The organism is Streptomyces sp. NPDC048479 (assembly GCF_040651435.1).
Classification (GTDB): domain Bacteria; phylum Actinomycetota; class Actinomycetes; order Streptomycetales; family Streptomycetaceae; genus Streptomyces.
On record NZ_JBEZKA010000022.1, the window covers coordinates 110296 to 161532 of the forward strand.

At 67.8% G+C, this 51237-nt stretch carries 50 protein-coding genes and 5 pseudogenes (1 of these 55 only partly in view); 8 read left to right on the top strand and 47 right to left on the bottom strand.

Going from position 1 to position 51237, the window contains the following annotated elements:
- The 32 genes from AB0D12_RS29705 to AB0D12_RS29860 all read right to left on the bottom strand — a co-directional run.
- On the bottom strand, positions 1–467 hold the 5' portion of the coding sequence (locus AB0D12_RS29705; RefSeq protein WP_362689328.1) for an SDR family oxidoreductase. The gene continues 241 nt to the left of window position 1, outside the view; the window shows 467 of its 708 coding nt (coding positions 1–467); the start codon lies at positions 465–467; its stop codon lies beyond the left edge, outside the window.
- A gap of 125 nt (positions 468–592) precedes the next feature.
- The gene (locus tag AB0D12_RS29710) at positions 593–1270 is read right to left on the bottom strand and encodes a 4'-phosphopantetheinyl transferase superfamily protein (protein ID WP_362689331.1); all 678 of its coding nucleotides are present in this window, start codon (positions 1268–1270) and stop codon (positions 593–595) included.
- Positions 1267–2118: a metallophosphoesterase gene (locus AB0D12_RS29715; protein ID WP_362689475.1), complete on the bottom strand. Its 852-nt coding sequence runs from the start codon at positions 2116–2118 to the stop codon at positions 1267–1269. The genes AB0D12_RS29710 and AB0D12_RS29715 overlap by 4 nt, the downstream gene beginning before the upstream one ends.
- 221 nt (positions 2119–2339) lie before the next feature.
- Positions 2340–3662, bottom strand: coding sequence for an aldehyde dehydrogenase family protein (locus AB0D12_RS29720; protein ID WP_362689334.1), 1323 nt, complete (start codon positions 3660–3662; stop codon positions 2340–2342).
- A gap of 16 nt (positions 3663–3678) precedes the next feature.
- The gene (locus tag AB0D12_RS29725; protein WP_362689337.1) at positions 3679–5049 is read right to left on the bottom strand and encodes a carotenoid oxygenase family protein; all 1371 of its coding nucleotides are present in this window, start codon (positions 5047–5049) and stop codon (positions 3679–3681) included.
- On the bottom strand, positions 5046–5819 hold the full coding sequence (locus AB0D12_RS29730; RefSeq protein WP_362689340.1) for an alpha/beta fold hydrolase: 774 nt from the start codon (positions 5817–5819) through the stop codon (positions 5046–5048). Before AB0D12_RS29730 ends, AB0D12_RS29725 begins: the two co-directional genes overlap by 4 nt.
- Positions 5820–5861: 42 nt before the next feature.
- Positions 5862–6077: an acyl-CoA carboxylase subunit epsilon gene (locus AB0D12_RS29735; protein WP_362689343.1), complete on the bottom strand. Its 216-nt coding sequence runs from the start codon at positions 6075–6077 to the stop codon at positions 5862–5864.
- Between the two features lie 11 nt (positions 6078–6088).
- Complete coding sequence (locus AB0D12_RS29740; RefSeq protein ID WP_362689346.1) at positions 6089–7678, bottom strand: acyl-CoA carboxylase subunit beta; 1590 nt, start codon at positions 7676–7678, stop codon at positions 6089–6091.
- Positions 7671–8330 (bottom strand): 4'-phosphopantetheinyl transferase superfamily protein, encoded by a 660-nt coding sequence (locus AB0D12_RS29745; RefSeq protein WP_362689349.1) that lies wholly within the window; start codon positions 8328–8330, stop codon positions 7671–7673. The genes AB0D12_RS29740 and AB0D12_RS29745 overlap by 8 nt, the downstream gene beginning before the upstream one ends.
- A 58-nt stretch (positions 8331–8388) precedes the next feature.
- The gene (locus tag AB0D12_RS29750) at positions 8389–8961 is read right to left on the bottom strand and encodes an NAD(P)H-dependent oxidoreductase (RefSeq protein WP_362689352.1); all 573 of its coding nucleotides are present in this window, start codon (positions 8959–8961) and stop codon (positions 8389–8391) included.
- 122 nt (positions 8962–9083) lie between these two features.
- Positions 9084–9848 carry an SDR family oxidoreductase gene (locus tag AB0D12_RS29755; protein WP_362689355.1) on the bottom strand — a complete coding sequence of 255 codons (765 nt, stop codon included), beginning with the start codon at positions 9846–9848 and terminating at the stop codon, positions 9084–9086.
- A gap of 73 nt (positions 9849–9921) precedes the next feature.
- Positions 9922–11412 (bottom strand): FAD-dependent monooxygenase, encoded by a 1491-nt coding sequence (locus tag AB0D12_RS29760; RefSeq protein WP_362689358.1) that lies wholly within the window; start codon positions 11410–11412, stop codon positions 9922–9924.
- Positions 11413–11417: 5 nt separating this feature from the next.
- Positions 11418–12365 (bottom strand): aromatase/cyclase, encoded by a 948-nt coding sequence (locus AB0D12_RS29765; protein ID WP_362689361.1) that lies wholly within the window; start codon positions 12363–12365, stop codon positions 11418–11420.
- A gap of 26 nt (positions 12366–12391) precedes the next feature.
- Positions 12392–13177: a 3-oxoacyl-ACP reductase FabG gene (fabG, locus tag AB0D12_RS29770; RefSeq protein ID WP_362689364.1), complete on the bottom strand. Its 786-nt coding sequence runs from the start codon at positions 13175–13177 to the stop codon at positions 12392–12394.
- A 17-nt stretch (positions 13178–13194) separates the two neighbouring features.
- Positions 13195–13464, bottom strand: coding sequence for an acyl carrier protein (locus tag AB0D12_RS29775; RefSeq protein ID WP_362689367.1), 270 nt, complete (start codon positions 13462–13464; stop codon positions 13195–13197).
- Between the two features lie 51 nt (positions 13465–13515).
- Entirely contained in the window at positions 13516–14730 is a 1215-nt protein-coding gene (locus AB0D12_RS29780; protein ID WP_362689370.1) for a ketosynthase chain-length factor, read from the bottom strand.
- Positions 14727–15995 carry a beta-ketoacyl-[acyl-carrier-protein] synthase family protein gene (locus AB0D12_RS29785; RefSeq protein WP_362689373.1) on the bottom strand — a complete coding sequence of 423 codons (1269 nt, stop codon included), beginning with the start codon at positions 15993–15995 and terminating at the stop codon, positions 14727–14729. Before AB0D12_RS29785 ends, AB0D12_RS29780 begins: the two co-directional genes overlap by 4 nt.
- Positions 15992–16318, bottom strand: coding sequence for a TcmI family type II polyketide cyclase (locus AB0D12_RS29790; protein WP_362689376.1), 327 nt, complete (start codon positions 16316–16318; stop codon positions 15992–15994). The genes AB0D12_RS29785 and AB0D12_RS29790 overlap by 4 nt, the downstream gene beginning before the upstream one ends.
- 50 nt (positions 16319–16368) lie before the next feature.
- A complete protein-coding gene (locus AB0D12_RS29795) occupies positions 16369–17844 on the bottom strand; it encodes an FAD-dependent monooxygenase (RefSeq protein WP_362689379.1) in 1476 nt (491 codons plus the stop codon).
- A 259-nt stretch (positions 17845–18103) separates the two neighbouring features.
- Entirely contained in the window at positions 18104–18940 is an 837-nt protein-coding gene (locus AB0D12_RS29800; protein ID WP_362689382.1) for an NAD(P)H-binding protein, read from the bottom strand.
- Between the two features lie 12 nt (positions 18941–18952).
- A complete protein-coding gene (locus AB0D12_RS29805; protein WP_362689385.1) occupies positions 18953–19417 on the bottom strand; it encodes a hypothetical protein in 465 nt (154 codons plus the stop codon).
- 13 nt (positions 19418–19430) lie between these two features.
- Positions 19431–20237 carry a hypothetical protein gene (locus tag AB0D12_RS29810; protein WP_362689388.1) on the bottom strand — a complete coding sequence of 269 codons (807 nt, stop codon included), beginning with the start codon at positions 20235–20237 and terminating at the stop codon, positions 19431–19433.
- Positions 20234–21187 carry a 3-oxoacyl-[acyl-carrier-protein] synthase III C-terminal domain-containing protein gene (locus AB0D12_RS29815; protein ID WP_362689391.1) on the bottom strand — a complete coding sequence of 318 codons (954 nt, stop codon included), beginning with the start codon at positions 21185–21187 and terminating at the stop codon, positions 20234–20236. The genes AB0D12_RS29810 and AB0D12_RS29815 overlap by 4 nt, the downstream gene beginning before the upstream one ends.
- Positions 21184–22158, bottom strand: coding sequence for a Gfo/Idh/MocA family oxidoreductase (locus AB0D12_RS29820; RefSeq protein ID WP_362689394.1), 975 nt, complete (start codon positions 22156–22158; stop codon positions 21184–21186). The genes AB0D12_RS29815 and AB0D12_RS29820 overlap by 4 nt, the downstream gene beginning before the upstream one ends.
- The gene (locus tag AB0D12_RS29825; RefSeq protein WP_362689397.1) at positions 22155–22913 is read right to left on the bottom strand and encodes an NAD-dependent epimerase/dehydratase family protein; all 759 of its coding nucleotides are present in this window, start codon (positions 22911–22913) and stop codon (positions 22155–22157) included. The genes AB0D12_RS29820 and AB0D12_RS29825 overlap by 4 nt, the downstream gene beginning before the upstream one ends.
- A 9-nt stretch (positions 22914–22922) precedes the next feature.
- Positions 22923–24083 carry a nucleotide disphospho-sugar-binding domain-containing protein gene (locus AB0D12_RS29830; RefSeq protein WP_362689400.1) on the bottom strand — a complete coding sequence of 387 codons (1161 nt, stop codon included), beginning with the start codon at positions 24081–24083 and terminating at the stop codon, positions 22923–22925.
- 57 nt (positions 24084–24140) lie between these two features.
- The gene (locus AB0D12_RS29835; RefSeq protein WP_362689403.1) at positions 24141–25184 is read right to left on the bottom strand and encodes an aldo/keto reductase; all 1044 of its coding nucleotides are present in this window, start codon (positions 25182–25184) and stop codon (positions 24141–24143) included.
- A 47-nt stretch (positions 25185–25231) separates the two neighbouring features.
- Positions 25232–26482 carry a beta-ketoacyl-[acyl-carrier-protein] synthase family protein gene (locus AB0D12_RS29840; RefSeq protein ID WP_362689478.1) on the bottom strand — a complete coding sequence of 417 codons (1251 nt, stop codon included), beginning with the start codon at positions 26480–26482 and terminating at the stop codon, positions 25232–25234.
- Positions 26483–26590: 108 nt separating this feature from the next.
- A complete protein-coding gene (locus AB0D12_RS29845; protein ID WP_362689406.1) occupies positions 26591–27670 on the bottom strand; it encodes a beta-ketoacyl synthase N-terminal-like domain-containing protein in 1080 nt (359 codons plus the stop codon).
- Entirely contained in the window at positions 27667–27915 is a 249-nt protein-coding gene (locus tag AB0D12_RS29850; protein WP_362689409.1) for an acyl carrier protein, read from the bottom strand. Before AB0D12_RS29850 ends, AB0D12_RS29845 begins: the two co-directional genes overlap by 4 nt.
- Positions 27916–28059: 144 nt before the next feature.
- Entirely contained in the window at positions 28060–29325 is a 1266-nt protein-coding gene (locus AB0D12_RS29855; RefSeq protein ID WP_362689412.1) for an acyltransferase, read from the bottom strand.
- A gap of 481 nt (positions 29326–29806) precedes the next feature.
- Positions 29807–31414: a DHA2 family efflux MFS transporter permease subunit gene (locus tag AB0D12_RS29860; RefSeq protein WP_362689415.1), complete on the bottom strand. Its 1608-nt coding sequence runs from the start codon at positions 31412–31414 to the stop codon at positions 29807–29809.
- A 98-nt stretch (positions 31415–31512) separates the two neighbouring features.
- On the opposite strand from AB0D12_RS29860, the gene AB0D12_RS29865 reads away from it, so the two are divergent.
- Positions 31513–32250, top strand: coding sequence for a TetR/AcrR family transcriptional regulator C-terminal domain-containing protein (locus tag AB0D12_RS29865; RefSeq protein ID WP_362689418.1), 738 nt, complete (start codon positions 31513–31515; stop codon positions 32248–32250).
- A gap of 279 nt (positions 32251–32529) precedes the next feature.
- Positions 32530–32898, top strand: a pseudogene (locus AB0D12_RS29870) (transposase); the annotation flags it as partial.
- Positions 32899–32926: 28 nt separating this feature from the next.
- Here the strand turns inward: AB0D12_RS29870 and AB0D12_RS29875 are convergent.
- The 7 genes and pseudogenes from AB0D12_RS29875 to fabG (AB0D12_RS29905) all read right to left on the bottom strand — a co-directional run bounded on the left by AB0D12_RS29875 (position 32927) and on the right by fabG (AB0D12_RS29905) (position 40007).
- Positions 32927–33754 carry a hypothetical protein gene (locus tag AB0D12_RS29875; protein ID WP_362689421.1) on the bottom strand — a complete coding sequence of 276 codons (828 nt, stop codon included), beginning with the start codon at positions 33752–33754 and terminating at the stop codon, positions 32927–32929.
- Positions 33755–33831: 77 nt separating this feature from the next.
- Entirely contained in the window at positions 33832–33954 is a 123-nt protein-coding gene (locus AB0D12_RS29880; RefSeq protein ID WP_362689424.1) for a hypothetical protein, read from the bottom strand.
- A gap of 970 nt (positions 33955–34924) precedes the next feature.
- Positions 34925–35035 (bottom strand): annotated as a pseudogene (locus AB0D12_RS29885) (DUF721 domain-containing protein); the annotation flags it as partial.
- A 154-nt stretch (positions 35036–35189) separates the two neighbouring features.
- A complete protein-coding gene (gene rfbA, locus AB0D12_RS29890; protein ID WP_362689426.1) occupies positions 35190–36065 on the bottom strand; it encodes a glucose-1-phosphate thymidylyltransferase RfbA in 876 nt (291 codons plus the stop codon).
- Between the two features lie 67 nt (positions 36066–36132).
- A complete protein-coding gene (gene rfbB, locus AB0D12_RS29895; protein WP_362689429.1) occupies positions 36133–37122 on the bottom strand; it encodes a dTDP-glucose 4,6-dehydratase in 990 nt (329 codons plus the stop codon).
- 670 nt (positions 37123–37792) lie between these two features.
- Complete coding sequence (locus tag AB0D12_RS29900) at positions 37793–39241, bottom strand: NDP-hexose 2,3-dehydratase family protein (RefSeq protein WP_362689432.1); 1449 nt, start codon at positions 39239–39241, stop codon at positions 37793–37795.
- 25 nt (positions 39242–39266) lie between these two features.
- Complete coding sequence (gene fabG / locus AB0D12_RS29905) at positions 39267–40007, bottom strand: 3-oxoacyl-ACP reductase FabG (protein WP_362689481.1); 741 nt, start codon at positions 40005–40007, stop codon at positions 39267–39269.
- Between the two features lie 593 nt (positions 40008–40600).
- Here fabG (AB0D12_RS29905) and AB0D12_RS29910 point away from each other — a divergent pair.
- Positions 40601–42094, top strand: coding sequence for an NAD(P)/FAD-dependent oxidoreductase (locus tag AB0D12_RS29910; RefSeq protein WP_362689435.1), 1494 nt, complete (start codon positions 40601–40603; stop codon positions 42092–42094).
- Here AB0D12_RS29910 and AB0D12_RS29915 read toward each other — a convergent pair.
- Positions 42067–42333 (bottom strand): hypothetical protein, encoded by a 267-nt coding sequence (locus tag AB0D12_RS29915; protein ID WP_362689438.1) that lies wholly within the window; start codon positions 42331–42333, stop codon positions 42067–42069. The genes AB0D12_RS29910 and AB0D12_RS29915 overlap by 28 nt on opposite strands.
- Before the next feature lie 335 nt (positions 42334–42668).
- On the opposite strand from AB0D12_RS29915, the gene AB0D12_RS29920 reads away from it, so the two are divergent.
- The 4 genes and pseudogenes from AB0D12_RS29920 (at position 42669) to AB0D12_RS29935 (ending at position 45759) form a co-directional block, all read left to right on the top strand.
- Positions 42669–43925, top strand: a complete 1257-nt coding sequence (locus AB0D12_RS29920) for a cation:proton antiporter (RefSeq protein WP_362689441.1) — start codon at positions 42669–42671, stop codon at positions 43923–43925.
- Positions 43926–44202: 277 nt separating this feature from the next.
- Positions 44203–44595, top strand: a complete 393-nt coding sequence (locus tag AB0D12_RS29925; RefSeq protein WP_362689444.1) for a transposase — start codon at positions 44203–44205, stop codon at positions 44593–44595.
- Between the two features lie 444 nt (positions 44596–45039).
- Positions 45040–45378, top strand: a pseudogene (locus tag AB0D12_RS29930) (Sua5/YciO/YrdC/YwlC family protein); the annotation flags it as partial.
- A gap of 21 nt (positions 45379–45399) precedes the next feature.
- A complete protein-coding gene (locus AB0D12_RS29935) occupies positions 45400–45759 on the top strand; it encodes a hypothetical protein (protein ID WP_362689447.1) in 360 nt (119 codons plus the stop codon).
- Positions 45760–45863: 104 nt separating this feature from the next.
- Here AB0D12_RS29935 and AB0D12_RS29940 read toward each other — a convergent pair whose 3' ends face one another.
- The 5 genes from AB0D12_RS29940 to AB0D12_RS29960 form a co-directional block, all read right to left on the bottom strand.
- Positions 45864–46175 (bottom strand): SCO5918 family protein, encoded by a 312-nt coding sequence (locus AB0D12_RS29940; protein WP_215097303.1) that lies wholly within the window; start codon positions 46173–46175, stop codon positions 45864–45866.
- Positions 46176–46231: 56 nt separating this feature from the next.
- Positions 46232–46636, bottom strand: coding sequence for a CBS domain-containing protein (locus tag AB0D12_RS29945; protein WP_362689451.1), 405 nt, complete (start codon positions 46634–46636; stop codon positions 46232–46234).
- Between the two features lie 46 nt (positions 46637–46682).
- Entirely contained in the window at positions 46683–48194 is a 1512-nt protein-coding gene (locus tag AB0D12_RS29950) for a DEAD/DEAH box helicase (protein ID WP_362689454.1), read from the bottom strand.
- 326 nt (positions 48195–48520) lie between these two features.
- Entirely contained in the window at positions 48521–48724 is a 204-nt protein-coding gene (locus tag AB0D12_RS29955; protein ID WP_103532579.1) for a cold-shock protein, read from the bottom strand.
- A gap of 423 nt (positions 48725–49147) precedes the next feature.
- Positions 49148–49933, bottom strand: a complete 786-nt coding sequence (locus AB0D12_RS29960) for a hemolysin III family protein (protein WP_362689484.1) — start codon at positions 49931–49933, stop codon at positions 49148–49150.
- A 261-nt stretch (positions 49934–50194) separates the two neighbouring features.
- Between AB0D12_RS29960 and AB0D12_RS29965 the strand changes: the two genes are divergently transcribed.
- Entirely contained in the window at positions 50195–50755 is a 561-nt protein-coding gene (locus AB0D12_RS29965) for a hypothetical protein (RefSeq protein WP_362689457.1), read from the top strand.
- Here the strand turns inward: AB0D12_RS29965 and AB0D12_RS29970 are convergent.
- Positions 50755–50831: pseudogene (locus AB0D12_RS29970) on the bottom strand (cold shock domain-containing protein); the annotation flags it as partial. The gene AB0D12_RS29965 and the pseudogene AB0D12_RS29970 overlap by 1 nt on opposite strands.
- A 244-nt stretch (positions 50832–51075) precedes the next feature.
- Positions 51076–51237: pseudogene (locus AB0D12_RS29975) on the bottom strand (MerR family transcriptional regulator); the annotation flags it as partial.

The window sequence follows — 51237 nt, forward strand, 5'->3', positions numbered from 1 at the left end:
CCGGCCCGCACGGTCGAGTGGTCGTGCGGCCCGCTCGCCACAGAAGCGGGCAAGTCCGCGATGTTGATGATGCGCCCCCAGCCCTGCCTGATCATCGGATCGATCACCGACCGGCTGGCGACGAAGAGTCCTCGAAGGGGGCGGCCGGCCACCGCGCGCCAGTCATCATCGGAAATCCGGCTCAGCGAATCGCGGACGGTGACGGCGACATTGTTCACCAGGACATTCGGATCACCCAGTTCGGCGCACACCCGGCCGAGGGCGGCATCGACCGAAAAGGAATCAGCGATATCAGTCTCGACGGCCAGCGCCTGTCGTCCGGTCTCACGTATTCGATTGACGGTCTCCGCACTGGCAGTGCTATCCCGACAGAATGTCGCAACGTCCCAGCCAAGCTCCGCCAATTGCATAGCGACGGCAGCACTCGAAACCCGGTTTCCGCCGGCAACAATCGCGACAGGAGCCATGTGCCGATCCTCCTTGAATTTACCGCCGTCTATTATGCGACGACTTTAAAAAAGGTTCGGCGCACCCTGCAAGAAGCCTCTTCGAATATCGAGGAAATCTCAAGCGCCCAGTGACTAAGCTTTCGCTAAATCTCTGCTGTGCTACCGGTGGCCACGGTGATCGCCGTGAGGACGAGCCCGTTCCGGACCAGCCAGCGCCCGTCGAACCCCGGCAGTCGAGCCCCGGCGATGACGGGGCCGGGGACCAGCAGCCGGGCCCGGAATGTTCCGGCATCCGGATCGATGGTGATCGAGGCTTCCTCGAAATCCAGCCACCGGTTGGTGAGCGGGAACCATGCCTTGTACACGCTCTCCTTGGCGCTGAACAGCAGCCGGTCCCAGCAGATCTCCGGCCTCCGGGCCGCAAGGTCGGACAGTCGGGTCCGCTCCTCGGGAAGCGCGATGACGTCCAGTTCCCCGCCGGGCAGCGGCTGGTGGGGCTCGGCGTCGAGGCCGATTGTCAGCAGGTCGGCGGCGCGCGCGACGGCGGCGGCCCGGTAGCCCGCGCAGTGGGTCATTGAGCCGACGACGCCGTCGGGCCAGGCCGGCGCGCCTTGTGGTCCGGGGAGGATCGGCACGGGAGCGATTTCGAGCCCGGAGAGAGCTGTGCGGGCACACGCCCGCACCGTGCCGAACTCCCTTCGCCGGCTGTCCACCGCCCGCGCGATCAGGGCCTGCTCCTCGGCGAAGAGCATGGGCGGATCTACCGGGTCGGTGAAGGCCTGGACAGCCACGACCGGCGGCGCCAGCAGCTGCTCGATCATCCGCCCCTCCGCACCGCCGCCGCCTCAGGAAGGATCCGGACCAGTCGGCCCGGCGCCGTGGAGCGGGGCTGCCACTCACGGGGGTACCCGAGTGAGACCTCGCGGTGCGGCACCCCGTCCTCATGGATGAGTGAAGGGATGTGCAAATGCCCGTAGACGACCGCCGCCGCACGGAATCTGCGGTGCCAGTCCGCGGTGGCCTCGGTGCCGCACCAGAGTGCGAACTCCGGATGGCGGAGCACCCTGGTGGGCCGACGCACCAGGGGGAAGTGGTTGACCAATACAGTCGGCAGTGCCTTGTCCACAGCGGCCAGCCGCGCCTCGGTGATCTCGACGCGCGCACGGCACCAGGCGGTCCGGCTCGGATACGGGTCGGGGTGCAGCATGAACTCGTCGGTGCAGATCACCCCGGCGTTCTCGGCGAGGGCGAGCGCCTCCTGCGCGTCGCGGGCGCCGACAGGCCAGAAGCTGTAGTCGTAGAGGACGAAGAGCGGTGCGATCACGGCTGAACCGCCCATGCCCTCCCAGAGCAGGTACGGATCCTCAGGAGTGACGACGCCGAGCCTTCGGCACAGCTCCACGAGGTAGCGGTAGCGGGCCTCACCGCGCAGCTGCACCGGGTCGTCGGGTGGGGTCCACAGCTCGTGGTTGCCCGGAACCCAGACCACCTTCTCGAAACGGTCGGCCAGCAGCGACAGCGCCCATTCGATATCCGCGACGGTGTCACCGACATCCCCGGCGACCAACAGCCAGTCGTGATCCGACTCGGGGCGCAGCGTCTCGACGACTCTCCTGTTGTCCTCGTAGCGGACATGCAGATCGCTGATCGCCACCAGGCTGCCCTGCATTCTCACCGGCCCTGCCCCCTTCGAACGCTTCGCCGGACATGCAATTCATCACGGGAGCAGCGAATATTGGCGGGCAGTACCGATTCCCGCAGGCGGACCAGCGAGGTCAGTTCACCGACGCAGTCCGCTTCGACGCACTCACCGATATTGCATGACTTCGATCGTATGGATCGGTAACGCGGCGAACAAGCAGCTCAGTTCTAGCAGCCCGCTAAGTCGACTTAGCGTTCCGGCACATCGAGCACGGTCTTGCGATGGCTGAAGGCGGCCAGGGAGTGCGCGCCCCGGTAGCTGCCCATCCCGCTCTGCCCCACCCCGCCGAACGGCAGTCCGGGGTCCAGGACCTGCGCCATCGGCAGGCCGAGCACGAGACTGCCCGAGGCCGTCTCCTCGGCCAGCCGGCGCCGGATCTCCGTAGACCCCGTAAAGCCGTACACCGCAAGCGGCTTGTCCCGCTCGTTGATGAAGGTGATCGCCTCGTCCACCCCGGACACCTCGACGATCGGCAGGACCGGACCGAAGATCTCCTCCTGCATCACCGGCGAATCGGCCGGCACCTCGGCCAGCACCGTCGGCGCGATGAACCGGCTCTCCCGGTCGTGGCCGCCACCGACGACGATCCGGCCGGAGTCGAGAAGACGGACGATGCGGTCGAAGTGCCGCAGATTGATGATCCGTCCGTACCCCCGCGAGGCTTCCGGCGCGGTTCCGAACAGCTTCTCGAGCGACCGAGCAAGCTCAACCTCCAGCGCCCGCGCCGTCTCAGGGTCGGTCAGCACATAGTCGGGAGCGACGCAGGTCTGGCCCGCGTTGGCGAACTTGGCCCGAGCCAACCGTGCCGCCGTGGCTGCGAGACTCGTCCCACGGTCGACGAACACCGGGGACTTGCCGCCCAGTTCCAGCGTGACCGGAGTCAGATGCTCGGCTGCGGCACGCATGACGATCCGTCCGACCACGCCGTTCCCGGTGTAGAAGACGTGGTCGAAGCGTTGGGCCAGCAGGGCAGTGGCCTCCGCGACTCCCCCCTCCACCACGGCGACCGCATCGGTGTCCAGGTACCGCGGAATCAACCGGGCCAGGAGCGCCGAGCAAGCGGGCGCCACCTCGCTGGGCTTGGCCACCACCGCGTTGCCGGCGGCCAGCGCCCCCGCGATCGGGACGAGCAGCAGCTGCACCGGATAGTTCCACGGTGCCATCACCAGCACCACTCCCAGCGGGTCGTACTGGAGGTGAGCCGTCGAGCCGGGAGGGCACCCGGTCACGGCCACCGGCACCGGCCGCAGCCACTCCGCCAGGTTCACCAGGATGTGGTCGATCTCGCGGATCGTGAACCCGATCTCAGCCGCGTACGCCTCGGTCCGGCTCTTGCGCAGGTCGGTGTGGAGGGCCGCGGCGAAATCCTCGACATGGTCGCGCAACAGGGAACGTAGCCGCGTGAGTTGCTCGGTCCGCCACTCCAGTGAACGGTAGCGGCCGGTGCGACAGGCGGCGCAGAGACGAGCGACGATTTCCTCGGACTGCTCCGGAGCAGATGTGGGTGGCAAGGGACCTTCCGTTCGGTCAGGCCGGGTCAGCGATCCAGCTCCCGTGGAATCCGAGCGGCACTCGGGCGGGCAGATGCACGATGGCCAGGGGCTCACCCGTGAAGTCCTGTGCGGACAGGATCACGAGATCACTAGCGCCGCGGTCGGGGTCGTGGACATAGGCGAGCAGGTAGCCCTCGTCCTCCGCACCTGCGGACGCGCCGGGGACGAAGACCGGCTCACCGGTGTAGTGGCCGCGGCCCAAGGAACGGACCGCGGTGGTTTTGGCGGAGAAGTCATGCTTGAGCAGCGCATCCCCGTACGCCTGATCAGGCAGGCCCTCCAAGTCGTTGTCGGGACCGAAGTAGGAGTGCATGTCGGGGACCACGGCCGCGTAGCCAAAGCGGTGAGGTGCCGAGACCACAGCCGGGTTGACGCCGGGGAACTCCTGGGCGCGGTCGTCCAGGCGGGTCTCGGTGACCTTGCCGCTCACCGTGTCGATGACCCAGCGATCGAGTGTGGGCAGGGAGTTGCCGTCCAACCGGAGGCCCGTGTACATGCGGGGGTAGCGAATGACGTCGACAATCACACGGTCGCCGTCGTCATAGGCGTTCAGGGTGTGGAAGACCCAGCACGGGGCGATCTCGAACCAGCGCACCTCGGTCCCGTGCCTCGGCAGGAGCCCGATCCTGGCTCCGCGGCTCTCCCGCCAGTCGTACACCAGGGGTTCACCGGACGCCGCGGCGACCAGGCTGTTGACCACCGGCAGGTCATAGAGGACGACGTACCTGCCGGTGAGCGCGAAGTCGTGCATCACCGGGCGGTGCGGCGCGGGGATGTTCACGATCCGTGTGACCATGCCGGCGGGAGAGAGCACCGAGTACTGCACGAACTCCGCACGCGTCGCATAGGCGACGGCATGGAGTTCGCCAGTCTGCGGGTCGAGCTTGGGATGGGCCGAATAGCCCGCCGGGAGCGTGCCGCGGAAGTCGCACGGGCCAACGGTGTCAAGGTCCTCGGTCAGTTCGTACGGCCGGAAGCCGTTCTCGACCAGGGTGAGGATCCGCCCGGCGTGCCCGATCACATGCGTGTTGGGGGCGAAGTCCGATCCCGCGAAGCGCGAGCCTCGGCGCACCTTCTCCCCGAAGCCCCTTGCCACGGCGGCGGATCGGACCCACCTGTTCCGGTACCACTCGGCCCGGCCGTCCCTCAGCCGCACCCCGTGAACCATGCCTTCCCCGAGGAACAGGTTGAGGCGCGGATCGTCCAGGCGCAGCGGATTCGGACCGATGCGCAGGTAGCGACCTTGCAATTCATCGGGAATCCGTCCGGTCACTGGCAGATCGAAAGCGGTGACCTCCTCGCTCACCGGAGTAAAAGCTCCCTGGTAGGGGGCCTTGATGCTCACCGGACAACTCCTCTCGTCGTATCCCCGGCCAGGGCGCAGAACTCCAGCGTGTCGGCAATATCTGCCAGGAGTGAACGCCCGTTGGACGGGAGGAAGGGGAAGAAGTGGCCGCCGGCCAGGGTCCTGGAGCGAAATCGACCGGTGGTGAAGTCGCGCCACCCCGGCAGCGTGGACGCGGGAACCAGCGGGTCATCGGCACCGGCGTAGGCAGTCAGCGGCAGGCCGAGCCGGATACCGCCCAGCCCGAGAAGGGCGCTACGGGCCAGCACCAGGTCGTGGGCCAGCACATACTTTGCCCGGGAGTGACCGCTGCCGGCGTCCAGGGCCCGTAGCGGCAGCCGGTGCCGGGTGAACATCAGCTCCAGCCCTTCCGGTGTATCCAGAGGAGCCGCGAAGTCGAGCGCGTCGGGACCCGGGATCCCGGCCGTCAGGACGAGGGCGTCGCACGAGCCAGGGCGGTGTGCCGCGACAGTCACGGCAAGCAGCGAGCCCATGCTGTGACCCCAGTAGAGGGTGGGGAGCGGCGGAAGAGCCGCCAGTTCGCCGCTGATCCCCTCGACCGCGGCGCAGAGCAGGCCGGTCGGCGACTCACCGGCACGGCGCTCACGCCCGGGAAGGGTGACCCCGGTCAGCTCGACATCGCCCGGCAGTCCGGACAGCAGACGTGCGTAGGTCTGGGGCCCCGCACCGGCGTGGGGGAAGACCACAAGCCTGAAACGGCTGTGCGTCGCAGGACGCAGTTGCCCGGTCCAGACGGACGGTGAATACATGGTAGGCGGTCCTCACGGGCAAGGGGCGGGCGGGCTGCGCGGCTAGGAAGCTGTCTGCCAACTGCGGGGACTTTGAAAGCTGTTGACACGTTCCAGACGACGCCAGCGGGCCGTGTCGCGGTGGCCGCCACCGTCCGCCGCCCGGTCGGGGCCAGCGTTGCGGATCCGGGCGAGGAGGACTGCGGTGATCACGGCAAGCTCTTCGGGTCCGGGCTGTCCTCTCTCCACTCGGATGGCGTTGAGCATGACGTCGGCCATCAAGGCCCTCCCTACATCGGTGGGTTGCCGTGCTTGCGGCTGGGCAGGTCGGCGTGCTTGGTGCGGAGCATGGCCAGGGCCGCGGCGAGGACGGGGCGGGTGTCGGCGGGGTCGATGACGTCGTCGACCAGGCCGCGTTCGGCCGCGTAGTACGGGTGCATCAGCTCGGTCTTGTACTCCTTGATCTTCTGCGCGCGCATCGCCTCGGGATCCTCGGCGCCGTTGATGTCGCGGCGGAAGATGACGTTGGCCGCGCCCTCGGCGCCCATCACGGCGATCTCGTTGGTGGGCCAGGCGAAGGAGAGGTCCGCGCCGATGGAGCGGGAGTCCATGACGATGTAGGCGCCGCCGTAGGCCTTGCGCAGGATCAGCTGGATGCGCGGCACGGTGGCGTTGCAGTACGCGTAGAGCAGTTTGGCGCCGTGGCGGATGATGCCGCCGTGTTCCTGGTCGACGCCGGGCAGGAAGCCGGGCACGTCGAGCATGGTGACCAGCGGGATGTTGAACGCGTCGCACATCTGCACGAAGCGGGCGGCCTTCTCACTGGCGTTGATGTCCAGGACGCCGGCCAGGGACTGCGGCTGGTTGGCGATCAGGCCCACCACGTGGCCGTCGATGCGGGCCAGGGCGACGATGACGTTGGTGGCCCAGCGCTCGTGGATCTCCAGGAACTCGCCGTGGTCGACGATCTCCTCGATGACCTTGCGCATGTCGTAGGGGCGGTTGCCGTCGGCGGGGACCAGGTCCAGCAGGACCTCCCCGCGCCGCTCCACCGGGTCGTCACCGGGGGTGGCGGGGGGCATCTCGCGGTTGTTCTGCGGCAGCATCGACAGCAGGAAACGGACCTCCTCGATGCAGGACTGCTCGTCGTCGTAGGCGAAGTGCGACACCCCGGAGACCGCGGAGTGCACGTCCGCGCCGCCCAGCCCGTTCTGGCTGATCTTCTCGCCGGTCACCGCCTGCACCACGTCGGGGCCGGTGATGAACATCTGCGAGGTCTCACGGACCATGAACACGAAGTCGGTGAGCGCCGGGCTGTACGCCGCGCCGCCCGCGCACGGGCCGAGCATCACGGAGATCTGCGGGATCACCCCGGAGGCGCGGGTGTTGCGCTGGAAGATGCCGCCGTAGCCGGCCAGCGCGGTGACGCCCTCCTGGATCCGGGCCCCGGCGCCGTCGTTCAGGGAGACCAGCGGCGCACCCGCCGCGACCGCCATGTCCATGATCTTGTGGATCTTCTGCGCGTGCGCCTCACCCAGCGCACCCCCGAAGATCCGGAAGTCGTGCGCGTACGTGAACACGGTCCGCCCGTGCACCGTGCCCCACCCGACGATCACACCATCGGTGTGCGGCTTCTTCCCCTCCAGCCCGAACCCCATGGCCCGGTGCCGGCGAAGCGGCTCCACCTCGTGGAACGAACCCGCGTCCAGCAACAGCTCGATACGCTCACGCGCCGTCAACTTCCCCTTGGCGTGCTGCGCCTCGGTGGCCTTCTCGCTGGGGCCGCGCAGAACCTGCTCACGCAGCTCACGCAACTCCGCCACCCGATGGAGCGAAGTCCCGGCCGTGGAAATCATGGTGGGGGGTGAGACATCAGTCATGGTCGACACTCCTTGGAAGCCGGCGCAGGGTGACAGGCAGCGAGGCCCTGGTCAGTACAGCCACAGACGCCACGTAACGGTCTTCACACGGCGCGTCCGCCACCGTCCAGCCCGCCGGGCCAGCCGGAGCTGCGGGTCCACCCGCCCCCAGGTAGTCGGCGGCCAGCGAACGTCGCAGACCGACGCCGATCCCTTTCAGGTAGGCCTCCTTGCGCGTCCACAGCCAGGTGAAGTACCTCGCCTTGGCGGACTGTGGCAGGGCCGCCAACTCGGCCTGCTCCGCCGGGTGGAAGCGCAGGCTGCACAGGTCGACGGTGGACAGCGAAGGTATCCGCTGGACGTCCACCCCGATCGGCACGGGCGCCATACCCAGCAGCGCGAGCCCGGCGCTGTGGGAGAGCGAGAAGTGAATGGGCGGGGGATCACCGGTGAGAGTCGGCCTGCCACCTTGGTTTCGAACGAGGCGCACCTCCTGCGGGGTGCTGCCGAGGTGTGCCGCAAGCAGGCGGCGCAGTGCCAGATGCGCCGAGACGTAGAGCGCGCGGTCCGCGGGCCGCCGGAAGGAGTCGGCCCGACGCCTCTCGTTCTCGTCGAGCGCGGCAAGCCCGTCGCGGTCCGAGAGGTATTCGGGCCGCACCAGCCAGAGGTCCACTCTCTCCATCGATGCGCAAGCCGGTGGCGGGCAAGGCATGGTCGGCACTGTCATCGGATCAGTACCGATACGGGTGTTCCTGCCGAGCCTGCTGCAACGCATCGCCCCACCAGACGAGTTGATCGAGCATGACCTTGGCGGCGGCGGTGCAGCCGGCCGGCTCCTGAGGCTCGCCGGCATCGTCGAACAGGTCGGCGGCGTTGTGGAAGCTGACGGTGTCCCGGATCGTCGTGGCATGCAACTCGGCGAAGACAGGTCGAAGCTGCTCCACTGCCCGCAGGCCCCCGGCCAACCCCCCGTAGGAGACGAATCCCACCGGCTTGGCCCGCCACTGGACGTAGTGCCAGTCAATGAGGGACTTCAGGGGTGCCGGAAAACTGTGGTTGTACTCAGGCGTGACGATCACGAAGGCATCGGCCGCCTCCAGCCGCTCTCCGAGTGCCTGCACCTGCGCAGGCGGCTGCGGCGACAGCGCCACTGGAATGTCCAGGCCGGCCGGATCGACGACGTCGACGTCGAACGCGTCGACCTGGAGGGCCTGCCGCGCGAACCAGGACGCGATCGTCGGACACAGGCGCCCCTCACGAGTGCTTCCGAGGACAACGGCAAGGCGGAGACGTGCTGGTGACATGGCTCTCCCATCACGAGGCGAGGAGGGACAAAGACGCGCGGCCGCGGTGAGTGCGTCCGCACGGGATGTACGGGCCGACCTCGTCCGGTCTGCCCGTACATGCCGGGGGTCCGTCCGGCTTGTCAGCCGCCGAGCAGCGTGCCGCCGCTGGCGTCGATGAACGTGCCGGTGATCCAGCGCGCGTCGTCGGAGGCGAGGAAAGCCACGACGTCGCCGACGTCCTCGGGCTCGGCGATCCGCTTGAAGGCGTTCATGTTGGCCATGAACTCGCGGGCCTCCGGAATCTCGAAGACCGGGCTGCCGTTGTTGGTGATGCCGGGCGAGACGGTGTTGACCGTGATGTTCCGCGGGCCCAGAAGCCGGGCGAGGTGCAGGCTGATCTGGTCGAGCGCGCCCTTGCTCATGGCGTAGGCGACCTCGTCCGGATTGGCGTAACGCAGCAGACCGGTGCCGATGTTGATGATGCGTCCGCCATCCGGCATGACCGTCAGAATGCGCTGGGTCAGGAAGAGCGGCGCCTTGGCGTTGACCGCGATCAGGCGGTCGAAGATCTCGGGAGTGAGGTCCTCGGGCTTGACCCCGCCCATCACACCGGCGTTGTTCACCAGGATGTCCAGCTCCTCCTTCCCGGTGAACTCGCGCAGTCCTGCCGTCAGGCCCTGGAAGAGGGTGTCGACATCGCCGGGCACACCCAGTTCCGCCTGGACCGGGAAAGCCCGTCCCCCTTCCGCCTCGATGGCGGAAAGCGTCTCCTTGGCCGCGTCGGCGTTGCTCGCATAGTGCACGGCGACGGTCGCCCCGTCACGGGCGAGCCGCATCGCCGTCGCACGGCCGATGCCGCGGCTCGAACCCGTCACCAGGGCGGTCTTGCCAGCAAGTCGCTTCACAGGAGTTCTCCTCATCGAATGAGGCCGGCGACCTCGTGCGCAGCGCACGGGAGCCCGGCCGGAAAGGGGGATGTCACCGTCGAGTGGACTGGGGGAGGCCGAACCAGCGGGTCATCGCGTCCCGCAGTCGCTGCTCGCCGCCGTCGGCCCACACCACGTGCCCGTCGGGGCGGACCAGGACGGCGCGGGCCGCCACCGCGGTGTCACTCGGTAGCGGTTCCGCCGCCACCACGCACACCCGGTCGGCCCAGCCCTGCGCGACGGTCCGCAGGGCTGCGTGGCCGGACGACTCGGGCGCCAGGTCGAGCAGAAGTCCCCGCCCGGAGCGCAGCAGCGCGCCGGTGGTGGATGCACCTGCCTCGGTGATCAGTTCGGAGTGCGGCAGCCGTGCTCCCAGGAGCGGGTGATCGGCATCCTCCATGGGATACCGGATCCCGACCCCGCTGATTCCCGCGCCCAAGCGGTCGCGCACCGCTTCGAGCCCGAGCAGACCCCTCATGACGGAGCGGATCGCCTCCACTTCGGGCCCGCCGAGCAGTAGCGTGGCCTGGGCGGCTATGTCGGACAGCACCTGGGAGCCGACCAGGCGCCGTTCCTCGTGGTAGCTGTCGAGGAGGCCCGGAGGTGCCCAGCCGCGAATCGTCGCCGCCAGCTTCCAGCCCAGGTTGACCGCGTCCTGCAGGCCGAGGTTGAGGGCCTGACCGCCAACGGGCATCTGCTCGTGGGCGGCGTCACCGGCCAGCAGCACACGGCCGCGACGGTACTGCGTCACCTGACGGCTGGCGTCACCGAATGAGTTGATCCACACGGGCTTGCCCCGGCTGATGTCCTCACCGGTGATGCGCGCCCAGGTACCGGCCACTTCGTCGAAGTCCGGCTCCGCGCGGCGAGACACCGCGGGCCGGCCGAACTCGTGCACCATCACGCGCGTGACGCCGTCCGGGCGGCGCGCCGCGATGGCGAGCCCCCTCGGCAGCCGCTGGAACCTCCTGTTGGGCACGTCAATGCCCGCCACATCGGCTCGGAGCAGTTCCCGGCCGGCGGCGGTCCCGACGAACTCGAACCCGGCCAGCCTCCTGAGAGTGCTCTTCTCTCCGTCGCATCCGACCACGTACTGAGCCCGCAGCCGGGTCTGCGAGCCGGCCTGGTGGCGCAGGACGGCGGTTACGGCGTCACCGTCCTCGTCAAGACCGGTCAGCTCCCAGCCGCGGCGCACCTCGGCCCCCAGGCCTGCGGCCCACACGCCAAGGATCTCCTCCATCCGGGTCTGCGGGACCTTCCACAGCCCGGCGTACCGGCTCGGCTGCCCGCCGAGGGGGAGCGGGATGCCGCCGAAGTGCCCTGTGTCGTCGCGGGCCACCTCACCCAACTCCGGCATCAGGCCTCGTTGGTCGACGATCTCCATGGTGCGGGCGTGCAGGGTGGACGCCCGGGATTCCGTGGTCGGCGCGAGCAGCCGCTCGGCCACGATCACCTGAGCCCCGCCGAGCCGCAGCTCACCGGCGAGCATCAGTCCGACCGGCCCGGCCCCGACGACCACGACGTCTGTCTGCGACTCGGACATGACGGTCAGACCCGACGCTCGGCGTAGTCCTTGGCGTAACCAAGGGTGGCCCGGCTGTTGGCGCTCAGCGCACCCTGCACGTACTGCCGGGCGTCCGCGACGCCGGCCTTGTCACCGAGGATCGCGGGGATGTTCTCGGTATTGATGACCACCGTGTGCTGGGAGGTCGCGATGACGCCCTCGCCATCCTCCTCCAGCAGCCAGTAGCCGGTGTGCAGGGTCATCAACGCGGGGACGACGGTCTGCTTGTAGACAATCCGCTGGTGGGGGAAGCAGACGCGCACCGAGGTGGTGGTGTGTGTGGAGCCATCCTTGGACCGCGTCTCCATCGTCAGCAGCTGCAGCCCGGGGGTGTCCTCGGTCAGCTCGACCTTGGCCACGTGAGGCAACCGCTCGGTCCAGCGGTTCGCCTGGTCCAGGAAGTCGTAGACATCCTTGGCCGATCCGTCGATCCGCACCGAGTCCTGGAAGGACAGCAGCAGGTCTTCCGAAGCCCCGACCACCAGCTCGGCATTGACCTTCAGCGCGGCCAGCTCGGAGCGGCTGTTGCGGTCCACCGCCTGGTCGATCCAGGCGAGGCCCTCCGCTTCGTCGTCCACAGCCCGGTAATCGTGCAGCAGTCGGACCCGGCAGGTGCGGTCGGACACCGGCTCGATGATCCACGCCCCGCCCATGGCGGCCACCGGCGGGGCGGAGACCTCCTGGCGGAAGTCGATGCGCAGCTCCTCCGGATGGAGCTGCCTGCAGGACGTCCAGCTCTTGGCCTCGCCATTGGCCGTGGCCCAGATCCGGATCCGCTCGGTGTGCTCACCTCGCTCGACGTGATCCACATGGATGGTCGGGTGGAAGAGCCGCGGCCAGTTCTCGACCTCCGCCAGCAGGCGGTAGATGTCGGATGCCGGCGCGTCCACCTCGATGGTGTGTTCCACCCGGCTGATTTCTCGGTCGGACATGGTGCCTCCTTGCGCTCGGGTGCTGCTCAGTAGTTGCCAAGCCCTCCGCAGACATTGAGTGCCTGCGCAGTGATCGAGGCAGCGGTGTCCGAAGCCAGATAGCCCACCAGCCCGGCCACCTCCTCGGGGGTCGAGTAACGACCGAGCGGGATCTTGGCGTGGAACTTTTCGAGGACGGCTGCCTCGGAAATCTCGAGCGCGGTCGCGTACGCCTGTCGGACACGCTCCGCCATGGGGGTCTCGACATAGCCGGGGCAGACCGCGTTGACGGTGATGCCGGTCGGCCCCAGCTCATTGCCGAGCGCCTTCGTGAAGCCGACAACGCCGTGCTTGGACGCCGAGTACGCCGCCCCCAGGACGACGCCCTGCTTGCCTGCGGTGGAGGCGATGTTGATGATTCGTCCGCTCGCCTTCTCGCGCATGCCGCCGGCGGTGAGCACCTCGCGCGTGACCAGGAACACACTGTTGAGGTTGGTGTTGATCACGTCGGCCCACAGGTCGTCGGTCAGCTCCGCGGTCACCCCGCCGCCGCTGCGACCGGCATTGTTGACCAGTACGTCCACCGGGCCGAAGCGTGCGACGGCGGCAGCCACGAAGGCCTTGACCTCCTCGGTCGACCGCACGTCGCAGCTGGTCCCGTCGACGTCCAGGCCCTCCGCGAGCAGTTCCTCGACGGTGGTCTTCACGTTCTCCGCGCTGCGTGCGCAGAGGAACACCCGGTGTCCCTGGGCCGCGAGGGTCCGCACCACGGCGAGACCGATTCCACTGGTGGCACCGGTGACCAGGGCCACCCGCTGCTCTTGCTGAGGCATGTCTTCTCCTGTGTCGATCAGCCGGCGTGAACAGTCACGAGGTGGCCGTGGACGAGCCCGAGCAGGGCACGCGGCGTCCGGGCCTCGGCCAGCGCGTCGTCGTCCAGCGTGACTCCGTACTCGCGCTCGATCCGGCCGCACGTCTCCAGCAGCGCGAGTGATTCATAGCCCAGCTCCTCGAACGCGGTGTCGAGGATGTCCGCGTCGAGGTCGACCCCCTCTTCGGTCCCCGCGCCCTCGCGGAGGATGCGCCTCAGGTCGTCGATGGTGAACTCGGTGCTCGGCATGTCCTTGTGTCCTTCCTGAATGTCATTGGGTACGTGATGAGGTCCGGGCCTTCAGTGCGCGTCCGTTACCACCAGCGCCGAGTTGAAGCCGCCGAACCCGCGCGCCACGACCAGGGCCGAGCGCAGCGGTGTCACCCGCTCCTCCCCGGTGACCAGGTCGAGGTCGTAGTCGGCGCGGGGCGAGACGTTGATGGTCGACGGGATCACACCGTCCCGGATGGCCAGCAGCGCGGCTGCCACGTCCAACGGGCCGGCCCCAGAGTTCAGGCGCCCGGTCATCGACTTCGGCGCGGTGACCGGTACGCCCCGGGGACCGAAGACCTCCGTGAGGGCCCGGGCCTCGATGTGATCGAGTTCGGGCACTGCGGCGGCATCCGCGAAGACCACGTCGATGTCGCCAGGTGTCAGCTCGGCGTCCCGGAGCGCGATCTCGATGGCTCTGCGCAGTCCCGGCTCGCGGCCGCTTCCGGGCTTGGGGTCGAACGTGGTGCCGTAACCGGCGATCCGGCCGTAGACCTGAGCACCGCGTGCGCGGGCCGCCCGTTCGTCCTCCAGGACGAGCAGCGCGCCGCCCTCGCCCGCCACATGGCCACTCGCCCCGGCGTCGAACGGCCGGTAGGCCGTGGCCGGGTCGTCGTCGGTGCTCAACCGCCCACTGGTCAACTGCGCCACCCAGCCCCAGGGGCAGATGGAGGCGTCGACGCCGCCGGAAACGATCACCTGGCTGCCGCGCCGGATCTGGCGGCGTGCCTGCGCGATCGCGTCCAGCCCTCCGGCCTGGTCACTGACCAGAACCCCGCTGGGCCCGCGCAGTCCGTGCCGGATCGAGATCTGACCGGTGTTGACGGCGTAGAACCATGCGAAGGACTGGTATGCGCTGACGTACTGGCTGCCCTTGCTCCACAGCGCCCGCAGCTCGTTCTGGCCGAACTCGAAACCGCCCGCCGAACTCGCGGTGACCACTCCCGCGGCGAACTCCGGGAGATCGTCCGGCCGGATCCCGGCGTCCAGGAGGGCCCAGTCGGCGCTCACCAGGGCGAGCCGGGTCATGTGATCGGTCTGGGGGAGCAGCCGACCGGGCAGGTGGTCGGCTGCGACGAATCCCGGCACCTCGCCCGCCAGGCGGGCGGGATATGTGGTCGGGTCGAATCGGGTCACCTGGCCGATGCCGCTGCGGCCCGCCCGGGTGGCGGCCCAGTAGTCCGCCGCCCCCAGCCCGTTGGGGGCCGCGATGCCGAGTCCGGTGACGACGACGGACGCGGTCATGCCGTATTCCTCTCGGGACGGGTGAGCACCATGGCGCTCTGGAAGCCGCCGAAGCCGCTGCCGACGCTGAGCACTTGGTCGAGTTGCGCTTCCCGGGCGGATATCGGCACGTAGTCGAGATCGCACTCGGGGTCGGGGTTGTGCAGGTTGGCAGTCGGGGGAATCACGTTCTCCGCCATGGCCAGTGCGCAGGCCGCGATCTCGAGGGATCCGATGGCGCCGAGCGAGTGCCCGATCATCGACTTGATCGAACTGACCGGAGCGCGGTAGGCGTGCTCACCGAGGCTGCGCTTGAAAGCCGCGGACTCGTGGCGGTCGTTCTGCTTGGTGCCGGAGCCGTGGGCGTTGATGTAGTCGATGTCCGAGGGGTTCAACCGGGCCTCGTCCAGGGTGGCCCTGATGGCCTCGGCCATCTCCCGTCCGTCGGGACGTAGCCCCGTCATGTGGAAGGCGTTGCACCGGGAGGCGTATCCGCCGATCTCCGCGTAGATGTCTGCCCCACGCCGCTGTGCCCGGCCGAGTTCCTCCAGAACGAGAACCGCAGCACCCTCGCCGAGGACGAAGCCGTTGCGGGTCCGATCGAAGGGCCGGGAAGCCTGCCCGGGTTCGTCGTTGTACGGCGTGGTGGCCTTGATCGCGTCGAAGCAGGCCATCGTGATCGGGGAGATGGGCGCATCCGTCGCGCCGGCGATCATCACGTCGGCACTGTTCTCGCGGATCAGTTCCACGGCGTGGCCGATAGCGTCCAGCCCGGACGTGCAGCCGGTGGAGACCACCGTGCTCGGCCCCTCCGCCCCGGTCGCCCATGCGACCTCGGTGGCAAAGGAGCTGGGGACGAAGTGGCCGTAGAGGTGTGGCACCGCGTACCGGTGGTCGACCAGCTCCAGCCGGCCGCCGTCGCTGACGACCCGGTACTCCTGGTCGAGCCCCGTGGTCGCGCCGACAGCGCTGCCGATGGTGACGCCGGTCCGATGGGGGTCCATAGCGGCCAGATCGAGCCCGCTGCCGGCCACCGCCTCACGCGTGGCGACCACCACGAGCTGCGCGGCCCGGTCCATTCGGCGGATCTCCTGCGGCGTCAGTCCGTGGTCCTCCGGGTGGAAATCGATCTCCGCGGCGACCCGGGAACGGAACGGAGCGGGATCGAAGAAAGTGATCCCCCGGGTGGCGGTCCGACCCTCGCTCAGCAGACTCCAGAAATTCTTGACGCCTATACCGCCCGGTGCCATGACACCGATGCCGGTGATGACGACCCGTCGCCTCACCGCGCGCTCCAGTGGTAGAAGCGCTGTGCCATCGCGTCCGCCGGAGAGCGCCAGGTGTCGGGGTCGTAGGCCTGGATGAAGGGCTTGAGGTCGGCGCTGATCTGTACGAACGACGGATGCGACTTGGCCGCCTCGATCGCCTCACCGCCGGCCTCGGTGTCGAAGTCCTGCAGGTGGAAGTACAGGCCCCGGTACGAGAACAGCTGGCGGCGGCGAGTGCCCATCAGGTGGGGCATGTCAGTGGCGTCGAATTCCGAGAAGAGCCGGGCGACGTCGTTGCCGTCGCCAGGGCTCATCCGAGCCACGATCAGGGTGCTGTGCATAGTGTTGTCTCCTTGGCTGGGCCCCGATGCGTTGTCGGGGCTGAGGCTCGTCAACGCGAACGTGGAGCGCCGAAGGACCGAGCCAGTGCCTCGGCTGGCGGAACAGGTCCGGGGGCGGTCCACGCGACATGGCCATCGGGGCGGACAAGGATCGCGCCGGTCGATGCGAGCGGGTTCCGGTCCGCCGGCCCGTGCACGACCGCCGTGACGACGTCCACCCGGTCCGACCAAGGTTCGGCTGCGGCCCGCAGGGCGGCGTCGTCGGCGAGGTCCAGCAGGACGCCTCGTGCCGGGTGGAGCAGCTCGGTCGTGCTGGTCCTGCCAGACTCGCCGACCAGGTCTACGTGGGGGATCCGAAGGCCCAGCAGCGGGTGATCCCCGGCGCCGAGTGCATACCTGATCGACAGCCCGCTGACCATCCCGGCCAGGTGGAAACTGACGTTGTCGAAAGCGATCAGCTCGCTCATCACGTCCCGCAGCGGCTGCATCTCCGCTCCGCTGAGGAACAGCAGGCCCTGTGCCTGAGTGTTCATCAGCAGTCGGCGACCGACCGGGTGCCGCTCTGCGTGGTAGGTGTCCAGGAGACCCTCGGGGGCTGTTCCGTTCACCGTCGCCGCGAGCTTCCAGCCGAGGTTGACGGCGTCCTGGATGCTGGTGTTCATGCCCTGGCCACCGGCGGGCAGGTGGATATGTGCGGCGTCACCGGCGAGCAGCACGCGTCCGCGACGGTACTGCGTCACCAGCCGGGCAGGGTTCCCGAACGCGCTGAGCCAGACCGGGGTGCCGCCGCTGATGTCCTGGCCGGTCAGCCGCTGCCAGGCCGAGGAGACCTCTTCCCAGGAGGGCGGCTCGACTCGCCGGCGCGGCGGGGTCCCGCGCTCACACACGATGATCCGGTGCAGGCCGTTCCCCAGCGGGCCGGCCATGACCATCCCGCCGGGCACGGTCTCGCCGATCATGCGCGGGGTGATGTCGCAGCCCCGCACGTCCGCCAGGAACATCTCCATGGTGGAGTCGGTACCGGGGAAGTCGAATCCCGCGGCCTTGCGGACGGTGCTCCGCCCGCCGTCGCAGCCCACGAGATAGGCCGCGCGCAGCCGCCGAGGACCATCCGGGGAGCCGACCTCGACCTCGACGTACTCGCCCTCGTCGGCGAAGGAGAGCAGCTCGTGGCCGCGGCGAAGGTCCGCCCCGAGCTCGACCACCCACTTCTCGAGCATGGTCTCGGTGACCGCCTGGGGAACACCCTTGACACCGCCGGAGTGCGCTGGCCCGAGAATGCTGAAGTCCACGGGTAGTCCGCCGAAGTGGCCCAAGTCGGTGATCTCGATGTCCCCCAGCCTGGACAGCAGCCCGCGCTGGTCGAACACCTCCAGGGTACGCGCCGTGAAGCCGAGACCGCGAGACTCTCCGGTGGGTTCCGCCAGGCGTTCGAGAACGACGACCTCGACTCCCGCGAGTCGCAGTTCACCGGCGAGCATGAGCCCCGCGGGGCCGGCGCCTACGACTATGACCTGCGCGTCCATTCCCATTTCCTTCCATCGTTCGAGCAAGCGAGGTCCCCGGGTGGCAGCGGGCATGCGGAATCGCCACGAACCAGAAATTCAGGGACGACATCGCAGGCAGTTGGCCCACACCAGCGGCCGAAATTCGGAACGCCTCTGAAATCACGTCACCGGACGATGATGAACAGCTTCTTCGGGGGCGCGGATAAGTACAAGCGAGAACTCTCTAAGCTTTCGCTAGGTCGACGTCAGTCCGCACTAAATTCGCGCCGGCCTGCCGTCAGCGGAAGTCGGCGGCATGGTCGGCCGCCCAGGTCGCGAACGTCCGCGCGGGGCGGCCGGTCACGGCTTCGACCGTGTCCAGCACCGCGGCCGGCCGACCGTCAGTCATCGCTTGACCGGCCAGAATGGTCTCCGCCACATCGGCCGGGTAGATGCCCTCCATCGCCGCTCGGGCCGCATCCACCGGGATCCTCTCGCACCGCGCCGCGCGGCCCAGCACCTCCCCGATGAGCGTCACCTGATCCTGCTGGGTCAGCGTCTGCGGGCCGGTCAGCGAGTAGGCGGCAGATCGGTGGCCGTCTGTGGTGAGCACCCTGACCACCACATCGGCGATGTCCTCCTCGTGGATCGGGACCGTGTACGAGCCCGGATAGGGGCAGCGCACGACGCCATCAGCCCTGATCTCCGCCGCCCAGGCCAGCGCGTTGGTGGCGAGAGCCTCGGGCCGGATGAACGTCCAGCCGATCCCCGACTCCCGGAGCGGCTCCTCAACACCGAGGTGCATTCGGGCAATCGGGTTCCGGTCCCGGTCCGCCCAGGTCACGGCGATCGACGAGAGCAGCACCACGTGCCGGACACCCGCAACGCGGGCAGCGTCGATGAAGCCGTCGATGCCCTGGGGAACGGTGTACAGGAACACCTTCTCGACGCCCTTGAGCGCGCCCTGGAGCGTCTGCGGCCGGGTCAGTTCGGCGTGCACGACCTCAACGCCGTCGGGCAGTCCGGGCGCCGCCAGGTCACGCGCCGTACCCCTGACCGGGAGGCCGACGGCAACCAGCTTTCGGGCCACCCGGCTCCCGACGTTCCCACGGACTCCAGTCACCAGAATCGTCATACAGCGTCCTCCTCATCCCGCCTGATCGAAGCCCGTGTCGCCGCCGATGTTGCTGAGCATGCGCCGCAGCACCTTGACAACGAAGACGTAGTCCTCCTCGCTGATACCGTCATGGATCCGCGCGCGCACTTCGGGCAGCAGGACCAGTACCCGGTCCCGCAGGGTGGTGCCGGCCTCGGTGAGGCCCAGCCGTCCCGCTTCGTCCACACCGAACTGTTGAGAGCCGAGCAGATCGTCGATGGCTGGCTCCAGCGTGGAGACATCCACGTACGGCCGCTGCTGCGAGATCAGCGTCAGCAGCTCGTCGCGAGTCAACCGCCGGCGGCTCACCCCCAGCTGGTAGATCGCCCACCAATGCGGCTGTGTCAGACCGAGTTCCCTCAGCCTGTCGTTGATGTACTGGACAACCGCCGTCCGGACGGCCCCGGTCCAGTAGCCGACGGGCTGCACGGCAAGCTGGGCATCGGTGAACTCCATGGCCCCTCCTTCGCTACTCTGCCGCGGCACGCAGCACCAGCAGATGGCTCGTATCGGAACTGAGCTCGGTGTCGCAGAGGACGACCACCGGATAGGCGCTCTCCCACTGCGTCCAGTGCTGTGTCAGCGCCGACCACACGCCCGTGCCGTAGCCCTCCGAGGAGGCGCGGTGCAGATCCGCGCCCTGCGCCGGGACGGCGCCAGGATCGCCTCCCGGCCCAAGCACCACCAGGAGCCGCCCACTGTCCGGCACCAACTCGGCGAGACGGGAGGCTAGTTCGGCGGACCCGACGGAGACGATGGTGTCGACGGTTCCAGGTCCGGGGCTGGTGTCGAAGGTCAGCAGGACCCCGGAATCGGCGGGCGAACCGTCCAGTTGCTCCGCGGCGTCGGCCGGCGCGCAGTCGAGGATCGCGAGCAGCGACTTCGAGTTCTGTCCGGTCCGTTCGTACGCGCCGGCTACCCGCATCGCGCTGAAGGGGGCGCCGAGGTCCTGCCCGCAGAGTGCGAAGCTGTGCGCGTCACCGCCGGTCCGCAGGTTCAGATACGAGGCCACCGTCTTGAAGCCGCTGGCCTCCGGCCGCGCGTAGGTGAGCAGCACCAGGTCCGGCCCCATCGCGGTCTCGGGCACCTGATCGACCAACAGGTCGACCAGCCGTGTGTGGCCTGTCGGAGCAGGCTGCCCGTCAGGTTCGTGGTCCGGTGTCTCGCCGACCGCGACGACGGCATCGTCCGCACCGTCGGAGGCCGCCCGGCGGGACGCCGGCGCGGGGGCGGATGGCTTCAGCACAGACACAGCGGTGCGCAGTCGCAAGGTCATGACCGGGGTCCCCCCGTGTTCGACGACGGTGTGAAGACCATGGCGGAGAAGGTCATGCCGACTCCGATCGCCACGAACATGGCGGGACGGTCCGGTTCGAAGCGCTTCTCTTCGCCCAGGGTGACGTAGTTGATGAGAACATCCGAGGCAAGGCAATGGCTGTAGCGCGGGATGTTGTCGAAGAAGAACTTGCTGCGCAGAGCCTCATCCTTGATCGTGTCCTGCCACAGAGTGGTGTTCGGATTGGGCGCGATGATGACCTGGATGTCGTCCAGCCTGCAGTCCGCCCGATTCGCCGCCTCCCTCATAACCTCGAGCATGAGGCGCGGCCGCATCTCGGACTCGGCCCTGATCAGCGCGGGGGAACTCATCATGCCGTCCGAGAACTCGCCCCTGGTCCTCGTCACAAAGGAGCGGACAGCCGTTCCTGAGCCGTTCCAGGCCACCAGGGCGGAAGCGGATCCGTCCCCGACCACGCAGGTGTTCATCACCAGCTGCGCCGCCCGGTGGCGGGGCTTGTCGCCTGTCACCACCAGCGCTCGGGCCTCGGGATCCCCGTCCGCCTGGAGCAGGGCGCCGGCGACATCGATCGCACTGAGCGCGATGGCGCAGTTCTGCTGGGTCAGGGCAAACGTGGTTGCGTTCTCCAGGCCCAGAAGCTGCTTGATGTTCTGTGCGGTCTCCGGCCCCACGCTGCGGCCGCCGTGGAGCGCGTGGCAGTAGATCAGGTATCGCACGGACCGAGGATCGATCTGCGCCAGGGTCTTCCTGGCCGCCGGCAGCACCAGGTCGTAGAGACTCAGATCCGGGTCGTAGTGCATCCGATCGAGCCCGTGGATCCTGCGGAACATGTGCGTCTGCGCGGGGTTGAGCCCGAGTTCAGCCGCTCGCTCCTCCACCGTGACCGTGCGGTCGGGGAAGAAGGATTCAACTGCTTCCAGGGTGATCATTTCCAAGAACCTCCTTCACTCACCAGTGCCAGCAGATCGGCCTGGCGTATGCAGCTGTGAACCACCGCGTCGTCCGCCTTCCTCGTGCGCACAGCCGCGGTGAACGCCCTGAGGCTGTTGCGCGCCTGATCGTCCGGTGTGAGTGGTATCTCCCGGCTGTCGGTGCCGCTGTCGACCCGGATCACCGGAATGTGGTCGGCGGGCGGCGCGAAGGCGCGGTCCACCTGGATGCGCCCAGTGCTGCCGCACAGCTGGTACCGGGAGGCATAGGCGTGCTCAAGCCCGAAGGTCAGCTGCGCCGTGACGCCGTCCCACCGCCGCAGCAGCACGGCTCCCGAGGTGTCGACCCGACGTCCCGGGCTTGCGCCGAGCACCGCGCCGACTACCTCCAGGTCGTCGCCGAGGAAGTACATCGCAGCCCGGACCGGGTAGAGACCGACGTCCCACAGCGCCCCACCGCCCAGCTCCGGCTGGTACCTGATGTCCTGGTCCGGGAGTCGTGGGATGGTGAAGTCGGCATGGAAAGACCGCAGTTCACCGATGGCTCCACGCTCCAGCAGGCGACGGACCGCGTCGTGCCGGTGATGATGGACGAACATCATATTCTCCATCAGGACCAGTCCTCGCGAGGAGGCCAGGTCCAGCAGCCGACGGGTCTCCCGGGGAGCCGCGGTCAACGGTTTCTCCACCAGGACGTGCTTCCCGGCGCGCAAGGCGGCCTCGACCCATCGGGCGTGCAGGGCCAGGGGCAGCGGAATGTACACGGCGTCCACCTCGGGAAGCGCCAGCAGCCCGTCGTACCCGGTGACCGGGCGGCAGCTGTACACACCCGCCAGCTCCTCCGCCGTCGGGCCGGTCCGGCTGGCGACCGCGACGACTTCGATGTCGTCCAGGGCCGCCATCGCCGGCAGCATCCGTCGCCGGGCGATGTCCGCGCAGCCCATGATCCCGATCCGTACCGGTGGCGTCACGGGGCCGGCTCCGCGCTGCCCCGCGTCCCGGCCAGGTAGCCGTCGAGCACTGTCCGGTAGTAATCGGGGCCAAAGCCGAACCCGCCGACCTCGGGCAGCAGCGAGTGCAGCTTGTCGACCGACACGAGGTGCGACGTCCCGGTGTCCTCGTACCGCCTGTCGGCCGAGAGACCGAGCCGGAACTCCAGGTGGTCGACAATGTGTTCCACGGGCACGGCCGTGCCCGTGGCCACATTGAGAGTCTCCCGTCGGATTCCGCGGCGCAGCAGCAGATCGATGACGGCGATCACATGTCCGACGTCGATCACATCACGGGTAGCACGGCGCTGAATCGCGATCCGCCCGGCGCCGAGGGACTCCACCAGCGTGGGAAGCAGCTGGTGAGCGGGCTGGCCGGGGCCGACGAGATGGCCCAGCCGCAGTACCAGGAAGTCGACCCCGGAGTCGAGCAACTCCCGTTCCATGCCGAGTTTGTGCTCCCCGTAGGCACTACGAGCCATGACCACGTCGTCCTCGCGGCCGGGCCGGTCGGCGCCGTAGACGCCGGCCGAGGCCGTGGAGAAGAAGATCAGCGTCCGGCCCGACGCCCGGCAACGCTCCAGCACCTGGCGGAACAGATTGCGCTCGCGTTCGAAGTCGGCGGTGGACGTGCCGCTCGCCCATGAGACCCCTGCGGCCAATGCCACCACGTCGGCGTGCTCGTGGGCGAGCGGCGCAAGGTGCCCGGCGAGGAATCCCCGGCCGATGATCTCCATTGCTACCTCCTAGACCAACTCGGCTATGGCGTCCACCGCTTGGGAGGGCGGGGCGAGTTCGGCGATCTCCCGGGAGAGTGCGCGGGCGCGGTCGGCGTACGAGGAATCGCCCAGGATCTCCCGGCACGCGTCGACGATCGCTTCTGGTGATCCGTCAGTGCCGAAGAAAGTGATGGCGGCCCCGTACCGGGACAGCCGTTGCGCGCCCAGATTCTGGACGGCGCCCTGGGGAATGGCGACCTGCGGCACAGCGGCGGTCATCGCCGTCAGGCTCGTGGTGCCCCCTCCGTGGTGCACGATCACGTCACATGTCGGTGCCAGCACATCGAGCGGTACCCATCCGGCCCGCACGCCCGGGACCTCCGCCCGCAGGGCCTCACCGACCTTGTCTGGCGCGGCCACCACCAGGTCGATGTCCAGCTCCATGAGGGCGACCGCCTGGGAGCGCAGGAATTCGTACGAGCGGCGCCGGATGTCGTGGTCGCCCACATCATGCGCCACCCGGCTGCCGGTGGTCAGGCACAGCCGCGGCCTTTCGGACCGGGCGAGCATCCAAGGCTCCAGCTGTCGCTGCCCGTTGACCGGGACCCACCGTATCCCCATGGTGCGCTTCGCCGGATGGGACTCCGGAGGCCGCAGACTCGGCGGACAGACGTCGATGAACAACTCCGGCTCTGGCAGCCACTCCAACCCCAATTCGGCCAGCTCCGGCTCGAGTTCCTCAACCGCTCCGCGGTCGATCGCGGTTGCCTCGATCGCGTCCCAGGCGTGGCGTACATACGGGATGCCGAGCCGAGCGGCGAGGAGGCCGGCGGCGTACGACATCGTGCCGCCTACGATGACATCGGGCCGCCAGTCACGGGCCAGCTCGCTGAGCGGATCCAGCCAGGCGGCAGCCATCCGTCCGAACCAGCGTCCCGTGAAGGGGATCTGCTCCTCCGGCACCGTGGGAATCTCCACCGGCCGGCCCGACCTGTCCGTGTTGACGAAGTGGCCGATCGGCAGCGACGAGACCGAGAACGCGGGCAGGCCCACGCCCGTGATCGCCGGTATCACATCGTCGTTGGCGGCCATGATGACGGCATGGCCCGCGTTGCGTGCGGCCGTCGCGACCGGGGCGAGCGCGAACACGGTAGCGAGGCTGCCGGCGGCAACGAAGAGGATGCGCATCAGTACTCCTGATTCCGTGGAGGTCGTCCCGCCGGAGCGGTTTTCGCGTTCTGCTCCTCAGCGGAGATCTGCCAGCCCCCGGCCCTGCAGATCGGCGATGTCCTGCCAGCGATCGCTGTAGCAGGACGTCGTGAACTTGGGGAGGCGCAGCTGTTCGTGAGGGGCGCCGAGGTCGATCCGGCTCATCTCGTCGAGGCGGGCATTTTCCGCCTCGCCCAGCCGTACTTCCAAGCACGCGAGGTTGTCACGCAACTGGTCCTCGGTGGTCGCGCCAAGGATCGGATGCACCGCTCCGGGACGACTGCGCAGCCAGGCGAGAGCGACCTGGGCGGGCTTCCACCCTCCCTCGGCAGCGATCTTGACCACCTCGCGGACGATCTCCTCGTCGCGCTGGGCCTCTCCTGCCCAGTTCTCCGCGCTGAGGCGGCCCGCCTCGCCTCGCAGATACTTGCCGGTCAGCCGTCCTTCCGCCAAGGGCCCCCAGGCGAGCGAGCTGACCTCACAGCTTCGCGCCATCGGAAGGAGCTCACGCTCCGGGGTGCGCTCGAGCAGGTTGTAACGGATCTGGAGGGCCGCGAAGGCCGACCAGCCGCGGAGGTCGGCCAGCATGTTGGCCCTGGAGATCTCCCAGGCCGGCCAGTTCGAGGCGCCGACGTACAGCACCTTTCCGGCTTTCACCTGGTCGTCCAGGGCCCGCATGACCTCCTCGACCGGCGTGAAGCCGTCACGCGCGTGCAACCACAGCAGGTCCACATGGTCGGTCTTCAGCCGACGCAAGCTCGCCTCGAGCGAGTTGACCAGGTTCTTCCGGTGGTTGCCTGCCGAGTTCACATCTCCCGGTCGGGTCATCGCGTTGTACTTCGTTGCCAGCACGAACTCATGCCGTCGCCCGGCCAGCAGTTCACCGAGGTACGCCTCTGACTGACCGCCCCCGTACACATTGGCAGTGTCCAGGAAGTTACCGCCCGCTTCGGCGTACAGATCGATCAGTCGGCCGGCAACCTCCTTCGACGCTCCCCAGTCGCCAGCGCCGAAGGTGCCGGCACCGAAACAGAGTTCGGAGACCCTCAGACCGGTCTTCCCCAGTACGAAATACTTCATCGGGCATGCCCTTCTCTACCAGTCGACCGGAAACTCGTCGGCGGACATCACGCCGAAGGCTGATGCTTGCCCAGCACGACAACCGCATTGTTGCCCGCGAAGGCCAGGCCGTTGTTCTGCACCACCCGCAGATCGGCGGGGACGGACTCGTTGGGCACGCAGTCGATCTCGCACTCGGGATCGGTCTCCCGGTGGTTGATCGTCGGCGGAATGAATCCATGGGTGATGGCCAATGAGCAGGCGATCGCCCCCAGCGCGCTGGCTGCTCCCATGGTGTGGCCGAGCATGGACTTCAGCGAGACTGTGCGCGGCGGCATCCCGGAGAATACTTCGCGTATCGCCCGGGACTCGGTCACGTCATTGGTCTTCGTTCCGGTGCCATGGGCGGAGACGAGGTCCACCTCCTCGGGCCGCACACCGGCGTCCGAGAGGGCCGAGCGCATGCAGCGCGCGATACTCGACTGCTCAGGCTGCACCGGGTGGTAGGCATCGCAGCTCAGGCCGTATCCCAGTACTTCGGCATAGATCCGCGCCCCCCGGGCGAGGGCGGAGTCCAGACGCTCCAGCACCAGCACGCCGGCACCCTCGCCAGTCAGGATTCCCTGACGATCCCGGTCGAACGGTCGACAGAAGTCCGGTGCGATGGTGCCCAGTCGGTAGAAGGCGGTGAAGGACTTTCGGCACATCGCATCAGCCCCACCGCACAGTGCGATGTCCGCGTCACCGACCCGGATCGCGTCAAAGCCCATGCCAATCGCGTAGTTGCCCGCCGAACAAGCCGTGGCCAGGGTCAGCGCCTCGGCGTCGGACAGCCCCAACTCCCAGGCGACCGCAGCCGACAGCCGTCCGGCTCCGACCCGTCGCGTCACCTCCGGATCCCAATCCTGCGGCCCGGACTCCACCCAGGTCTGAGCCAAGTGGTCCAGGTCCTGCGACTCGCCATCGGTGGTGCCGATCGAGATCTGCACCCGCCGCTCACGCAGACCGTCGTCCTTGAGCCCGGCGTCGCGCACCGCCATCCGGGCCGCCGCAACCGCGAACTGACTGGTCCGGCCGAGCTCGTCCACGGACCATCGCTCGAGCCACTCCTCCGGCTTGAAGCCGGGCACCTCACAGCCGTTGGCATGCGCAAACCCGGCCGTGTCGAACACCGAGATCGACGAGACGCCGTTGCGGCCCTCCCGCAGCCCTGCGGCGAATTCCTCCACACCGATACCGATACTGGAGAACACGCCGAGCCCGGTAATCACCACCCGGTCACTGGCAGGCCGCGAATGCGCGGCAAGCACATCACCCATGTCCGTTCCAACCCTCCAATGCCTGCCCCGAGCAGAGGCCTTGGGCATCTGAACTACGCGATACAACAGGACGCCGCTGCAGGACCCGGCCACCGGCACAGGAACAGCTCAGGACAGCCTCACCAGGCAAACCACCACAGTGCCGCTCTCGTCGGTCGAGGTGACCACAGCCAGCCGCTGGGCAGACTCCGGGTTCTGCTCGGCCAGGCTGAGCACGGCCGCGAGCTGCAGAGCCCCCGACGCGGCGTGAGTCTCTCCGATCAGCTCGGTGATGGAGACCAGCCGATCACCGACCTCGAAGAGATCACCTAGCGCGGCACGCTCGGCCTGCCCAGCCGCACCGACGGCGCCGGACGGGCTGGCCATCCACACGTCAGAGGGCTGCACGCCAGCCGCCGCCATCGCCAGCTCGGTGCATCGGCGGACGGTCGCATACCAGTCCCCGTCACTGCAGGTCATCGCCTTCACCGCGAGCAAGGTGGCGAGCGGCGGCTCGTCCGTGGGCTCGACGGTCAGCGCGAACATCGCGCAACCTTCACCGAGCACAGCGCCGGGGGCATCGTTTCCGGCACTGCGCTCGGCGATCCAGGCACGGGCCACCGAATACTCCTCGGCGGCACCGCACAGTACAGTTCCCGCCCGGCCGGTGAGCAGGAGTCGGCGGGCGTAGTTGAGCGCGAGCAGGCCGGCCGACCGGCCGGCGGCCAGCGTGGCGTTCGGCCCCTTGACCCCGTGCCAGATGGCACACTGTCCGGCCGCCCCATTCATCACCGCGTACGGGATGAGGCCCGGCTCGACATGGAAAGGCCGCTCGCCGGTGAGCGAGCCACGTGTGAAGTCGATGGTGCTCTGCGCACTCCCGACCGTCGTCCCGACGACCAGTCCGGTCGTGTCCGGATCAAGCCGGTCGCTGCGCAATTCCCGGAGCAGATCACCAATGGTCGAGACCGCCATCCCGGTCACCCGGTTCATCATCCGGGTGCCCTTCTTTCCCAGGACGGCCCGCGAGTCGAAATCCGGAACCAGGCATGCCGTCTCGGCCGGTCCCTGTCCCTGCTCGATCGCCCGCTCCGTGAAACGCCCGGCGGCCAGTCCTTCGGAGAAGACCAAACGACCGATGCCGTAGGGCGAGGTCACCGCCCACCCGATGATGGCGAGGCCGGAACCCGCCGAATCGACCTTGCTCATCGAGCGATGTTCCCGATGACCTCGTAGACCCCCTGGAGGTTCACCATTCGGGAGAGTTCCGACTGCTCGATGGTCACCCTGAGGTTCAGTTCGAGAGAGGAGAGAATCTCGATAAGCCTCATCGAATCGGCGTCGTGGTCCTCGACGAACAGACTGTCATCAGCGATCTCATCGCCCTCGAGCTCCAGAATATCGCAGACGATCCCCTTGATGAGCTGCTTTTCGTCTGGCGTCACAACCGCCATGCCCGCCTCCAATTCTAATTACTGAAATCACTTCGCCGGATGTTATCCAAGCTTCTTCGGAACTCCAGCAAAGTTCAAGCCGAAGAATTCTATGTTTGCACTAGCTTGCAGCGCGCGAACACTAAATCCGGCTGTCGCTCGCCGTCAGACGACGTCTGGCGCGAGCGCGGCACGTGCCGGACGTTCCGCTGCCGGATCGCCGAAGCGGTGGATCGCTGCCCGGCCTTCCGGACTCCGCAGGTGTTCGGCGAGCCGTGCCGGGACCACTGCGGTGAGCAGGAACCCCGTATCACCGAACCCTTTGTTGAGGAAGCCAAACCACGACAGCGGAGCCCGGGAGCTGACGACCGGGCTGAAGAAGGCCGGGTACTGCCCGTCGAATGCGACACCGTACGCGCCCATGCGGGACCAGTTCGTCACAATGAATGTCCGGTGCGCAGGGTCGAAGGCCACGGGAGCACAACGGTGGAAGCGGGATCGTCCGACGGGTCCGACAAAGGCGCGATCGGAACGCATGCAGAGATGTGACTGCATGAAATCATCCAGCCCGGACCGAATATGGGCCGCGAGTACGTTGGCCGTTCCCATCGGCGGACACGGGAGGAACATGGACTGGACGAGATTGCCGAGAAACTCAGTCGGAACGCCGAGACGAGGACGGAGGTCGACGGGTACCGACAGGTTCCAAGGGACGGGATCCGCCTCCATGCCCCGGAACGCGGTCACCAGGTGCGCGCAGAGCACGTCGTTCGATGAGAGGGGTCGCGAGGACTCGCCGCCGAACAGCTGCCGCATCCGGCGCACCTCGTCATCGCCGAAGTAGATCTGAACGGTCCCGTTGCCCTCCCGCATGAGGGGCATCCTGTGCCCCCTCCCCGCCAACTCGTCCCGACTCAGCGGCTGACAGATCGGCTGTCCGGAATCCTCCTGCGGCAGGACGCGGTCCAGGTAGCCTTCCCGGTCATCGACTATGAGTACCTCTGGCGGTGTTGTCCCTTCGACGAGTGCCGACCAGACGCGAATGAACTGCATGAAGCTGCCCATGTCGCCCACCGAGTGGTTCCAAGTGCACCCCAGAGTCATGGCGCCGTCGGCCAACCGGCAGACGCGCACCGTCAGGAGCGGGCGCAGCTCCAGGGGTTCGCTCATGACATCGACCCGGTCGATCAGACCCCAGTCCGGATGCGTCGCCTCCCGGATGGCGTCACTAAGGGACGCGTCGACATCGAGGACCGTCATGGGCACTCCGGCATCGGAGCAGACGATCTCGAGCGCGTCGCCGCCGGCTCGGAGCCGACCCCCGAAGACCGGCACGAGGTCGAGCGCACGGCGAAGCCCGTCCGCCAGGCGCTCTTCGTTCACGGCTCGCTCGAAGAAAAACGCGACCGCCACATAGCGCTCGACGTACATCGTGTCGGTCGAGCCGCACTGTACGACGGCGTCCCGCGCCTTACCCGATGTGATCGTCCATGCTTCACGCAGCCGCACCCGAGTGCTCATACATTCTCCTGATTCATAGACGAGTACGCCTATGCGGTCAACCGCGATCCGCTCCCGCAGTGGCCGGACCGAACCTCCTTGAATTGCCCGACGCCTCAATTCTGCGGCAAATTTAAACAAAGGCTCGGAACATCCCGCAGAGCAGCCTCTTCGAATATGTGAAAGAACTCAAGCACTCGTTGACTAAGCTTTCGCTAAATCTCCGCTATTCAGTCGGCCAGCACGGCGATCGCCGGCAGCAGACGTCCGCCACGGACCGGCCGACACCCCTCGCCGGCGCCGGGGCAGACCGGGCCGGCACCCGCGTCGTCGTCTTCCGCAAGAAGCGCGTACTCCCTCCGTAGATCGTGATCTACGGAGGGAGTACGCGCTCGGCTTGGCGCGCCAACGGCTATCCGGCGTCGCGTGGGGTCGGCACATCATTCCGGTCGCGGCTTCCGCCGGGCTGCTGGTCGGGCCGGCCGGGCATGTTCAGGCGGCGACGGAAGAAGAGTGACGTCACCAGGGCCAGCACTCCAATCACGGTCATCCCGATGACCACGCTGTGCAGGCCCGCCACGACGGCAGCCTGGAACGCCTCGCGGATTTGCGCGGGCAGGGCACGGATCTCGGCGGGAGTGCTCTGACCGCTGGCCGCAGCGAGCGCGTGGCCAGCCTTGGCGCCGAGTCGGTCGGTGAGGACGTGCTCCAGTCGGTTCGTGTAGAGCGAACCGAGTAGGGCCACGCCCAACGATCCGCCGACCGCACGGAACAGGTTGATCATTCCGCTCGCCGCGCCGAGGTTGCGCTGATCCGTCTGGCAGGCGAACGAGATGATCAGCGAACTCTGCATCAGCACACCGATGCCGAGCCCGGCCAGCAGAGGCAGCAGAGTGGCGGCGACGAGGCCGGTCCCCGTGCCCAGCAACAGCAGCAACAGGACGCCGACCACCACAACGATGGCGCCGACGACCGGATAGAGCCTCAGCGGACCGGTCCGGACGACCAGTCGGGCGACGACCAGCTCCATGATGATCATGCCGATCAGGAACGGCAGCAGCAGCAGTCCACTGGTGGTGGGTGAGACGTCCAGTACCTGCTGCAGGTACTGCGGAAAGTACACCAGGGCACCGAGCAGGCCAGCGCCCACCAGCAGACCCAGCACCTGGGCGAGCGTGAAGTCGCGGATGTGGAAGAGCCGGGACGGCAGGATCGGCTCGACGGCCCGGCGCTCGACCAGCGGCAGCGCGGCCAGTAGCACGACGGCAGCCACGCCCAACCCGATGATCGGGGCCGAGTCCCACGCGTATCGGGTACCCGCCCAGCTGAGCAGCAGGGTCAGCGCCACGATGCCGCCGGTGAGTTGCACACTGCCGAGCAGGTCGATCCTGACCTTCGGACGGCGAGGGCTGCGCGGGATGCCCACAGCGCTGGCCGCGAGCGCGACCAGGCACAGCGGAACGTTGATGAAGAACGACCAGCGCCAGCCGACGTGTTCGGTGAGCAGGCCGCCGAGCATCGGCCCGGTGCCCATGGCAAGCGGCATGACGATGCCGATCATCGTCTGCATCCGGATCCGGTCGGCCGGACCGGTCGCCAGATGACCGATGAGCGTGAAAGTACCGACCATCAGGCCGGCCGATCCCAAACCTTGCAGCGCACGAAAGGCGATGATCTGGGTCATGCTCTGCGCCAGGCCCGAGAGCACAGAACCGACCAGGAAGACCACGATCGCGGTGATGAAGGTGCCTCGATGACCGAAGAGGTCACTCAGCTTGCCCCAGATCGGGATCACCGCCGCGCTGGCCACCAGATAGGCCGTCACCACCCAGGACAGCTCGTTGAGTCCCCCGAGTTCACCGACGATCGTCGGCAGCGCCGTGCCCACGATGACCTGATCCAGCATCGAGAGCGTCAGGCCGAGCAGCACCGCCAGCACGCCAAAACCGCGGTGCTTCGGCATCGGCCTGGCCGACGCCATGGGGGGAGCCCCGATCGCAACGACATCTCCGTCTGGCATGGCGCCTCACATCCTTGGTCCGACATCTTCGTACGCTGTATGAAGATGAGCGTAGCACAGTTGGTACGCTGTACGACAGATAGGGAGTGGAGTGTGCGATGAACGAGAACGAACCCCTGAGCATCTGGATGCGTCCGGAGCCGGCGGACCGGCGGACCGCGCGGGCACAGCGGACGCTCAGCCGCGACCAGATCGTGCGAGCGGCCATCAAGATCGCCGATTCGGAGGGCCGGGAGGCGGCCTCCATGCGCCGGATCGCGGCCGAGATCGGCGCCGGCGCGATGTCCCTCTACTACTACGTCCCCAGCAAGGAAGACCTCATCGAGCTGATGGTCGACGAGGTGATCGGCGAGACCCGGCTCCCGGAACAACCCGGCCCCGATTGGCGGGGCTCGCTGGCGGCAGCAGCCGACGAGAAGCGCGCCCTGTGGCTCCGCCACCCCTGGCTCGCCACCGCCTGGACGCACGGCCACCCGATCTGGGGGCCCAACTCGCTGCGCCAGCAGGAGTTTGTGCTCGGCACGCTCGCCGAGTTCGACCTTCAGGTCGACGAGCTGCTCAGCCTTATCGGCCTGTACAACAGCTATGTCGAGAGCTTCGTACGCAACGAAGTCGGATGGCTGGAGGAAGCGCGCAGGACCAAGATGGACATGATGGAGTGGATGCGACAGAGCAGGCCGTATGCGAAGCAGCTGGTCGCCACCGGTGAGTACCCGATGTTCACCCGAGTACTCACCGAGACCATGACTCCGCACATGGAGCCGGACGCACGCTTCCAGTGCGGCCTCGCCCGGGTGCTGGACAGCATCGCGGCCAGTCTCGCCCGCCTCGCCTGACCGGCCACAGCCCGCAGATCAACGCATCGGGCGCGGTCCTGCGACGGCCAAAGGCAAGCAGCAAGTGCCCGCCCAGGTCGAGATAAGGCAAAGGCCCAGGTCGTAGGTTGCTCGACTTTCGACGTTCTGAGGGGTCTGGGAGTTTACGTGGCGCAGTCGGGGCTGGCGGCGGCCCACGCCTGATGGACGCTGCGGATTTCCTGATCGGTGGGCCGGCCTGGGCGGGTTGGCAGAAAGCTTGACTCTGTCGGGGATCTTGGTGTTTCCCGGTGCGGCAGCATGATCAGCGGGCATGCTCGGGCTGTTTCGAAGGTCGATGCAGCTGCCGAGGTGTCCCTTGTCCTTCCGTCCCCGTTCCGGTGGGCAGGTCCTGTCTTTGACTGCGCAGGTTGCGCGGGCGAGCAACCCGGGCGGTACGACGGCGATGTGGGTGAGGGACCGGCTGGACGGGCTGTGGTGCGACGAGGACTTCGCCGACTGGTACCCGCGCGAGGGCGTCCAAGGCTCTCGCCCGCCCAGCTGGCCACCGTCTGCGTGCTGCAGTTCCTGCTCGACCTGTCGGACCGGCAGGCGGCCGAGGCAGTGCGGTGCCGCATCGACTTCAAGTACGCCATGGCCCTGGAGCTGGACGATCCCGGCTTCCACCACAGCGTGCTGGCCGACTTCCGTGACCGTCTCACCCAGGGCGATCGAGTCGACCGCCTTCTCGATCTCCCTGGCCCGACTCAAGGACGCCGGGCTGGTGCGCGAGCGCACCACGCAGCGCACCGATTCCACCCATGTCCTGGCCGCGGTCCGTGACCTGACCGGTCTGGAGCTGGTCACCGAGGTGGTAGACCGGGCGGAGGTCGAGCAGTTGCTTCATGTCCCTCCAGCCCCGTTCCACCTCGAGGAGCTGCTTGTATCCCAGGGCGATGTCCTCGGCGGACAGCTTCGGGTCGGAGGACCGCAGCAGGTACTTGCCGTCCAGGTACTCCTCGGCGGCGATCTTCTTCTTGTCGATCCGTAGCAGTCCACCCGGGGTGGTCCGTAGGAACCGCTTCAGGCCGGGCTTGGTGGACAACTGTCCGGCCAGGTAGGCGCGTTCGTCCTTCTTCAGCTTGTCGCTGCCGTCAATGGCCGCTTCGAGCTTGGCGCGGACGGCGGCGTCGCGTTTGGCCTGCTCGAGGTTGAAGCAGATCACGAACCGGTCGTCGGATCCGATGTTGACCTCCTCGACCTGCATGTTGTCGCGCACGGTCGCGTAGCGGCCGGGCCTGGACAGGGCGGCCTTGACCTCCTGGGAGCCGGAGCGGAGCTTCTCGCCGATGATGTAGCCGCCTCCGCCTTGCATGAGCGCGCGGCGGCTGGCGGTCGAGGTGAAGCCGCGGTCGGCGACCCACACGACGCGCGAAAGGGACCATTCGCGCAGGTCGCGCTTCACCTGGCGGATCAGGTCGGAATCGGCGGTCGCTCCGGGCCAGGACCAGACGCGGACCGGGATGCCGTCATGTGTGACGGCCATGCCGACGACGACCTGGGGCAGGTCGTCGCGGGAGTCCTTGGACTTGCCGTGGGCGCGGAATCCCCGGTGGTGTGCGGTCAGTTGAGGATCACTTCCCTCGGGCAGCAGGCGGCCGTCCGCGTCGCGCGGGGCGGGGCGGGTTCGCCGGCTTCCTCGGTCTCGAAGTAGGTGCTGGTGGTGTCGAAGAACAGCAGGTCCACTTCCAGGTTCAGCAGGTCGGTGACTGGTGTCGGAGATCTTCCGGCGCGCTTCCGGCGAGTCCGACGGAATCCTCGGACTGGAGGACTTCCGCACGGAAGTGCTCACCGAGAGCCGACATCTGGCGTACGATCTCGGCGCCTTCGACTGGTCCGATCGGTGCACGACTGGCTGCTGCCCCGGGATGGCCGGCTCACCGGGGACGACGCCAACTGCGGGACCGGGTCCGTACGCTCCTGAGCGCTGGCTGATGATCATTGACAACGCGAATAACCGCCGTCGGCTCCAGCCGTGGATCCCCACCAGGACGAGGCCAGGTGATCATCACCTCCACCAACCAGGCCGGTTGGGCCACGCATTCCGGCAAGGTCGATGTGCAGAGACTCACGCCCCCGGAGGCAGCCACTCTTGTGCGTCTTCGCCTGGCGGGTGACGCGCTCTGGGACGAAGCCGCCGAACAGGCCGCCGCCGACTTGTCGATGGCCATGGAGTACTGGCCGCTCGCCATCGAACTCGCCTGTGGCTACCTCGCCAGTTGTGAGTTCGTGCTCACCGAAGTCCCGCCCTATTTGAAGAGGATCCGGGACCTCTCCCTCGATGACCCAGACTCAGTCCCACCCGGGTACCCCCGCACGCTCGTCGGAGCGATCCGGCCGGCCCTGGAGCGGGTGGCCCGCCCGACGGATGGCCGACGACCCGGACGTTCCGGTCGTCGCACTGTCGTTGATCAGCACCGCGGCCTACTTCGCCTCGCGCCGGATTCCCCTCCAACTCCTGCTCGTCGCAGCCGTGGTGCCGAGAGAGACGGTACTGAAGATCAATGCGGATGCACCGATGGTGCTGGAGGACAGTCCCGAGAACACGTTCACCGCAAACGAGGTGCATCGCGCGCTCCGATCGGAATCCCTGGTGCAACGGGACGAACCGGCGGCGCACTGCCGCCGCCTCCGCGTACTGCTCCGGGGTGCAGTGCGCCGCGCGCTTCTCACGGACCAGCTCACCGCGCTGGCGGGCCTGCTCCTTCGCCGCCCGCAGGGTCACCCGTGCCAGATCCACACCGGAGAGCTCGGAGTCCTTGGCCATGCGCGACTCCTCCTTCTTGGTCGGCCTTCGGGCTGAGTCGGCCTGAAGCGCGGTTCCGGTGTTGCCCACCGCGTCAAGGGGCTTCTCGCGCCGACGGCCGGGCGCGGCGGGAGCCCCGCCGTACCCGGCCGCCGGCGCGCGGCGGCTCGTGCGGTCAGACCTCGGCCAGTTCCTGCAGGTACATCCCGTAGCCGGACGCCGACGAGGCGACGAAGGCCTTGCCGAGCACCGCCAGCTGGCCGGCGTCGATGAAGCCCATCCGGAAGGCGACCTCCTCCACGCAGGCGAGGCGGATGCTCTGCCGCTTGGCGAGGATCTGCACGAACAGGCCCGCGTCCATCAGGCTGTCGTGCGTACCGGTGTCGAACCAGGCGCTGCCGCGGCCAAGGTCGATCAGCCGGGCTCTGCCCTGGTCGACAAAGATCCGGTTCAGATCGGTGATCTCCAGTTCGCCGCGCGCCGACGGCTCCAGGCCGGCCGCCAGGTCCGCCGCCTCGTTGTCGTAGAGGTAGAGGCCGGTGACGGCGAGATTGGATCGGGGACGGGCCGGCTTCTCCTCCAGCGAGGTGATCCGTCCCGCCCCGTCCACGGTGGCGACGCCGTAGCGCTCGGGGTCCGAGACCGGGTAGCCGAACAGGGTGCACCCGTCGAGCCGGGCCCGCTCCCGGCGAAGAATCTCGGTGAGTGCGTGGCCGTAGAAGATGTTGTCGCCGAGGATCAGGGCGACCTGCTCGTCGCCAATGAACTCCCGCCCCACTCTGAACGCGTCGGCGAGCCCGCGCGGCTGGTCCTGGGCAGCGTACGTGACGTCGATTCCCAGCTGTCCGCCGTCGCCCAGGAGAAGCCGGTAGCTCTCCAGGTGCTCGGGATTGCTGATGATCAGGATCTCGCGGATCCCGGCCAGCATCAGGACGGACAGCGGGTAGTAGATCATCGGCTTGTCGTAGACCGGGAGTAGCTGCTTGGACGAGACGGTCGTGATCGGCTGCAGCCGGCTGCCCGTCCCCCCGGCCAGGATGATTCCGCGCATGTGCTACTCCTCGTCACTGGTGTACGGGTGGGACCCTGCTGGTGGGGCGTCCGGCAGCTGCGGCCGGTCACGACCTGGCCTCGACGTCGGCCCCGCGCAGCGGGCGCCACCACTGCGGGTTGTCGCGGTACCAGGCGACGGTCTGCTCAAGACCCTCCCGGAACGTGACCTCGGGGGCGTAGCCCAGAGCGCGCAGCCTGCTGTAGTCGAGGGAGTAGCGGCGGTCGTGACCGAGCCGGTCGGCGACCATGCGTACCTGCTCGGGCCCGGCTCCGCAGGCCTCCAGCAGCAGCCCGGTCAGCTGATTGTTCGTCAGTTCCTCGCCACCGCCGATGTTGTAGACCTCGCCAGGGAGCCCCTTGTCCAGTACCAGCTGGATACCGCGGCAGTGGTCGTCCACGTGCAGCCAGTCCCGGATGTTGAGACCGTCCCCGTACAACGGGACCGTCCCACCATCGAGAAGGTTCGTCACGAACAGCGGGATGACCTTCTCCGGGTACTGGTAGGGCCCGTAGTTGTTGCTGCACCGGGTGACGCTGACGTCGAGCCCGTGCGTGCGCGCGAACGCCCGGACCAGCAGGTCGCCACCGGCTTTGGCTGCGGCGTAGGGGGAGTTGGGCCGCAGCGGGCTGTCCTCGGTCCACGACCCCTCGTCGATCGAGCCGTAGACCTCGTCCGTGGAGACATGAACCACGCGCGGGACGCGCGCCGCCCTCACCGCCTCCAGTAGGACATGCGTCCCCATGACGTTGGTGCGCACGAAGTCGGCGGATCCATCGATCGAGCGGTCGACATGCGTCTCCGCTGCGAAGTTAACCACCGCGTCGTGGCCGGGCAGCACCTCGGCGAGCAGCGCGGCGTCGCAGATGTCGCCCCGGACGAACGTCAGGCCGGGGTGCGACCGCACGGGCGCGAGGTTGTCCGGATTGCCTGCGTACGTCAGCTTGTCGAGTACCGTGACCTGAACGTCGCGCATGGAGGGATAAGCGGCGGACAGCAGTTTTCGTACATAGTTGGAGCCGATGAATCCGGCAGCGCCGGTAGCGAGAATGCGCATGGAGGTACCTCTCTCAGGTCCTGGCAGGTCCGGAACGGCCGGCCGCCGGCCCCTGCGAAGGAGAATGCGTGGAACATGCACGGCTCACGGCGAAATGGCACACGCGCGAGACTGCCCGCACCGGGGAGTTCCCGGCCGGGCCGGGGCGTCTTCGGCTTCGGGGGCGCGGGGTGCCGGTGGCGGTGGTGGGTGGCCCAGGACCGGCCTCTCAGGTCGGTAAGCCTCCACGATCCCCACGTGCGGGGCCAACTCCTCGACACCGGAGGCAAGTTGGTCGTCCAGGGCAGGCTTCAGTCCGCGCTCTCGGAGAGCATCTCCAAGAGCGCGCGTGTTTTTTCCCAGCACTTCAAGCGCCGCGTCCCGCTTGGCCACCCCCTTCTCCAGGTGGGCGACCTTGCGCTGGAGCCGTTCAAGCTCCGAGGACTGGGGATCATACGGGGCGGACCCCTGTCGCGCCCGTAACTCGACAAAGCGGGGCGTTTCGCGCCACGCCGTCACAGAGGGAAGAGATGCGGCACTGAAGTTCCCCTGATCTCGGCTGGGAGGTGCCCCCATCGACCGGAGCCGGTGGGCGCCCTCCAGGGCCTCGCCTCGGACCGCGTGACCGCCATCGGCACCGCCAGCCAGTCCCTCGCGCCGACGGTACGCGTCGGCCGGCGCGGTGTAGCGGTCACCAGATGGTGTGCAGGCCGGCCAGTAGGCTGCGGGTCTGGATGTTCAGGTAATTGCTGTGCGCCAGCAGCCGAGTCACCTGATCCACTGTCATCCACCGACATCCCGGCGCTTCTTCGAGCTCAAACTCCTCTCCGACCTCGATGATCTGGTAGCGGTTCTCGGCGTGGTAAAAGCGACCGCCCTCCTCGGACTGCACCACGTCGTACCGCAGCTGTCCCGGTTCGGCCGTCAACACCCGGTCGAGGTAGGGCGGGCGTTGCTCCTCCGGGAGGTCGCGGAAGTTGCCCGGCAGGCACTGCACCGTCGGGCCGAGCTCCGCGACATTGAGCACTCCAGCTTCCAGTCGGGCCCGGAGCAGTAGGTGTAGTACTCCGTCAATCCGCCGGACGATCATCGCGACCCGGCCGCAGTCGACGGGAGCCAGGAGTGGCTGAGTCCAGCTGGTGACCTCCCGATTGGGGGCCCGGACATCGGCCGCGATGATGGTGAAGTACTTCCCCGTCTCATGGCCGATCTCGTCGGCCGATACATACCAGTGTTCGACCTCCTGAAGCGGCACGCTGCGCTGGACCAGCGCGTGCCGGGTCTTGAGGTCGGTCAGCCAGCTCAGGATCTCGCCCGTACTGTGCAAGGACCCCTGGTCGGCCGACATTGACCGCACCAGACCCTCCCGAAACGGGCTGGCCGAGCCCCACCGGGCAGGACCGTTGGGTGCGTCGAACGGGATGCAGGACAGCACAGTCCGGGCGTCCATGTTGACGATGTTGTCCTGGATGAGGAGCTGATGGATCTGACCGAGAGTCAGCCAGACGAAGTCCTCGTGCGGCGGAACCTCCTCGGTGACCTCGACGATCATGTTCCGGTTGCGCTTGCGCAGGAACCAGGAGGCCTGCTCGGACTGCAGCGAGTCGACGACTATCCGACCGCGTTCCGGGTCCCTGAAGTACTCGATGAAGGTGATCCCGCGTCCGCCGTGCACTCCGGTGAAATTGCTGCGAGTGGCCTGCACCGTCGGTGAGAGCTGGATGGTGTTGAGATTCCCGGGTTCCATCTTCGCCTGCATCAGGCAGTGCAGAACACCGTCGAATTCCTTGACCACGATTCCAAGGATGCCGATCTCGGGCTGATTGATGATCGGCTGCGCCCACGAGGGGTGATGACCCCAATTCGTCTCGACACGGAGGCCCTCGACGGTGAAGAACCGACCGCTGGTGTGGCCCAGGTTTCCGGTCTCCGGGTGGAACTGCCAGCCACGCAGGTCCTTGAACGGTATGCGGTTGACCTCGAACCGGTTGCGAACCCGCTGGTCGGCGAACCAGCGATCGAAGACGTCGTTCGAGGTCACCGTGGAATCGAGAAGGGACGCCGACCTCGTGAAACGGCGGCCACTGTCCACGGACTCCCTGGCGGAGCGCTCTGTGCGCAGTGTCTTGGTGGGGCTCATACCTGTACTCCTCATGTAAAGGACGTCAGATCGAAAGGCCGCCATCGATCTGGAGCACCGAGCCGGTGACGTAGTCCGCCGCCACCAGGTACGCGACCGCGTCGGCTACCTCGTCGGGTTGGCCCATCCGGCCCAGTGAGATGCCGGCCACGGCTTTGCTCCGCAATCCGTCGGAAATCCCGGCGACCATATCGGTCTCGATGTACCCGGGCGCCACCGCGTTGACACGGATCGCATATCGGCCGACCTCTTTTGAGAGGGCCTTCGTGAATCCAATGATTCCGGCCTTCGAGGCGGAGTAGTTCGCCTGGGTCGAATTTCCGTGGACGCCCGCCACCGAAGATATGTTGACAATGCATCCGGATTTGCGCTTCAGCATTCCGAAAACCGCGGCCCGGCAGACGTTGAATGTGCCGTTGAGATTGACATCGATGACGTCCTGCCAATCCTTGTCCTGCATCATCACCAGCGGCCCGTCGCGCACGATTCCGGCGGAGGTCACCACCACGTCGATCGGCCCGAATGAGTTCTCGACGTCGAGCACCCATTCCCGCACCTGCGCCGCGTCTGCTACATTCACCCGACGGTGCGACACGCGCCCGCCGAGTTCAGTCACGGATTTCTCCAGGTCGGTGGCCGCCTCCGATTCACGCTGATAACAGAACGCTACATCAAATCCATCGCGGACCAACCGCAGTACCACGGCTCGGCCAATTCCGCGCGAGCCGCCCGTCACCAGGGCGATACGCCGAACACTGTGGCTCATCATGCAACTCCCCGTTGTCGTCGATCCAGCCGAGACTCAACTCACCGGACATTACGCAACAGCTTCTTAGGAGATACCGCAGAGCACAAGCAGCGGTCCTCTAATTTTTCGCTAGATTATGACAAGCAGCCATCCTCGATCCGTCCTCCGCCTGTGCTCGGCGATCGTCGCGGCGGTTCACCCTTAATGTCCCCGATGCCTTCGGGGCGGGCCGTCGTATGACGCTGCGGCCCACCCCGAACTGCCGGGGGATACGGGCGAACCGCCGAGCCACTCAGCAACCAAACCCCACTGACGAATCGAGGCTATTCGGAGTTAGCGTTTGCGCGCTGCAACCTAGTGAAAACGTAGAATTCTGCGGCTTGAACTTCGGTGGAGTTCCGAAGAAGCTGTTGGATGACATCCGGTGAAGCGGTCGTGAACAAGATGAGGAACACCGCGGTAGTCAGGCAAGGCGGCCGCGCGTGCCCGGTAGTCGGCGGATCGGCCGCCCCCACGCCAGGCAAGTAGGAGCGGCGCGTGCTCAGCTTGAACGCTGCTTGCCCAGCGCCGGTCACACCAGGACGCCACTTGGATAAATGAAGGGTGAGTTTGTGACTCAGGTAATCGTGGTCGGCGGCGGTCCGGCTGGTTCGACCGCTGCCGCGCTGCTGGCCAGGGCAGGGATATCGGTCACCCTGCTGGAGCGGGCTACATTCCCGCGATATCATATCGGGGAATCCTTCTCGACCTCCTGCCGCGTGATTCTCGACTATCTCGGGGCACTCGAAAAGGTCGACGCCCGAGGCTATACGTCGAAGACGGGTCTGCTGGTGCGATGGGGGCAGGAGAAGGATTGGGCCATCGACTGGACCGAACAGTTCGGCCCCGACATTCGGTCCTGGCAGGTCGACCGCGACGATTTCGACACCGTGCTGCTGGATCACGCGAGTGAGAGCGGCGCCCAGGTCGTGCAGGGGGCGCATGTCCACCGGGTCGTCTTCGAGGGCGACCGCGCGACCGGTGTGGAGTGGACAGCGCCTGGTGACAAGGCCAAACAAATCTCGCGGGCCGACTTCGTCCTCGATGCCTCGGGCCGGGCCGGCCTCATCAGCGCTCAGCACTTCAACGACCGGCGACCCCAGGAGATCTTCCGCAATGTGGCGATCTGGGGGTATTGGGAGGGCGGTGAACTGCTGCCCGGTAGCCCGTCCGGCGGTATCAACGTCATCTCCTCACCCGAGGGCTGGTACTGGGTCATCCCGCTGCGGGACAACCGCTTCAGTGTCGGGTTCGTCGCCCACAAGTCGATTTTCGTCGAGCGCCGCAGGGAGTTCGGCTCGCTCGACGAGATGCTCCTGAAGATGGTCGACGAGTCGCCCGCCGTACGAGAGGTACTGGCCAAGGGCACCTTCCAGCCCGGAGCCCGGGTGGAACAGGACTTTTCGTATGCCGCCGACAGCTTCTGTGGCCCCGGTCACTTCCTGCTGGGAGACGCGGCGTGCTTCCTTGATCCGCTGCTCTCCACCGGTGTTCACCTCGGCATGTACAGCGGGTTGCTCGCGGCGGCCTCGGTCGTGGCAATCGCCGACGGCGACGTCAGCGAGCGCGAGGCGCTTGTTTTCTACGAGTCGTTGTTCCGCAACGCGTACCAGCGACTCTTCACTCTTGTCGCCGGGTTCTACCAGAAGCACGCCGGCAAGGACCGCTACTTCGCGCTGGCCGAGACCCTGGCCCGGCAGGAGCCGGAGCACTGGCACTCCTCGGCGCAGTCGTTCGGTGAGATCACCGCGGGCCTGACCGACATGCGTGAGGCGGCGGACGCAGCGGGCCGGGGCGGGCGACCGATCCAGGAGATCATCGAGAAGGCGACGACCGGAGAGCCCTCACCGGTGCAGCAGTTGCTCGTCGCCGCGGCGGTGGCGCAGGCGCGGGCGCAGGGTGACACCGCGCCCGGCGCGCGTCTCACCGCGGCACCGGGGGTCATCGACGCCAATGACCTCTATGACGCCGTGAGCGGCCTGCATCTGGTCATGCAGCCGCGGCTGGGGATACGGTCCGTGACTTCCCAGAGGCAGGGTCACGACGCGGCGTCGGTGCTCCCGTAGTCGGCCACCCGGCGTATCCCCGACAGTGGCGAGGCGTTCGGCGCGGTGATCGACCGATCCGCGCCGGCGGCCCGCTCGCGCTCCTCCACCCGCCAGCGGCGCTCCGACGCCAGCACGTACACCTGCTTCTCGATTGACCAGCTGCCCTCCGCGCCCGCTGGCCTGGGCGCGGAGGGCAGCGCCGGGGCCGGGGGCAGCTGCGGGAGGAGGTCGAGCCAGTAGCCACGGGAAGGGTTCACAGGATCTCCAATACGTCGTCCGGACTGCCCGGCGGCATCAACTCCCGTACGTTAGGCGCGCTCGGTTATCCGGCGGTTACCTCCGATCCGAGATCGGTCGGCTGCCCGTCGGCGCCCTGCTCGTTCGACGGCACTCGGGTGCGCTGCATCAGCAGCCGCGCCCCAGCGCACCGACCAGCAGCACGATCGCGGCGGTCACGAAGGCGAAGCGGTAGCCGCTTGTCGCGGCCTCCATCGCCGGGGTCCCCAAGTGGCGAGGTCCGCGATGCGCCAAACCGCCAGTGTGACCATGACGGTGAGCCATAATCGGATTATCTGAGCGAGGCATACGGGATATGACCAGTCATCAGGTGCAGTTGCTGTTCGTCGACATCGCGCTGATCCTCTTCCTGGCCCGCGGCCTCGGCCATCTGGCGGTCCGGATTCAGCAGCCGCCCGTGGTGGGCGAGATCCTCGCGGGCGTGCTGCTCGGCCCCACCCTGCTGCACGGGGCGGTGTCGGACGCGCTTTTCCCGGCCGGCATCCGCCCGCTGCTCACCGGGATGGCCAACGTCGGGGTCGCCCTGTTCATGTTCGGGGTCGGACTCGAACTGGAGAGCGGCAAGCTGCGGGGCCGGGGCCGGGTCGCCGCCGGAGCGGTGCTCGGCTCCACCCTCGTACCCTTCGCGCTCGGCATCCCGCTGGCGTTCTACCTGCTGCACGGCCACGGCAGCCACAACCACGCGGCGTTCGTCGTCTTCATCGGGCTGTCCGTCTCGGTGACGGCGTTCCCGGTGCTCGCCCGGATCCTCGCCGACCGGGGTCTGGGCAACACCGCGGTCGGCAGCCTCGCGCTGGCCGTAGCCGCCGCGGTCGACGTGGTCGCCTGGACGGCGCTGGCCGGCGTGCAGGCGGCGGTCGGCGGCGGCTCGGAGCACTGGCTGGTGGTGCTCACCGTGCCGTTCCTCGCGGTGATGCTGCTGGTGGTGCGCCCGCTGCTGCGCGCTCTGCTGGCCCCGGGCGGACGGGCCGTTCCGCTCGGCCCGCAGAAGTTCGCCGTGGTGCTGATCGGTGCGCTGCTGTCCGCGGCGGCGACCGAGGCGATGGGGATGCACTTCATCTTCGGCGCGTTCCTGTTCGGCGTGGTGATGCCCCGGGCCGGCGCGGACGCCATCCGCACCGAGATCCACGGCCGGACGGGCCAGGTCACCTCGCTGCTGCTTCCGGTGTACTTCGTGGTGGCCGGCCTCAAGGTCGACCTGGGCGGGCTCGGCTCCGGAGAGTTCGCCCAGCTGGGCGTGATCCTCCTGGTCGCGCTCGTCGGCAAGTTCGGCGGCACCTACCTCGGCTCCCGTAGCCAGGGCCTACCGCCCCGGCCGGCCTCGGCGCTCGCCGTGCTGATGAACACCCGCGGGCTGACCGAGCTGGTGATCCTCGGTGTCGGACTCCAACTCGGGCTGCTGGACGGCTCGCTCTACTCGCTAATGGTCGTGATGGCCGTGGTGACGACGGCGATGACCGGGCCGCTGCTGTCCCGCGTCTACGCCAAGCCGGTCGACCTCCCGCAGCCGGCCCGCGAGCGGGAGCTGGAACCCGTGGCCACGAGCTCCTAGCGGTGGTTTGTTGACGGCGGACCGTGACGGTAGTACGCCGGAGGTGAGAGTTTCAACTCGCCTTCGTGGAGCTTGAGATGACGAAGCGGCTGCCGTGTCCACCCGCGCCCGGTCCGCTGGAAGCCTACGCCGCCCGCTTCGATGATCCCTTCGAGACGCTCGCGCAGCGGCGTGGGTTCCGCGAGTATCTGGCCGGGCTACTGCTTCCACGGGATCGGAACAAGACGCTAACCTGCCTGGCCGGCACCGAGCCGGTGGTCGGCGCCCGCATGCGGCGGTGCAGCGGCTGCAGTTCTTCCTCTCGGAGTCGACCTGGGACAACCACCAGGTCAACGCGCGCCATCTGGAATTGCTGCTGGCCGATCCGGCCACCGCGCCGCACGCAAGCGGGGTGCTGGTGGTCGATGATTCCGGGGACCGCAAGGCAGGGACGGCGACCGCGCACGTGGGCAAGCAACGCTCTTGGCCACCGCCGCTGCACGCCCTTTGCGCGTTTGGCCACCGGTCGGCCACCGGCGGCCCGCAGCGACGGTTTCGGGCTGGGCCGTCACTGCGACATAAGGCAAAGGGCAAGGAAAAACCCCAGGTCACGGCGAGTGAGTCCTGGGGTTTCTCTGAGCCGCCTTCGGGATTCGAACCCGAGACCTACGCATTACGAGTCAGCACGTGATCACCCAGGTCTTGATCAACATGCCCTGATTCTTGGGAACGTTGCAGGTCAGGATGGGTGCGGCTGGCCGCCCTCGCTCGGCCTTGCCGCATCGTTCCCGATCCTTCCGTTCCCACCAGGTTCCCATCCGTTCCCGTGCGCCGGCCCCAGGAACGTGCTGAGCGACAGCGTTGCTGGTCGGAGTGGGGGGCCGAACTGGAAAGCTTCGCACCGGCATCGAGATGAACGCGGGCTCGCTTCCCCTGCGCCCGAGGTCGAGCCAGCGACCGTTTTCGCAGGTCAGCTCCGCACCGTGACGCCTGAGGCGACCCCCGGTCTCCGTCTGGCCGTCATCACACTCTCCGCTCGTTCACCGCACCGCCGGAGGGCAGCCGGGCCGTGCCGACAGCCTGCCGGTGAACGAGCGGCTGCCGGGTGAGAACTCCGGTCAGATCGAGAACAACAATGTCTCGTCGTTACGACTGCTCCGGCACCTCCGACCGTGCCACCGGGCTGCGCGAGGCCGCCTCGGCGGTGCGCCGTGGTGAGCGCGTCGCGCTGCCCACCGACACCGTGTACGGCATCGGCGCCGACGCCTTCAACCGCAAGGCCGTCGGCGATCTGCTGCGGGCCAAGGGCCGGGGCCGCCACATGCCCTCACCGGTACTGGTCGGTTCCCCGGACGCCCTGCCCGACCTGGTCACCGCCTTCTCCGACCGGGCATGGCAGCTCGTGCGCGCCTTCTGGCCCGGCGGGCTGACCCTGGTCGCCCGCCACCCACCGTCGCTGCAGCGGGACCTCGGCTCGTGATTAAAATCGTCTCTCATGTCGAAGCCTGACGAACTGCTTGTTGACGTCGCCGCTCTGGTGGAGTCCGGGCATGGCAATCAGATGTCTCTGACCGTGGTCGCCGGTGGTGCTGTCATCACGGGGCGGCTGGCTCCCGAAGTCGTCTGGAGGCAGCGGGTGTCGGAGGTTTTGGCGGACTCGGCCCGCCTGAGCGATTTCTCCGCCGTGTTCACCGCTGCGGCGCACGGGGAGTGGCCGCCCAGGCATCTGCATTTCCATGTGGCGCGGATTTTGCAGGGTTCGGTGGGGATCCCGGAGACGGGCGGGATGTACCGCGTGGCGATCAAGGACGTCAGTGCCTGGACGATGGGCGACTTCAGCTACTCCGACCACTGACCCACTGTCGCGCCGAGAAACCTCGGTACGGGGTGAGGGTCCGACCGGCGCACCCCGGTCGGACCCTCACCGCTGCGTTGCCGGCGGCTCGCGCCTGCCCGTCGTCAGGCGGCCACAGGGGCGCCGAGCATCGCGGACGCGTGTTGCATCGGGTTGAGAACGCGGGTGGGTGCGGGGGCCTGGGGAAGTTCGCGGCAGGTGAAGCCGAGCTGGGTCATGGCTCGGAGGACTTCGCCGGCGCTGAAGTCGCGGCGGTCCTGGCGTGTGATGACTTGGCCGACCTGTTTGACGGGGTAGGTGCGTCGGCCGATGATCACGGACTCGCCGGACGCCTGCTCGGGCTTGATGCCCTTCATCGATTCCAGGACGCCGCTCTTGGTGAGGTCGAACGGGAAGCGGGCGATGACACAGCGCATGATGCCTCACAGGGAGAGGAACGAAGAGGGAGTGGTTCTGCCGCGGTTGGCACGGCTCAGCGGGCAAGGGCGAGGACGCCCAAGGCGCTGCCGTGTTCGTCGACCACTGGCAGGGCATCGACGTGGCTGTAGCGCATCATGTGCCCGGCTTCGGCCATGGTGGTCACGGGCGAGGTGAACGGTCTTCGGTCGCCGAGGATGTCCCGCAGCTGGACCCGGTCCGTGTACGTGGAGCCGTCACGGGCTGCTGTGAGCTGAGCCTGGGTGACCAGTCCGATGCACAGGCCGCTGTCGTCGCAGACAAGCAGATGCCCGGTGCGGGCACTGGCCATGACGGACAGGGCCACCTCGACGGTCATGTCGTCACAGACCTGCGGTCCGGTGGTGTCCATGGCGTCGGCCACCGTCCTGCGTACGGCAGTGGCGTTCGTCGAGCGGGGCTGCATCTGAACCAGAGTCAAAAGGTGCCTCCTGCAGTGGTGGGCCAGTTTCCTGATCACGAAGTTTCTAGGCCGCCGCGTCGAAGGAGGTCTGCCGCGCTGTCATGCGCCGGGCCGCCGAAGCGGGGCTGCGCCGGCCGCGTGAGGCCGCGCTGCGCTTACGCCGCTCGGCTACCGGCGCGGTGATCGTCACGGGGATGCCGGAGGGGGCTTGGGCGCCGGTGATCCGGCTGAGGGCCTCTTCGCCGGAGCGGACCTGGGTGGTCTGGGGCACGATGCCGGCCGCTGTCATGAGGCGGGTCATGTCGCGGCGCTGGTTGGGGGTGACCAGGGTGACGACGCTGCCGGACTCGCCGGCCCGCGCGGTTCGGCCGCCGCGGTGCAGGTAGTCCTTGTGGTCGGTCGGCGGGTCGATATTGACGACGAGGTCGAGGTCGTCGACGTGGATGCCGCGGGCGGCGACGTTCGTGGCCACGAGGACGGTGACGTGTCCGGTCTTGAACTGGGCCAGGGTCCGGGTGCGTTGGGGCTGCGACTTGCCGCCGTGCAGGGCGGCGGCCCGGACCCCGCTGTTCAGCAGGTCTTGTGTCAGCCGGTCGACGGCGTGCTTGGTGTCCAGGAACATGATCACCCGGCCTTCGCGGGCCGCGATCTGGGTGGTCGTCCGGTGCTTGTCGGCGCCGTGGACGTGCAGCACGTGGTGCTCCATCGTGGTGACCGCACCTGCGGACGGGTCGACGGAGTGGACGACCGGGTCGGTGAGGTAGCGGCGGACCAGGCGGTCGACGTTGCGGTCGAGGGTGGCGGAGAACAGCATCCGCTGGCCCTCGGGGCGGACCTGGTCCAGGAGCGCGGTGACCTGGGGCATGAAGCCCATGTCGGCCATCTGGTCGGCCTCGTCGAGGACGGTGATCGCGACCTGGTTCAGTCGGCAGTCGCCGCGGTCGATGAGGTCCTTGAGCCGGCCCGGCGTCGCAACGACGACCTCGGCGCCGCCCCGCAGCACATTGGCCTGCCTGCCGATCGACATTCCGCCGACGACGGTGGCCAGGCGCAGCTTCACCGAGCGGGCGTAGGGGGTGAGTGCGTCGGTCACCTGCTGGGCGAGCTCACGCGTCGGCACGAGGACCAGGGCCAGCGGCTGGCGGGGCTCGGCGCGCTGCCCGGCGGTGCGGGCCAGCAGGGCCAGGCCGAAGGCGAGGGTCTTGCCGGAGCCGGTGCGCCCGCGTCCCAGGGCGTCGCGGCCCGCGAGGGTGTTGGGCAGGGTCGCGCCCTGGATCGGGAACGGGACGCTCACGCCTTGCACGGTCAGTGTGGCCAGCAGTTGGGCGGGCATGTCGAGGTCGGCGAATGCCTCGACCGCGGGCAGCGCCGGAGTGATCGTCTTCGGCAGGGCGAACTCGCCCTGGACCGCGGCGGGCCGCCGGCCGTGGCCACCCGAGCGGCCCGGACCGCCGGAACGGGTCCGGGCGGGCGAGCTGAAGCGGGCGCCCCGCCTCGAACCGGCGCCGGACCCGAAAGCGGGGTCCTCGGTCCGGCGGGGGCGGGAGGAACGGCCGTTCGTACGTGTGGGGTTCATCGAGAACCTTCCTTGATACGGCGCGTATCAAGGAATTCCCGCAGCGAAAGAGCAGCGCGGGGAATCACAAGAACGAACCGAATGGAAATGCGAAAAGGAATGCGGCTTGCAGTGAATCCGGTGCGGGATGCAAGCTATGAAATAGGTGACGTCATGTGGACGTGATATCCCGGACGTCGACCGGTACAGCTCCAAAAAGGCGCGCATCCCTGAGGATGGGGCTGCGGGCAGTGTTGTCCCACAGGTGACACCACTGTGGGAAATGTCCGTAGCTGGGGCCCGCACCCCGAGGGATGCGGGCCCCAGCTACGAAGTCCGCGTCAGCGTCAGGCGGGAACGATGTTCTCGGCCGTCGGGCCCTTCTGGCCCGCCGCGATGTCGAAGGTGACCTTCTGGCCTTCGAGCAGCTCACGGAAGCCCTCGGCAGCGATGTTCGAGAAGTGGGCGAACACGTCGGCGCCCCCACCGTCCTGCTCGATGAAGCCGAAACCCTTGGCCGCGTTGAACCACTTCACTGTGCCTGACGCCACGTCATATCTCCTTTGGGGGCAGTACGCCGGGACCCGCGATGTGCGGATACCGGGTCGCCGCGATGATGCCCCGTCCGGAAAATGACCGGCAATACAAAAAGCTTCCAGTGGCCGGGAAATTCCGGCGAAGGAGCTCGAAAGTTTTTGGGAACCACAACTGCAACTGAGATCGACAGTAGCATGAGGTAGCGGCCCGTGTACGGTAAATAACTCCACTCCGTTGGTTGCCATAAAAACACTCCCCGCACTGCGCGTTAAACCCTCATCTCGCGGTCATAGATATTGCCCCACCCGGAGCGCAGCGTTTCAGGAAAGGCGGGCGCTGCTCACGGCTCGGAGGGCACAACTATTCCGGTGGCACCGTCTCGCCCGGCGTCGGCCCCGTCGGCCCGTAGCCGGTCTCGACACAGATCGGGGGCGCGGTCAGTAGATGGCCAGGAAGATGGCGATGTAGTGCGCGGTGAAGGCTGCCACGGTCAGCGCGTGGAAAACCTCGTGAAAGCCGAACCAGCGGGGTGAGGGGTCGGGGCGCTTCAGGGCGTAGACGACTGCGCCCGCGCTGTAGAGGAGACCGCCGGCCACGATCAGGGTGAGTACGGCCGCTCCGCCGGTGCGCAGGAAGTCGGGCAGGTAGCGCACCGGTGCCCACCCCAGGGCCAGGTAGCACGGGGTGTACAGCCAGCGCGGGGCCCCGACCCACAGGACCCGGAACGCGATGCCGGCCAATGCGCCCGTCCATACGATCCACAGCAGCATGGACCTCTGGCCCGGCGGGAGGAGGAGCACGGCCAGGGGGGTGCAGGTGCCGGCGATGATCAGGAAGATGTTGGCGTGGTCCAGACGTCGCAGAAGAGCCTCGCCGAGCGGCCTCCAGGTGCCGCGGTGGTAAATGGCGCTCGTTGCAAACAGCAGCCAGGCGGTGACCGCGTACACGGCGCAGGCCCAGGCCGCCTGCGGGGTGCGAGCCAGGCAGATGAGTACGATGCCTGCGATCAGCGCGGCGGGGACCATTCCGGCATGGAGCCAGCCACGCAACCTCGGCTTGATCGGTTCTGCCAGGTCGGCCGCCTGCTCCACCAGAGCGGCAACCGAGTGACCCTTTTCTCCTGCATCGTCACATCGTGGCCCGGGGGCCGGCCCGACTTCGCGGTGTTCTCCACACTCTGAGGCGACGTGGACACATTCGACCTCAGCGGCGTCACGGGACATGGCTTCCCGTCCTCCCCCGGACTCCTGGGCGTCACTGGCAATCATGCGCTCATGCTAAGAGACCTCACAGGACAGCCCTTTCAAGAGGTCGGCCTGAAATCCAGGCCCAAGTCGCCGGGCCTGGGCTGCTTCTCCTTCGTGTGGACTCCGGTCTTCTTGGTCTCGCCTATGGGCCCCCGAGGCTGAGTAGATCGGCCGATCGTGGGAAAGATCAGGGCTTCCGAACGGGCACCACGGCTCGCCTACCCGCAAGGATCGCCGATGCTTCCTGAAGTCCGCCCACACGTATCCGCCCCCCTCACAGACCAGTTGGAACTCCAGTTGGGTCTGGCTCCAGACCTCGAAACCAGCCATCTCGATGTGGAGCGCGTCGCCGGCATCGCAGTAGTCGCAGCTGCTCACTCCGGTGGCTACGCGGCCATCGGTCATCTCCTCGGGCTGCTGACCGCGCTCCCTGCTCCCACCGAGGCAGGCGAACGCTTCTGGTTGGACCTGTGGAGGTCTTCGGGCTCCGCCTACCTGCTACCCGCCAACATCAAGGCTGAGGTGCTGCAATCCCTGGCAGGCGAAGGAACCGCCCTGGCCCGACAGATCCTCTCGGCTGTCGATGAGATGAGGCCGCCCCAACGCGTCGCGGCCGGGGAGGTGATCGGTCAAGCCCTCGCCGAGTCCGACCACCTTCCCGACCTCAAGACACAGGTCATCGGAGAACTACGGCTCCGAGATCTCGAACTCACCGCCTGGCGCGTGCTGCACGCCGACGGCAGGTCGGACGATCCCGCTGGACGCAAAGCCTTCCTCGAAGCCTGGAAGAGTGTCTGAACGTCTACTCCGCCGTCCTGCGGATGAAGCCGAAGCTCTTCTCCGCGTTGAACCCCTTCACGGTTCCCGTAGCCATGTCTCATGCCGTCCAGCCGGTGTACGCCTCCCGCACCGTGCGGGAGGCGGAGGTGATCGCCTTGGTTCCTGTGGCACGCACAGCAGAACGCCCACGCCGTAGACGTGGGCGAAGGGGACCTTCCGAACCATGACAGCCAGACCGGACGGGACATGTCCGCACCCTGCCACCATGGGAGACGACCCTGCGTCACACCCTGACCCGTGTGTGCGGGGACCCGCCGGTACCCGGCGGGCGCGCTGCCTCAAGCCACGGGCGGTCCCGCCGATTCGGCGGTGCGGCGGTATTCGGCGTTGATGCGCTGGGCTTCCTCGAGTTGGTCTTCGAGGATGACGATGCGGCAGGCGGCCTCGATGGGGGTGCCCTGGTCGACGAGTTCGCGGGCTCGGGCGGCGATGCGCAGTTG

Coding starts and splice junctions, on each gene's coding strand:
- AB0D12_RS29710 (WP_362689331.1), bottom strand. CDS start 1,270: ATGATCGAGCAGCTGCTGGCGCCGCCGGTCGTGGCTGTCCAGGCCTTC.
- AB0D12_RS29715 (WP_362689475.1), bottom strand. CDS start 2,118: ATGCAGGGCAGCCTGGTGGCGATCAGCGATCTGCATGTCCGCTACGAG.
- AB0D12_RS29730 (WP_362689340.1), bottom strand. CDS start 5,819: ATGTATTCACCGTCCGTCTGGACCGGGCAACTGCGTCCTGCGACGCAC.
- AB0D12_RS29735 (WP_362689343.1), bottom strand. CDS start 6,077: ATGGCCGACGTCATGCTCAACGCCATCCGAGTGGAGAGAGGACAGCCC.
- AB0D12_RS29740 (WP_362689346.1), bottom strand. CDS start 7,678: ATGACTGATGTCTCACCCCCCACCATGATTTCCACGGCCGGGACTTCG.
- AB0D12_RS29750 (WP_362689352.1), bottom strand. CDS start 8,961: ATGTCACCAGCACGTCTCCGCCTTGCCGTTGTCCTCGGAAGCACTCGT.
- AB0D12_RS29760 (WP_362689358.1), bottom strand. CDS start 11,412: ATGTCCGAGTCGCAGACAGACGTCGTGGTCGTCGGGGCCGGGCCGGTC.
- AB0D12_RS29765 (WP_362689361.1), bottom strand. CDS start 12,365: ATGTCCGACCGAGAAATCAGCCGGGTGGAACACACCATCGAGGTGGAC.
- fabG (WP_362689364.1), bottom strand. CDS start 13,177: ATGCCTCAGCAAGAGCAGCGGGTGGCCCTGGTCACCGGTGCCACCAGT.
- AB0D12_RS29775 (WP_362689367.1), bottom strand. CDS start 13,464: ATGCCGAGCACCGAGTTCACCATCGACGACCTGAGGCGCATCCTCCGC.
- AB0D12_RS29780 (WP_362689370.1), bottom strand. CDS start 14,730: ATGACCGCGTCCGTCGTCGTCACCGGACTCGGCATCGCGGCCCCCAAC.
- AB0D12_RS29790 (WP_362689376.1), bottom strand. CDS start 16,318: ATGCACAGCACCCTGATCGTGGCTCGGATGAGCCCTGGCGACGGCAAC.
- AB0D12_RS29795 (WP_362689379.1), bottom strand. CDS start 17,844: ATGGACGCGCAGGTCATAGTCGTAGGCGCCGGCCCCGCGGGGCTCATG.
- AB0D12_RS29800 (WP_362689382.1), bottom strand. CDS start 18,940: ATGACGATTCTGGTGACTGGAGTCCGTGGGAACGTCGGGAGCCGGGTG.
- AB0D12_RS29805 (WP_362689385.1), bottom strand. CDS start 19,417: ATGGAGTTCACCGATGCCCAGCTTGCCGTGCAGCCCGTCGGCTACTGG.
- AB0D12_RS29810 (WP_362689388.1), bottom strand. CDS start 20,237: ATGACCTTGCGACTGCGCACCGCTGTGTCTGTGCTGAAGCCATCCGCC.
- AB0D12_RS29815 (WP_362689391.1), bottom strand. CDS start 21,187: ATGATCACCCTGGAAGCAGTTGAATCCTTCTTCCCCGACCGCACGGTC.
- AB0D12_RS29825 (WP_362689397.1), bottom strand. CDS start 22,913: ATGGAGATCATCGGCCGGGGATTCCTCGCCGGGCACCTTGCGCCGCTC.
- AB0D12_RS29830 (WP_362689400.1), bottom strand. CDS start 24,083: ATGCGCATCCTCTTCGTTGCCGCCGGCAGCCTCGCTACCGTGTTCGCG.
- AB0D12_RS29835 (WP_362689403.1), bottom strand. CDS start 25,184: ATGAAGTATTTCGTACTGGGGAAGACCGGTCTGAGGGTCTCCGAACTC.
- AB0D12_RS29840 (WP_362689478.1), bottom strand. CDS start 26,482: ATGGGTGATGTGCTTGCCGCGCATTCGCGGCCTGCCAGTGACCGGGTG.
- AB0D12_RS29845 (WP_362689406.1), bottom strand. CDS start 27,670: ATGAGCAAGGTCGATTCGGCGGGTTCCGGCCTCGCCATCATCGGGTGG.
- AB0D12_RS29850 (WP_362689409.1), bottom strand. CDS start 27,915: ATGGCGGTTGTGACGCCAGACGAAAAGCAGCTCATCAAGGGGATCGTC.
- AB0D12_RS29855 (WP_362689412.1), bottom strand. CDS start 29,325: ATGTACGTCGAGCGCTATGTGGCGGTCGCGTTTTTCTTCGAGCGAGCC.
- AB0D12_RS29860 (WP_362689415.1), bottom strand. CDS start 31,414: ATGCCAGACGGAGATGTCGTTGCGATCGGGGCTCCCCCCATGGCGTCG.
- AB0D12_RS29865 (WP_362689418.1), top strand. CDS start 31,513: ATGAACGAGAACGAACCCCTGAGCATCTGGATGCGTCCGGAGCCGGCG.
- AB0D12_RS29875 (WP_362689421.1), bottom strand. CDS start 33,754: ATGGCCGTCACACATGACGGCATCCCGGTCCGCGTCTGGTCCTGGCCC.
- rfbA (WP_362689426.1), bottom strand. CDS start 36,065: ATGCGCGGAATCATCCTGGCCGGGGGGACGGGCAGCCGGCTGCAGCCG.
- rfbB (WP_362689429.1), bottom strand. CDS start 37,122: ATGCGCATTCTCGCTACCGGCGCTGCCGGATTCATCGGCTCCAACTAT.
- AB0D12_RS29900 (WP_362689432.1), bottom strand. CDS start 39,241: ATGAGCCCCACCAAGACACTGCGCACAGAGCGCTCCGCCAGGGAGTCC.
- fabG (WP_362689481.1), bottom strand. CDS start 40,007: ATGAGCCACAGTGTTCGGCGTATCGCCCTGGTGACGGGCGGCTCGCGC.
- AB0D12_RS29920 (WP_362689441.1), top strand. CDS start 42,669: ATGACCAGTCATCAGGTGCAGTTGCTGTTCGTCGACATCGCGCTGATC.
- AB0D12_RS29935 (WP_362689447.1), top strand. CDS start 45,400: ATGTCGAAGCCTGACGAACTGCTTGTTGACGTCGCCGCTCTGGTGGAG.
- AB0D12_RS29940 (WP_215097303.1), bottom strand. CDS start 46,175: ATGCGCTGTGTCATCGCCCGCTTCCCGTTCGACCTCACCAAGAGCGGC.
- AB0D12_RS29950 (WP_362689454.1), bottom strand. CDS start 48,194: ATGAACCCCACACGTACGAACGGCCGTTCCTCCCGCCCCCGCCGGACC.
- AB0D12_RS29960 (WP_362689484.1), bottom strand. CDS start 49,933: ATGTCCCGTGACGCCGCTGAGGTCGAATGTGTCCACGTCGCCTCAGAG.
- AB0D12_RS29965 (WP_362689457.1), top strand. CDS start 50,195: ATGCTTCCTGAAGTCCGCCCACACGTATCCGCCCCCCTCACAGACCAG.